This is a genomic window from Frondihabitans peucedani (assembly GCF_039537585.1).
GTDB lineage: Bacteria > Actinomycetota > Actinomycetes > Actinomycetales > Microbacteriaceae > Frondihabitans > Frondihabitans peucedani.
The window spans coordinates 512,369-570,039 of sequence record NZ_BAABAU010000001.1; the positions used below are offsets into that span (position 1 = coordinate 512,369).

At 70.2% G+C, this 57,671-nt stretch carries 48 protein-coding genes, 1 tRNA gene and 1 other RNA gene (2 of these 50 running past the window's edge); 22 read left to right on the forward strand and 28 right to left on the reverse strand.

The window, feature by feature from the left end:
* Together ABD733_RS02435 and ABD733_RS02440 are read right to left on the reverse strand one after the other, a co-directional pair.
* Nucleotides 1–379, reverse strand: the 5' portion of a protein-coding gene (locus ABD733_RS02435; RefSeq protein ID WP_344793446.1) for an RNA polymerase sigma factor. The gene continues 938 nt to the left of window position 1, outside the view; 379 of the gene's 1,317 nt are visible here — the first part of the coding sequence; the start codon lies at nt 377–379; its stop codon lies off the left edge, out of view.
* 319 nt (nt 380–698) lie between these two features.
* Entirely contained in the window at nt 699–1,628 is a 930-nt protein-coding gene (locus tag ABD733_RS02440) for a proteasome assembly chaperone family protein (RefSeq protein WP_344793447.1), read from the reverse strand.
* A 92-nt stretch (nt 1,629–1,720) separates the two neighbouring features.
* Between ABD733_RS02440 and ABD733_RS02445 the strand changes: the two genes are divergently transcribed.
* The 3 genes from ABD733_RS02445 to sucB all read left to right on the forward strand — a co-directional run bounded on the left by ABD733_RS02445 (nt 1,721) and on the right by sucB (nt 6,473).
* Nucleotides 1,721–3,211 carry a leucyl aminopeptidase gene (locus ABD733_RS02445; RefSeq protein WP_344793448.1) on the forward strand — a complete coding sequence of 497 codons (1,491 nt, stop codon included), beginning with the start codon at nt 1,721–1,723 and terminating at the stop codon, nt 3,209–3,211.
* A gap of 198 nt (nt 3,212–3,409) precedes the next feature.
* Nucleotides 3,410–4,783: a dihydrolipoyl dehydrogenase gene (gene lpdA, locus ABD733_RS02450; protein WP_344793449.1), complete on the forward strand. Its 1,374-nt coding sequence runs from the start codon at nt 3,410–3,412 to the stop codon at nt 4,781–4,783.
* Between the two features lie 67 nt (nt 4,784–4,850).
* Complete coding sequence (gene sucB / locus ABD733_RS02455; RefSeq protein ID WP_344793450.1) at nt 4,851–6,473, forward strand: 2-oxoglutarate dehydrogenase, E2 component, dihydrolipoamide succinyltransferase; 1,623 nt, start codon at nt 4,851–4,853, stop codon at nt 6,471–6,473.
* Between the two features lies 1 nt (nt 6,474).
* Here sucB and ABD733_RS02460 read toward each other — a convergent pair whose 3' ends face one another.
* Nucleotides 6,475–7,863 (reverse strand): hypothetical protein, encoded by a 1,389-nt coding sequence (locus tag ABD733_RS02460; protein ID WP_344793451.1) that lies wholly within the window; start codon nt 7,861–7,863, stop codon nt 6,475–6,477.
* Nucleotides 7,864–7,988: 125 nt separating this feature from the next.
* Here ABD733_RS02460 and ABD733_RS02465 point away from each other — a divergent pair, with 125 nt between their 5' ends.
* On the forward strand, nt 7,989–8,732 hold the full coding sequence (locus ABD733_RS02465; protein WP_344793452.1) for a DUF4191 domain-containing protein: 744 nt from the start codon (nt 7,989–7,991) through the stop codon (nt 8,730–8,732).
* Between the two features lie 78 nt (nt 8,733–8,810).
* Here ABD733_RS02465 and ABD733_RS02470 read toward each other — a convergent pair whose 3' ends face one another.
* Complete coding sequence (locus ABD733_RS02470; RefSeq protein WP_344793453.1) at nt 8,811–9,236, reverse strand: RDD family protein; 426 nt, start codon at nt 9,234–9,236, stop codon at nt 8,811–8,813.
* 162 nt (nt 9,237–9,398) lie between these two features.
* On the opposite strand from ABD733_RS02470, the gene glnA reads away from it, so the two are divergent.
* Together glnA and ABD733_RS02480 are read left to right on the forward strand one after the other, a co-directional pair.
* Nucleotides 9,399–10,823 carry a type I glutamate--ammonia ligase gene (gene glnA / locus ABD733_RS02475; protein WP_344793454.1) on the forward strand — a complete coding sequence of 475 codons (1,425 nt, stop codon included), beginning with the start codon at nt 9,399–9,401 and terminating at the stop codon, nt 10,821–10,823.
* Between the two features lie 181 nt (nt 10,824–11,004).
* Nucleotides 11,005–11,958 carry a hypothetical protein gene (locus ABD733_RS02480; protein WP_344793455.1) on the forward strand — a complete coding sequence of 318 codons (954 nt, stop codon included), beginning with the start codon at nt 11,005–11,007 and terminating at the stop codon, nt 11,956–11,958.
* A 67-nt stretch (nt 11,959–12,025) separates the two neighbouring features.
* Here ABD733_RS02480 and ABD733_RS02485 read toward each other — a convergent pair whose 3' ends face one another.
* The 5 genes from ABD733_RS02485 to ABD733_RS02505 form a co-directional block, all read right to left on the reverse strand.
* The gene (locus tag ABD733_RS02485; protein ID WP_344793456.1) at nt 12,026–13,447 is read right to left on the reverse strand and encodes a UDP-glucose dehydrogenase family protein; all 1,422 of its coding nucleotides are present in this window, start codon (nt 13,445–13,447) and stop codon (nt 12,026–12,028) included.
* 40 nt (nt 13,448–13,487) lie between these two features.
* A complete protein-coding gene (locus ABD733_RS02490) occupies nt 13,488–15,176 on the reverse strand; it encodes a glycosyl hydrolase (protein WP_344793457.1) in 1,689 nt (562 codons plus the stop codon).
* On the reverse strand, nt 15,169–16,728 hold the full coding sequence (locus tag ABD733_RS02495) for a glycosyltransferase (protein WP_344793458.1): 1,560 nt from the start codon (nt 16,726–16,728) through the stop codon (nt 15,169–15,171). The genes ABD733_RS02490 and ABD733_RS02495 overlap by 8 nt, the downstream gene beginning before the upstream one ends.
* Nucleotides 16,729–17,253: 525 nt before the next feature.
* Nucleotides 17,254–20,241 (reverse strand): bifunctional [glutamine synthetase] adenylyltransferase/[glutamine synthetase]-adenylyl-L-tyrosine phosphorylase, encoded by a 2,988-nt coding sequence (locus ABD733_RS02500; RefSeq protein WP_344793459.1) that lies wholly within the window; start codon nt 20,239–20,241, stop codon nt 17,254–17,256.
* Nucleotides 20,242–20,261: 20 nt separating this feature from the next.
* The gene (locus ABD733_RS02505) at nt 20,262–21,599 is read right to left on the reverse strand and encodes a glutamine synthetase family protein (protein ID WP_344793460.1); all 1,338 of its coding nucleotides are present in this window, start codon (nt 21,597–21,599) and stop codon (nt 20,262–20,264) included.
* A 36-nt stretch (nt 21,600–21,635) separates the two neighbouring features.
* Between ABD733_RS02505 and ABD733_RS02510 the strand changes: the two genes are divergently transcribed.
* Nucleotides 21,636–23,372 carry an NAD+ synthase gene (locus ABD733_RS02510; protein WP_344793461.1) on the forward strand — a complete coding sequence of 579 codons (1,737 nt, stop codon included), beginning with the start codon at nt 21,636–21,638 and terminating at the stop codon, nt 23,370–23,372.
* A gap of 98 nt (nt 23,373–23,470) precedes the next feature.
* Here the strand turns inward: ABD733_RS02510 and ABD733_RS02515 are convergent, their stop codons facing one another.
* Nucleotides 23,471–23,653 (reverse strand): SPOR domain-containing protein, encoded by a 183-nt coding sequence (locus ABD733_RS02515; RefSeq protein WP_344793462.1) that lies wholly within the window; start codon nt 23,651–23,653, stop codon nt 23,471–23,473.
* A 66-nt stretch (nt 23,654–23,719) separates the two neighbouring features.
* Here ABD733_RS02515 and map point away from each other — a divergent pair, with 66 nt between their 5' ends.
* Entirely contained in the window at nt 23,720–24,583 is an 864-nt protein-coding gene (gene map / locus ABD733_RS02520) for a type I methionyl aminopeptidase (RefSeq protein WP_344793463.1), read from the forward strand.
* A 52-nt stretch (nt 24,584–24,635) separates the two neighbouring features.
* Complete coding sequence (gene ppgK, locus ABD733_RS02525; RefSeq protein WP_344793464.1) at nt 24,636–25,397, forward strand: polyphosphate--glucose phosphotransferase; 762 nt, start codon at nt 24,636–24,638, stop codon at nt 25,395–25,397.
* A gap of 198 nt (nt 25,398–25,595) precedes the next feature.
* Here the strand turns inward: ppgK and rnpB are convergent.
* The 5 genes from rnpB to ABD733_RS02550 form a co-directional block, all read right to left on the reverse strand.
* An RNA gene (gene rnpB / locus ABD733_RS02530) (RNase P RNA component class A) lies at nt 25,596–25,977 on the reverse strand.
* A 79-nt stretch (nt 25,978–26,056) separates the two neighbouring features.
* On the reverse strand, nt 26,057–26,797 hold the full coding sequence (locus ABD733_RS02535; protein ID WP_344793465.1) for a zinc ribbon domain-containing protein: 741 nt from the start codon (nt 26,795–26,797) through the stop codon (nt 26,057–26,059).
* Between the two features lie 102 nt (nt 26,798–26,899).
* Nucleotides 26,900–27,718: a Nif3-like dinuclear metal center hexameric protein gene (locus ABD733_RS02540; protein ID WP_344793466.1), complete on the reverse strand. Its 819-nt coding sequence runs from the start codon at nt 27,716–27,718 to the stop codon at nt 26,900–26,902.
* Between the two features lie 9 nt (nt 27,719–27,727).
* Nucleotides 27,728–28,936: a hypothetical protein gene (locus tag ABD733_RS02545; protein WP_344793467.1), complete on the reverse strand. Its 1,209-nt coding sequence runs from the start codon at nt 28,934–28,936 to the stop codon at nt 27,728–27,730.
* A gap of 253 nt (nt 28,937–29,189) precedes the next feature.
* The gene (locus ABD733_RS02550) at nt 29,190–30,878 is read right to left on the reverse strand and encodes an ABC-F family ATP-binding cassette domain-containing protein (RefSeq protein ID WP_344793468.1); all 1,689 of its coding nucleotides are present in this window, start codon (nt 30,876–30,878) and stop codon (nt 29,190–29,192) included.
* Between the two features lie 192 nt (nt 30,879–31,070).
* On the opposite strand from ABD733_RS02550, the gene ABD733_RS02555 reads away from it, so the two are divergent.
* Together ABD733_RS02555 and ABD733_RS02560 are read left to right on the forward strand one after the other, a co-directional pair.
* Nucleotides 31,071–33,404: an Ig-like domain-containing protein gene (locus ABD733_RS02555; protein ID WP_344793469.1), complete on the forward strand. Its 2,334-nt coding sequence runs from the start codon at nt 31,071–31,073 to the stop codon at nt 33,402–33,404.
* A 135-nt stretch (nt 33,405–33,539) separates the two neighbouring features.
* A complete protein-coding gene (locus ABD733_RS02560) occupies nt 33,540–35,363 on the forward strand; it encodes a DEAD/DEAH box helicase (RefSeq protein WP_344793470.1) in 1,824 nt (607 codons plus the stop codon).
* 80 nt (nt 35,364–35,443) lie between these two features.
* Here ABD733_RS02560 and ABD733_RS02565 read toward each other — a convergent pair whose 3' ends face one another.
* Nucleotides 35,444–35,941 (reverse strand): hypothetical protein, encoded by a 498-nt coding sequence (locus ABD733_RS02565; protein ID WP_344793471.1) that lies wholly within the window; start codon nt 35,939–35,941, stop codon nt 35,444–35,446.
* A gap of 175 nt (nt 35,942–36,116) precedes the next feature.
* Nucleotides 36,117–37,919, reverse strand: coding sequence for a phospholipid carrier-dependent glycosyltransferase (locus ABD733_RS02570; protein WP_344793472.1), 1,803 nt, complete (start codon nt 37,917–37,919; stop codon nt 36,117–36,119).
* A gap of 68 nt (nt 37,920–37,987) precedes the next feature.
* Between ABD733_RS02570 and ABD733_RS02575 the strand changes: the two genes are divergently transcribed.
* From ABD733_RS02575 to ABD733_RS02595, 5 genes are all read left to right on the forward strand, one after another.
* Nucleotides 37,988–39,052, forward strand: coding sequence for a DUF559 domain-containing protein (locus ABD733_RS02575; protein WP_344793473.1), 1,065 nt, complete (start codon nt 37,988–37,990; stop codon nt 39,050–39,052).
* 129 nt (nt 39,053–39,181) lie between these two features.
* Nucleotides 39,182–40,204 carry a carboxypeptidase regulatory-like domain-containing protein gene (locus ABD733_RS02580; protein ID WP_344793474.1) on the forward strand — a complete coding sequence of 341 codons (1,023 nt, stop codon included), beginning with the start codon at nt 39,182–39,184 and terminating at the stop codon, nt 40,202–40,204.
* A 366-nt stretch (nt 40,205–40,570) separates the two neighbouring features.
* A complete protein-coding gene (locus ABD733_RS02585) occupies nt 40,571–40,747 on the forward strand; it encodes a hypothetical protein (protein ID WP_344793475.1) in 177 nt (58 codons plus the stop codon).
* 787 nt (nt 40,748–41,534) lie between these two features.
* Nucleotides 41,535–41,768, forward strand: a complete 234-nt coding sequence (locus ABD733_RS02590; RefSeq protein ID WP_344793476.1) for a hypothetical protein — start codon at nt 41,535–41,537, stop codon at nt 41,766–41,768.
* 562 nt (nt 41,769–42,330) lie between these two features.
* Nucleotides 42,331–42,606: a hypothetical protein gene (locus ABD733_RS02595; protein ID WP_344793477.1), complete on the forward strand. Its 276-nt coding sequence runs from the start codon at nt 42,331–42,333 to the stop codon at nt 42,604–42,606.
* A gap of 176 nt (nt 42,607–42,782) precedes the next feature.
* Here the strand turns inward: ABD733_RS02595 and ABD733_RS02600 are convergent, their stop codons facing one another.
* The 5 genes from ABD733_RS02600 to ABD733_RS02620 form a co-directional block, all read right to left on the reverse strand.
* On the reverse strand, nt 42,783–43,085 hold the full coding sequence (locus ABD733_RS02600) for a hypothetical protein (protein ID WP_344793478.1): 303 nt from the start codon (nt 43,083–43,085) through the stop codon (nt 42,783–42,785).
* A 235-nt stretch (nt 43,086–43,320) separates the two neighbouring features.
* The gene (locus ABD733_RS02605) at nt 43,321–43,926 is read right to left on the reverse strand and encodes a hypothetical protein (RefSeq protein WP_344793479.1); all 606 of its coding nucleotides are present in this window, start codon (nt 43,924–43,926) and stop codon (nt 43,321–43,323) included.
* 176 nt (nt 43,927–44,102) lie between these two features.
* Nucleotides 44,103–44,175, reverse strand: a tRNA-Val gene (locus tag ABD733_RS02610).
* 55 nt (nt 44,176–44,230) lie between these two features.
* Nucleotides 44,231–44,644 (reverse strand): VOC family protein, encoded by a 414-nt coding sequence (locus ABD733_RS02615; RefSeq protein ID WP_344793480.1) that lies wholly within the window; start codon nt 44,642–44,644, stop codon nt 44,231–44,233.
* 48 nt (nt 44,645–44,692) lie between these two features.
* On the reverse strand, nt 44,693–45,166 hold the full coding sequence (locus ABD733_RS02620) for a peroxiredoxin (protein ID WP_344793481.1): 474 nt from the start codon (nt 45,164–45,166) through the stop codon (nt 44,693–44,695).
* 287 nt (nt 45,167–45,453) lie between these two features.
* On the opposite strand from ABD733_RS02620, the gene aceE reads away from it, so the two are divergent.
* The 6 genes from aceE to ABD733_RS02650 all read left to right on the forward strand — a co-directional run bounded on the left by aceE (nt 45,454) and on the right by ABD733_RS02650 (nt 53,213).
* On the forward strand, nt 45,454–48,198 hold the full coding sequence (aceE, locus tag ABD733_RS02625) for a pyruvate dehydrogenase (acetyl-transferring), homodimeric type (RefSeq protein WP_344793482.1): 2,745 nt from the start codon (nt 45,454–45,456) through the stop codon (nt 48,196–48,198).
* A 7-nt stretch (nt 48,199–48,205) separates the two neighbouring features.
* On the forward strand, nt 48,206–49,510 hold the full coding sequence (locus ABD733_RS02630; protein ID WP_344793483.1) for a PucR family transcriptional regulator: 1,305 nt from the start codon (nt 48,206–48,208) through the stop codon (nt 49,508–49,510).
* A 79-nt stretch (nt 49,511–49,589) separates the two neighbouring features.
* A complete protein-coding gene (locus ABD733_RS02635; protein ID WP_344793484.1) occupies nt 49,590–50,513 on the forward strand; it encodes an ACP S-malonyltransferase in 924 nt (307 codons plus the stop codon).
* Entirely contained in the window at nt 50,510–51,526 is a 1,017-nt protein-coding gene (locus tag ABD733_RS02640; RefSeq protein ID WP_344793485.1) for a beta-ketoacyl-ACP synthase III, read from the forward strand. The genes ABD733_RS02635 and ABD733_RS02640 overlap by 4 nt, the downstream gene beginning before the upstream one ends.
* Nucleotides 51,527–51,629: 103 nt before the next feature.
* Nucleotides 51,630–51,878: an acyl carrier protein gene (locus ABD733_RS02645; RefSeq protein ID WP_123504706.1), complete on the forward strand. Its 249-nt coding sequence runs from the start codon at nt 51,630–51,632 to the stop codon at nt 51,876–51,878.
* Nucleotides 51,879–51,977: 99 nt separating this feature from the next.
* Nucleotides 51,978–53,213 (forward strand): beta-ketoacyl-[acyl-carrier-protein] synthase family protein, encoded by a 1,236-nt coding sequence (locus tag ABD733_RS02650; protein ID WP_344793486.1) that lies wholly within the window; start codon nt 51,978–51,980, stop codon nt 53,211–53,213.
* A 138-nt stretch (nt 53,214–53,351) separates the two neighbouring features.
* On the opposite strand, the gene ABD733_RS02655 is transcribed toward ABD733_RS02650, so the two are convergent.
* The 6 genes from ABD733_RS02655 to ABD733_RS02680 form a co-directional block, all read right to left on the reverse strand.
* Nucleotides 53,352–53,882 (reverse strand): DUF3145 domain-containing protein, encoded by a 531-nt coding sequence (locus tag ABD733_RS02655; RefSeq protein WP_344793487.1) that lies wholly within the window; start codon nt 53,880–53,882, stop codon nt 53,352–53,354.
* Nucleotides 53,883–54,003: 121 nt separating this feature from the next.
* On the reverse strand, nt 54,004–55,638 hold the full coding sequence (locus ABD733_RS02660) for a bifunctional 3'-5' exonuclease/DNA polymerase (RefSeq protein WP_344793488.1): 1,635 nt from the start codon (nt 55,636–55,638) through the stop codon (nt 54,004–54,006).
* A 27-nt stretch (nt 55,639–55,665) separates the two neighbouring features.
* Nucleotides 55,666–56,484, reverse strand: coding sequence for a DUF1684 domain-containing protein (locus ABD733_RS02665; protein WP_344793489.1), 819 nt, complete (start codon nt 56,482–56,484; stop codon nt 55,666–55,668).
* On the reverse strand, nt 56,481–57,056 hold the full coding sequence (locus ABD733_RS02670; RefSeq protein WP_344793490.1) for a hypothetical protein: 576 nt from the start codon (nt 57,054–57,056) through the stop codon (nt 56,481–56,483). Before ABD733_RS02670 ends, ABD733_RS02665 begins: the two co-directional genes overlap by 4 nt.
* Complete coding sequence (locus tag ABD733_RS02675) at nt 57,053–57,442, reverse strand: hypothetical protein (RefSeq protein WP_344793491.1); 390 nt, start codon at nt 57,440–57,442, stop codon at nt 57,053–57,055. The genes ABD733_RS02670 and ABD733_RS02675 overlap by 4 nt, the downstream gene beginning before the upstream one ends.
* Nucleotides 57,443–57,569: 127 nt before the next feature.
* Nucleotides 57,570–57,671, reverse strand: the 3' end of a protein-coding gene (locus ABD733_RS02680) for an alpha/beta hydrolase (RefSeq protein WP_344793492.1). The gene runs 1,671 nt beyond the window's last position; only the last 102 of its 1,773 coding nucleotides appear in the window; its start codon lies off the right edge, out of view; the stop codon is at nt 57,570–57,572.

Genomic DNA, 57,671 nt, shown 5'->3' on the forward strand with positions numbered 1-57,671 from the left:
TCTCGTCCTCGTCGTCCTGCGAGATCACGAGCGCGCCGGTGGGCAGCGCCTCCTCGGCGGCCTTCGCGGGGGTCTCGGTGTCGCCCTCGGCGTCGTCGCCCTCGGTGGCGGCCTCGTCGGTCTCGGCGACCACGACGACGTCGGTGGAGTCGACCTCGACCTCTTCGTCGTCTTCGTCGTCGTCGTCCTTGGCCTTCTTGGTGCCCGCCTTGGAGGTCGTCGCCTTCGCGGCGGTCTTGGCGGGAGCCTTCTTGGCCGGAGCCCTCTTCGCGGGGGCCTTCTTGGGGGTGGCCGCTGCGGGGGCAGCGGTCTCGTCGACCGGAGTCGTCTCGTCGATCGCCGTCTCGTCGATGACGGCGGTCTTGGTGCGAGTAGCCATTGGTGCACCTTTCACTCGGGCTGGGTACGTCGTGAGCATGTCCCCAACACGGCCACTGATCAGACCCTGATCCGCGTTCTGGGCATAGCTAGGACCCATGTCAAGCCCTCGGCGTTTCACCAGAGGACAGGAACGGGTCCGTAGTCAAGTATTGCACGGCTCGGGCCGAACCGTTTACAGAACTGAGCGATCCTGGTAAAGGAGGGCGGTGATCCTGGTCGGTGAGGCCGCTGGCCGTGCATGTCTGCACCGTCTTCAACCGTCCTGGGAGCCGCTGGTATTCCCTCGTCGAGGTCGACCAGGAGGCTGACGGAGAGCGTCAGCCGAGGCCGGCAGAGCCCTCGTCGTCGCCCGGGCGGCTCGCGAGGAACTTCTCGAGCTCGGCGGCGATGGAGTCGGCGCTCGGCACCTGCCCGTCGAGGCCGATGAGCGGCGACGGCAGCGGGTTGCCCTCCATGTAGGTGTCGTGGCGCTCCTCGAGCGTCTGCACGAGACGCGACAGCTCCTGGTTGCCCTGGACCTGCTCGTCGACCTTGGTCAGGAACTCGCGCCCCTCCTCGCGGAGGCGGTCGGTCGGGAAGATGAGGCCGGTCGCGGCACTGATGCTCGACAGGGCCGTGACGGCGGCGTCGGGGTACTCGGTGTCGGCGAGGTAGTGCGGCACCAGAAGGACGAACCCGGCCGTCGGGTGACCCGTCTCGGCGAGGCGGTACTCGACCAGGTGCAGGCCGTTCGCCGGCGCCTGCGTGGTGGGCTTCCAGACCGAGAGGCTCTCGATGAGGTCGACGCGGTTGCCCGACACCGTCACCCCGAGGGGCCGCGTGTGCGGCACCGGCATCGGGATCGCGTGCACCCACGTCGTGGTGGCGACCTCGTAGCGCTCGACGAGGTCGAGGATCGCACTCGAGAACTGGTTCCAGCGGAAGTCGGGCTCGAAGCCCGACAGGAGGAGGAACGGCTGGCCGATCTCGTCGCGCATCAGGCTCAGGGTGAGGGTCTGCGCCCGGTAGTCGGAGATGTGGTCTTGATCGAACGTGATGATGGGCCGCCTGGCCCGGTAGTCGAGCAGGATGTCGGCGTCGAAGGTCGCGACGATCTCGCCCTCGAGGGTCTCGAGCATGTACTGCGACAGCTGGCCCACGGCGGTGCCGGCATCGGCGAAGCCGGTGAGACCGGCGACCAGCGGGAGGCCGGTGGGGACGCCCTCCGCGCCGGGAGAGAGTTCGTAGAGGTCACGTGGGTCGGCCATGCCTCAATGCTAGGCACGGCCGGACGACGGCACGCCCCGGTGCGAGATGCTGACAGCGAACAAGTCGCCCGTGCCTGGATACGATCGAGAGCATGACTGTCCCCGCGCTCTCCGTGTCCGCCGACCTGCCCGAATCCGCCGTCCTCGTCGTCGGGGTCGTCCCCGCCGAGGGCGACGCGAAGCCCTCGCTCCTCTGGGAGGCGCCCGACCTCGAGGCGACCCTCACCGACATCGGCGTGAGCGGCGGCCGCGACGAGCTCACGAGGCTCCCCCTCTCGGTTCTCGGCGGCGCCGCCGACTCCGCCGGAGGCGCCACCTCCGTGGCGCTCATCGGCCTGGGCGGCGAGCCGAGCGTCGAGACCCTCCGCTACGCCGCAGGATCCGCGGCCCGTCAGCTCGCGGGAGCACAGCGCATCGCGCTCACCCTCCCCGTGACCGACGGCGACGAGGCCCTCGCCGTCCTCGAGGGCGCGGCCATCGGCGCCTACTCGTTCGACACGTACCGCCGGGCCACGGCGGACGACGCGCGGAAGCCGGTCGAGGAGGTCGTCCTCGTGACGGGGACGAGCATCCTGCCGGCCGTCGTCGAGCGCGCGGCCGCCACCGCGACCGCCGTGCACACGGTGCGCGACCTGGTCGCGACTCCCCCGATCGACCTGTCGCCCGAGGTCCTCGCCGACGAGGCAGTCCGACTCTCCGCCTCGCGCGACGTCACCGTCACGGTCCTCGCGGGCGACGAGCTCGCCGCGGGCGGCTACGGCGGGATCATCGGCGTCGGGCAGGGCTCGGCGCGGCCTCCGCGCCTGGTCAAGGTGCAGTACGCGCCCGCCGGAGCCGAGAAGCACCTGGCGCTGGTCGGCAAGGGCATCACCTACGACACCGGCGGGCTGTCGCTGAAGCCCGCGGGGAGCATGGTCGGCATGAAGTACGACATGACCGGTGCCGCCACCGTCCTGGCCGTCGCCCTCGCCGCCGCCGACCTCGCGCTGCCGGTCAAGGTGACCGCGTGGCTCTGCGTCTCCGAGAACATGCTCGGCGCCGACCCGATCCGACCCGACGACGTCCTGACCATCAAGAACGGCACGACCGTCGAGGTGACCAACACCGACGCCGAGGGCCGCCTCGTCCTCGCCGACGGGCTGTCGGCCGCGAGCGAGGAGCAGCCCGACGCGATCGTCGACGTCGCCACGCTCACCGGTGCGCAGGTCGTCGCCCTCGGCACGCGCTACGTCGGGGTCATGGGCACCGACGACTTCGCTCCGCGGGTCGTCGAGGCCGCCGATCACGCCGCCGAGCCGTTCTGGCGGGTGCCTCTCGCTCCCGAGCTGCGGGCCCGCCTCAAGTCGGACGTCGCCGACCTCGTGAACGCGACCCCGGGCAACACGGCCGCCGGGATGCTGCTCGCGGGCGTCTTCCTGAAGGAGTTCGTGGGCAAGAAGGCGGGCACCGAGGAGCTCATCCCCTGGGCCCACCTCGACATCGCCGGCCCGAGCGAGAACAAGGCCGGAGGCTACGGCTTCACGACCAAGGGGCCGACCGGCATCACGGTCCGCACCCTGATCGACCTCGCCGCCTCGTTCTGACGCTGGAGCCCCGGGCCGCCCTGACCGACCTGACAGAGTCGGCCAGGGCGGCGTACTAGGGTAGTGGAGGCGGGAAAATCCGCCGGAGAAGGGCTGCCAGGCCCATTCGCGTTCCGCTCCGACTCGACTGCGACCCAGACGAACCGGGCGGCGTGAGAGGTTCTGCAGCCGCGTCCGAACGCACGAAGGAGTTGCTGGGTGTCGGAACAGAATTTTGACGTGGTGGTGCTCGGCGGCGGGAGCGGCGGATACGCCGCAGCGATCCGCGCCAGCGAGCTGGGCTTCTCGGTCGCCGTGATCGAGAAAGACAAGGTCGGCGGCACCTGCCTCCACCGCGGCTGCATCCCCACCAAGGCGCTCCTCCACGCGGCCGAGGTCGCGGACGTCTCGCGCGAGTCGTCGAAGTACGGCGTCAGCACCGACTTCCACGGCGTCGAGATCGCGAGCGTGACCACCTACCGCCGCGACATCGTCGAGCACAAGTACAAGGGCCTGCAGAGCCTCCTCAAGGCGCGCAAGATCACCACGATCACCGGCTCCGGCCGCCTGACCTCCCCGTCGACGGTCCAGGTCGGCGACGACACGATCACCGGCAAGAACATCATCCTGGCGACCGGCTCCTACTCGCGGAGCCTCCCGGGCCTGGCCATCGGCGGACGCGTCATCACGAGCGAGCACGCTCTCGAGCTCGACTACATCCCCGAGCGCGCCATCATCCTGGGCGGCGGCGTCATCGGCGTCGAGTTCGCCAGTGTCTGGAAGTCGTTCGGCGTCGACGTCACGATCATCGAGGCGCTCCCCCACCTCGTCCCCAACGAGGAGGAGTCGATCTCCAAGTCGTTCGAGCGGGCCTTCCGCAAGCGCGGCATCAACTTCAACCTCGGCACCCGCTTCCAGGGCGTCGAGCAGAGCGACCACGGCGTCGTCGTCACCCTCGAAGACGGCAAGACGTTCGAGGGCGACATCCTGCTCGTGGCCGTGGGCCGCGGCCCGGTCACTGCAGACCTCGGCTACGAGGAGGTCGGCGTCACCATGGACCGCGGCTTCGTCATCACGAACGAGCGCCTCGCCACCAGTGTCCAGGGCGTCTACGCCGTCGGCGACATCGTCCCGGGGCTGCAGCTGGCGCACCGCTCGTTCCAGCAGGGCATCTTCGTCGCCGAAGAGATCGCGGGCCTCTCGCCGATCGTGATCGAAGACGCGAACATCCCCAAGGTGACCTACTCCGACCCCGAGGTCGCCTCCGTCGGGCTCACCTCCGCCAAGGCCATCGAGAAGTACGGCGCCGAGAAGATCTCGGCGTACGACTACAACCTCGCCGGCAATGGCAAGTCATCGATTCTCGGCACCGCAGGCTCCGTCAAGGTCGTGCGCGTCGTCGACGGCCCGGTCGTCGGCATCCACATGATCGGCGCCCGCGTCGGCGAGCTCGTCGGCGAGGCGCAGCTCACCGTCAACTGGGAGGCCTACCCCGAAGACGTCGCATCGCTCATCCACGCGCACCCCACGCAGAACGAGGCCCTCGGCGAGGCGATGCTCGCTCTGGCGGGCAAACCGCTCCACGCCATGTAGTCGTCCTGCCGCACCGAGTCGCTGTAGCAAAGTCCCTAGATCAGAACTGCAAGAAGGAGTTCCACTGATGAGCGAATCCGTCAACCTCCCGGCACTCGGTGAGAGTGTCACCGAGGGCACGGTCACCCGCTGGTTGAAGAATGTCGGAGACCGGGTGGAGGTCGACGAGCCGCTGCTCGAGGTCTCGACCGACAAGGTCGACACCGAGATCCCTTCGCCCGTCGCGGGAGTCGTCGAGGAGATCCTCGTCGCCGAAGACGAGACCGTCGAGGTCGGCACGCCCCTGGTGAAGATCGGTGACGGCAGCGGCGCCGGCGCCCCTGCCGACTCGGCCCCCGAGGCCGAGGCACCCGGCACCGGCCCCGCCTCGCCCGAGGCCGACCACCCCGCCTCCGAGGATTCCGGCGAGTCGTCCGAGGGCTACGAGGGCCCCGCGCCGACCGACGAGGCCGCGACCGCCGAGGGCTCCGACCAGGGCTCCGGCGACCAGAGCTCGGACGAGTCCGACGACGAGGCTGGCGAGATCGTGCCGTCCGACGCCGCTCCCGCTCCCGGCGAGAAGGCCGACGCCGCTCCCATCGCGCCGCCGACCGACGTCGACCCGGCCCCTGCTGCTGCTGCGACGGCTGCTCCGGCCCCCGCTGCCGCTGCTCCGGCCCCCGCTGCCGCTGCTCCGGCCGCCGCTGCTCCGGCCGCGACTGCTGCCGCCGCACCCGCCGCTCCCGCGCCGGCTGCCGCCGCTCCTGCGGCGCCGTCGACCGGCGCTCCCGTCGGCTACGTCACCCCGCTCGTGCGCAAGCTCGCCAACGAGAAGGGCATCGACCTCTCGACCCTCACCGGCAGCGGCGTGGGTGGCCGCATCCGCAAGGAGGACGTCCTGGCAGCTGCCGAGGCCGCCTCGAAGGCCGCTGCAGCGACCCCGGCCGCTGCGGCTCCGGCTGCCTCCTCGTCCTACCAGCCGCTCCCCGTCTCCGAGCTCCGCGGCACGACCGTCCCGATGACCCGCCTCCGCAAGGTGGTGGCTCAGCGCGCCGTAGAGTCGATGCAGCAGACCGCCCAGCTCACCAGCGTCGTCGAGGTCGACGTCACGAAGGTCGCCGCGTTCCGCGACTCCGTGAAGGCCGACTTCGTCGCCAAGACGGGCAACAAGCTGTCGTTCCTGCCGTTCTTCACGCTCGCGGCGGCGGAGGCCCTCCAGGCCTACCCGAAGCTGAACGCGACCGTCGACGGCGACTCGATCGTCTACCCCGACACCGAGAACATCAGCATGGCGGTCGACACCGAGCGCGGTCTGCTGACGCCCGTCATCAAGAACGCCGCGTCGCTCGACCTCGCCGGGCTGGCCGCCTCGATCGCCGACCTCGCCGGCCGGACCCGCGACAACAAGCTGACCCCCGACGAGCTCTCCGGCGGCACGTTCACGGTGACCAACACGGGTTCGCGCGGCGCGCTGTTCGACACCCCGGTCGTCTTCCTGCCGCAGGTCGCCATCCTCGGCACCGGCATCGTCGTCAAGAAGCCCGTCGTCATCACCGCTGACGGCTCCGAGTCGATCGCGATCCGCTCGATGGTCTACCTGGCCCTCTCGTACGACCACCGCATCGTCGACGGTGCCGACGCCGCTCGCTTCCTGGTGGCCGTCAAGAACCGCCTCGAGGGCGGCGACTTCCAGGGCAAGCTCGGCATCTGAGTCACCCGGGGGGTCCGCTCCGCGAGACCGTCCGAACACGCCAACCGGCCTCTGTCCTCGTCACGAGGACGGAGGCCGGTTCGTCGTCTGCGTGACCGGCAGCCGCGTAGAGCACAGCCCCGCCAAGCCGGTTCACGACCGAGCGGACTTCGACGGGCACCGGGAGGTCGGCGAGGAGCGCAGGATCGTCGACGGCGGCGGTGTCCGCAAGCAGTGCAGGAGACTCCGGCTCGTCCACTCCCGCGAGGCACTCGGAGTCGAGCGCCTCGAGGCAGGCCGCCCGAAGGCGGAGGAGCACGCGCGCTGCGCCGTCCGCGTCGTCGCCCGCGAGGACGGCGGCGGTCTCGGCCTCGCGGTCGGCGGTTGGAAAGGCAGCCGGAGAGGTCGCAGGAGAGGCAGCCGGACTGGTCGCCGCGCGGGCTCCTCCGCCCGCCGACGTCGATACCGACGCTGAAGCCGAGACCGATGCGGTGGCGGCATCGGGCGGGCTGGAGCTCGGTGCTCCTACGACGATCAGCCCGACGACGGACGAGACGACCAGCGCGGCGGCGCCCGCCCACACCCGAGGCCGCGTCTGCCGGAGGGCTGCGAGGGTGCTGGCGGCGAGGGTGCTGGCAGCGAGGGCGCCGGCAGTGAGACGGCGCACCGGCGTCGTCAGGGCGGCGGGGGCCGGGCTGCCACCGGACCCCGCAGGCTCGGGCTCGGGGTGAGCGGGGGGATCCTGCGCGCCCTCGAGGGGAGCCGGCTCGTCGAGCTCGAAGACGACCTCCAGGAGCTCGTCGATCGACGCCTCCGCCTCGCAGAGGGTCTCGAGGATCCTCCGGCTGCCCGCCCTGCCGCCGTGGGTCGCGGCGAGCACCTCGTCGACGAGGGCTCGAGCCGTGGCCGCGGGCTCGAGCAGGCGCGGGTCGTCGAGGCCGACGACGCGGAGCGAGGTGAGCAAGGGTGCACCGCGGTCGTCGAACAGGATGTCGTCGAGGCCGGTCGCCGCGGTCAGCCGCACGCGCGGGTCGAGTCCGCGGCGCTCCAGGTGGAGGAGGGCGAGCAGGATCGGCGCCACCAGCGTGACGGCCTCCCCCGCCGTGATGACGCGGCGCCGAGCCAGCAGAGCCTGCGCGGTCGTCGTCCCGAGCCGCGGCAGCAGGACTCCGACGCCCCGCGAGCCGAGGTCGACCAGGCCGGCCAGTCGGACGACGTGCTCGTGCTGAGCCGTCGCGAGGGCGACGCCGAGCGCCAGCGCCTCGGCGGTCGCGCCGCTCCCCCGGTAGAGCTTGACCACCAGGGGCTCCGTCGGGTCGTCGGCGGCCGGGCGCCACTCGAAGACGTCGGCCCGGGGTCCGCTCGCGAGGAGGTCGCCCGGGGCGCCGGGAGGTGTCGGTGGGATCGGCATGGGCTGATCCTGCGCCTCTCGATGCCCGAGCCCTTCGACGCCCGCCGGCCGCTGTGGAGGGATGCAGCACCGAGCGTCCCTGGGGAGGAGCGCCGCGGTGCCTCGGAGCCCGTATCCTAGTCAGCATGGCACGCAGCAAGTCCTCTGAGAGCGCAGCTCCCTCGTCCGCGACGTCCGCGTCGAAACCCGCGAAGGAGCCCGGTCGCATCAAGCAGATGTACCAGGTCTTCAACATGACCCGCCGGTACGACAAGATGGCGATCTGGTGGATGCTCGCCGCCTTCCTCGTGCCCGTCCTGCTCGGTGTCCTGCTCGCCTTCCTGCTCGGCGGCGGCAACGTCCTGAGCTTCATCCTCTACATCGTCGTCGGCGTCATGGCCGGCATCCTGGTGTTCATGATCGTGCTCGGCCGCCTCGCGGAGCGCGCCGCCTACTCGCAGATCGAGGGCCAGCCCGGTGCCGTCGGAGCCGTCTTCAAGAGCGGCCTCCGTCGTCAGTGGCGCGCCAGCGAGATGCCCGTCGCCGTCAACGGCCGCAGCCAGGCCGCCGTCTACCGCGCCGTCGGCCGACCCGGCATCGTCCTCGTGACCGAGGGCACCAAGGGTCAGACGCAGAAGATCGTCGACGAGGAGCGCCGGAAGGTCCAGCGCATCACGCCCGGCGTCCCCGTCACGGTGCTCGCGGTCGGGCCCGACGCCGACGCGATCCCGCTGCACAAGCTCGCGCGCAACATGAACAAGGGCAAGAAGGCCATCGGTCGCGACGAGATCCTCGCCGTCAGCAACCGCCTCGAGTCGCTCGGCCAGAACAAGCTGCCGATCCCCAAGGGCGTCGACCCGATGCGGGTCCGCCCCGGCCGGCCGCGCTGATCCTGACGCGAACACACGAATCCGCCCTCTCGCTTCTGCGAAAGGGCGGATTCCGTGTCTGCGGGGTCGAGCGGCCGACTAGATGCGGACCAGGATCGACGCGATCGCGCGGTCGTGAAGCCCGCGCTGATCCTGGTCGTAGATGACCGCGGGGATCACGAGGCAGATGAGCACCGTCCGGACGATCGGCTTCCAGACGCCGATGTAGCCTCCCGCCAGGGGCACCAGGCGGAGGCGAAGGACGATGTGCCCGATGCTGCCCCCGATCGTGACGAGGAACACGATCTGCATGACCGCGAAGACCCCGAGCGTCGCGAACGAGTTGTAGTGGAAGAACGTGATCGAGATGACGACGGCGAGGAGCCAGTCGATGAGGAGGGCCGCGATCCGGCGCCCGAACCTGGCCATCGACCGCGGACCGCTCTCGGGGAGGCCCAGGTCGTGACCGGGCCACGGGCTCTTCGGCTTCGATTCACCCGGGAGGGGCGGAGGGGCGCTCGACATGGTCACGAGCCTACCGACGGCCGATCGGTGCCCCCTGCGCGGGTCACGCGTAACAACCCGGAAACATCCGCGACACTGGGGGGAAACGGGTTCTCAATAGCCTCATCACTGGAGGCGTCCCGCTTTCGCCCACGTTCCACGCCCATTGGAGAGACCTCGCGTATGTTCAAAGATTCTTCCGAGGTGCTGAAGTTCATCAAGGACACTGACGTCAAGTTCCTTGATATTCGATTCACCGACCTGCCCGGTGTCCAGCAGCACTTCAACATCCCCGCATCCACGGTCGACGAGGAGTTCTTCTCGGTCGGTCAGCTGTTCGACGGCTCCTCGATCCGCGGGTTCGCGTCGATCCACGAGTCCGACATGCAGCTCATCCCAGACGTCACCACGGGCTACGTCGACCCCTTCCGCGCCGAGCGGACCCTCATCCTGGTCTTCGACATCTTCAACCCGCGCAACGGCGAGCTCTACTCGCGCGACCCGCGTCAGGTCGCCAAGAAGGCCGAGCGCTACGTCGCCTCCACCGGAATCGCCGACACGGCGTTCTTCGCCCCCGAGGCCGAGTTCTACATCTTCGACGACGTCCGCTACGACGTGAAGCAGAACGGCTCGTTCTACTCGGTCGACTCCGAGGAGGGCGCCTGGAACACCGGCCGCGCCGAAGAGGGCGGAAACCTCGCCAACAAGACCGCGTACAAGGGCGGCTACTTCCCGGTCTCGCCCGTCGACAAGACGGCCGACCTCCGCGACGACATCAGCCTCAAGCTGATCGAGTCGGGCCTCGAGCTCGAGCGCGCGCACCACGAGGTGGGCACCGGCGGTCAGCAGGAGATCAACTACAAGTTCGACACGATGGTCCACGCGGCCGACGACATCCTGAAGTTCAAGTACATCGTCAAGAACACGGCCGAGCAGTGGGGCAAGGTCGCGACCTTCATGCCGAAGCCCCTCTTCGGCGACAACGGCTCGGGCATGCACACCCACCAGTCGCTCTGGAGCGACGGCAAGCCCCTCTTCTACGACGAGAACGGCTACGGCGGTCTCTCCGACCTCGCCCGCTGGTACATCGGCGGCCTGCTCAAGCACGCCCCCGCCGTCCTGGCGTTCACGAACCCGTCGATCAACTCGTACCACCGCCTGATCCCGGGCTTCGAGGCCCCCGTCAACCTGGTGTACTCGGCCGGAAACCGCTCCGCTGCCATCCGCATCCCGATCACCGGCACGAACCCGAAGGCCAAGCGCATCGAGTTCCGCGTCCCCGACGCGGCGTCGAACCCCTACCTGGCGTTCGCCGCGCAGCTGATGGCCGGCCTCGACGGCATCCAGAACCGCATCGAGCCGCACGAGCCCGTCGACAAAGACCTCTACGAGCTCCCGCCCGAAGAGGCCAAGAACATCCCGCAGGTGCCGGCATCGCTCGAGGCCGCCCTGCTGGCGCTCGAGGCCGACCACGAGTTCCTGACCAAGGGCAACGTCTTCACCGAAGACCTCATCGAGACCTGGATCGCGTACAAGCGCGAGAAGGAGATCCTGCCCATGGCGCAGCGTCCGCACCCGTTCGAGTTCGAGATGTACTTCGGCGTGTAGTCAGCGCCCCCGCTAAACCCTCGGGTTCGGCTCGCGCGGTGGTCCTAGGACCACCGTGGCGGCCGGACCCGAGGGTTTTGTCGTGCGAGCCTCCGCTCCACAGGGCGGGGCAGCCGCGCGGCCGTCCACAGGGGCGCAGGATCAGGGCTCGCTGCGGGATGAGGACGGCCAGGGTCGACCCATGCACGCCACAGCCACCTCCCGCACAGCCGACTTCGTCACGACGGGCCTCGACGACAGGTCCCTTCGTCGTCTCGGTGCGTCCGGCGTGCTCGTCCGCGTGGTCCGCGGCGTCTATCTCCCCTCCCCTGTCTGGGAGGCCCTGAGCGAGCGGGAGCGGTCCGTCACCCGCATCGTCGCGGTCGTCGAACGCCTCACGACGAAAGTCACCGTGTCGCACTGGTCGGCGGCCGCGATCTGGGGCTTCCCCGTCCCCGACGCCTGGCCGAGAGACGTCCAGGTCATCGACGAGAAGCGCGCGACGAGCAATCGCATCGCCACCCTCCACCGGCGTCCGGGCCGCGCGACCGGCGACGAACACGTGCGCTGGAACGACCTCTGGGTCACGAGTCCGGCGCGGACGGCCGTCGACCTCGCGCTGATCTCCCCCTTCGACGTGGCAGTGCTGGTCTTCGACCACGTGCTCGCATCGACCGGCGGTGACAAGTCGGACCTGCACGCGATCCTGCTCCGGTCGCCATCTGCGCGCAGGATCCGCTCCGCCACCGCCGCTCTCGAGTTCGCCGACGGCTCCTCGGCCTCGCCCGGCGAGTCGTTCAGCCGAGTGTCGATGGCGAGTCGCGGACTCCCTGCCCCCGAACTGCAGAAGGCGTTCTCGGACGCGCAGGGGCTGATCGGGGTCGTCGACTTCTGGTGGCCGCTGGTCGGCGTGGTGGGCGAGTTCGACGGAGCCTGGAAGTACTCCGACCCGAGGTTCCGCCAGGGGCGGAGCGCGGCGGGCGTCGTCGTGGACGAGAAACGGCGCGAGGCCCGGCTGCGGGCCCATCCCGACGTCCGCGACGTGGTCCGCTGGGACTACGCGGTGGCGCGCGACCCCGACGAGCTGGCTCGGCGGCTGTGGGCTGCCGGCGTGCCGCGGCTAAACCCTCGCCTCCGGCCGCCGCGGTGGTCCTAGGACCACCGTGGGAGCCGAACGCGAGGGTTTAGCGAGCGCTGGAGCGGCGCAGGCGCGACACGCGAGGTCAGGCGGGCAGAGCCGAGCCCTCGAGCACACGGCGCTGGCGGGCGACGACGCGACCGCCGAGCGGACGCACCTCCCAGCCCGCGGCCGACCACACCTCGGTGTCGAGCGCGTTGCGCGCGTCGAGCACCACGGGGTTCGCCGCGAGCTCGGCGAGGTGCGTGGGGTCTGCGTTCACGAAGACGGGCCACTCCGTGAGCAGCAGGACCACGTCGGCGTCCGTCACGGCCTCGTCGAGGCTGTCGGCGAACGAGAGCGTCGGGAAGCTGCGCTGAGCCGTCTCGGACGCCTCGGGGTCGACCACGAGCACCTGGGCGCCGCGGAGGTGGAGCGCCGCAGCGACGTTCAGGGCCGGCGAGTCGCGGACGTCGTCTGTGTCGGGCTTGAAGGCGGCCCCCAGGATCGCCAGCTTTCGGTTGAGCACGGAGCCCCCGCACGCGTCGATCGCCTGGTCGATCACGCGCTGGCGCTGCAGCATGTTGATCTCGTCGACCTCCTGCATGAGCCCCACGACGCGGCCTGCGCCGAGCTCGTTGGCCCGCGACATGAGGGCGCGGATGTCCTTCGGGAGGCAGCCGCCGCCGAAGCCGAGCCCGGCGTTCAGGAACTTGCGGCCGATCCGGTCGTCGTGCCCGAGAGCGTCGGCGAGCACGCGGACGTCGGCGCCGGCGACCTCGCAGAGCTCGGAGATCGCGTTGATGAACGAGATCTTCGTCGCGAGGAACGCGTTGGCCGACACCTTGACGAGCTCGGCGGTGGCGAGGTCGCACGAGATGACGGGCGTGCCGGTCGCGATCGGCGCCGCGTAGACCTGGCGCAGGATCGCCTCGCTGGTGGCGTCGGTCCCGCCGAACACGATGCGGTCGGGCCGCAGGGTGTCTTCGACGGCGTGGGCCTCGCGGAGGAACTCGGGGTTCCAGACGACCTGGGTCTCGATCCCCTCGGGCTTCGCGTCGGCGACGAGCTTGCGGAGGCGTGCCGCGGTCCCGACCGGGACGGTCGACTTGCCGACGATGATGCCGTCGTGGCTGAGCGACTCGGCGACGGCCTTGGTGGCCGCCTCGACGTAGCTGAGGTTGGCGGCGTGGCTCCCCCGGCGCTGCGGGGTGCCGACGCAGATGAAGTGGACGTCGCTGGTCGCGACGGCGTCGGCGAGGTCGCTCGTGAAGCGCAGGCGGCCGGAGGCGACGTGCTCCACGATCAGCTCGGGCAGGCCCGGCTCGAAGAACGGCACGCGGCCGGCGCTCAGCGCCTCGACCTTCGACGGGTCGGTGTCGACGCCGATGACGTCGAAGCCCATCTCGGCCATGGCGGCAGCGTGAGTGGCGCCGAGGTAGCCGGTGCCGATGACGCTGATGCGGGGCTTGAGTGCGGTGCCGTGGTCGAGGGCCGCGGGATCCTGCGATTTCTTTGACGTGGTCATGAGTGTCTCCAGTCGTGGTGGGAGAAGCGGGGTGAGGCCGTTACGAGGCCGGTGTGACCGGCCGCAGGGCGTAGTCGATGTCGGTCCGGCTGATGCCGGTCGCGAACGCCTGCAGGGCAGTCGCGGTGGAGTTCAGACGCCAGTCGTTGGTGACGAGCTGGCCGTTGAGGGTGGTCGTGACCGTGAGGCTGAACCACGAGAAGCCGATGATGTCCTTGTTCTCGGGGGCTGCCAGCGCGTTGAACAGGTTGGTGATCCAGCCGGCCTTGAGGCCGCCGCCCTCCGTCGCTCCGACCTCCGCCAGGAAGATGGGCTTGTCTGCGATCTGACGCAGGATCGAGAGGGTGTCGCCGAACGTGTCAGCGAACGACCCGTCCTGCGGCCCGTCGCCCGAGGGGCGTTCGTAGCCCGACATCCCGATCCAGTCGACGTACTCGTCGCCCGGGTAGAGCGAGGCGTTGTACTCGAGGGTCTTGTGCGTCTTGGTCAGGTTGTTGATGCGGTTCGGCGCCCAGATCCAGTTGACGTACTCGTTCGCCCCCTCGCCGGCGAACACGTCGTGGACGTGCTGCCACATCAGCTTGTACTGACCGGCGCTGTTGCCGTTGACCGAGTTGCCGTGACCGTCGTCCTCCGACCAGGGGTACCAGGTCGCGTTCATCTCCTGGTCGAGGCGGATGCCGACGGGCTGGCCGTTGGTGACGATCGCGTCGGCGTACTTCTTCAGGTAGGCGTCGAAGTCGCCCTTGATGATGTTGCCGAGCGAGTACTCGGGCTGGTCGGGCTGGTTGTTGCCCGCTGTCGACGACTGCGACTCCCAGGTGATGATCGGCAGGTCGCCCTTGGCCCAGGAGCGCTGGACGGCGTCCGCCCGGAAGTCCTGGTCCCAGCCCTGGAAGTAGCCGGCGCTGTTCGGCTGCTCGCCGACCTTCTTGGTGACGTCGTCGAACTCCGACCAGCTGAACGGCGACTGGGCCGTGTAGAGCCCGAAGTAGCGCGAGGTCGGGTTCTTGATCGAGGCGAGGGTGGGCGTGGAGGGGACGACCGGTCCGGTCGGGGCGCCGCCCGTGCCGCCGCCGGAGCCGTCACCAGAGCCGCTGCCAGAGCCGGACCCGGTGCCAGCGCCCGTGCCCGTGCCCGTGCCGGTGCCGCCCGTGCCGGTGCCGGTGCCGCCGGAGCCGCCCGCAGCCGAGCCGTCGCCGGCCGGGAAGTCGCCGTTGGTGCTTCCGCCGCCGAGGGTGGACCCGCCGCCGTCGCTCGCCGTGAAGGCCGACTTCGTGGCGCCCGCGTCGGCCTGCGCCTTCAGCGAGGACGCCTTGCCGGTCGCGGTCGCCGCCTCGGACTTCGCCGTGGCGAGCTGCGACTCGAGCGCCTTCGCCTTGCCGAGAGCCGCCTGGAGCTGCTTCTGCTGCTCCGCCAGCTGTGCGGACTGGTCGTTCACCTGCGACTTGGTCGAGACCAGCTGCGTGAGGAGGCTGGCGCGGTCGTTCTTGAGCGCCATCGATCCTGCGATCGGCTTCACCACGTCGGTGACCGCGTGACGGACCACGTTGTCGGTGGGCGACATCCACACCAGCCACGAGATGAGCGCGAGGAGCACCACGATGGCGGTCGCGCCCAGCGCGGAACGGCGGGAGTTCTTCTTGCCGGTGGTCCACCAGGCGGTGCCGGTGCTGAGGGGCGTGATCATGGTCGAGCCATGACCGGAGGGCGAGGTGAGGTCAGACAATGAAGAGGGCCTCCAGGACGAGGATCACGGCACCGATGAGGTACGGCCATCCGGCTTTCGGGTTCAGGCGGCGCCGCGCGGGCACCTGGGTCTTGGGCGTGGCTGCGACCGCGGTCTTCGCCTCGCGACGGCTCTTGACGAGGACGGTCCCGGACTCGGGGTTCTCGGGGGTGCCGAAGTCGAAGAGCGTGTCGACGGAGGGTTGCCCCGGCGTGTCGGTGAACTGGGCCTCGAGGGCGTCGAGGGGCGTCTCCATCCGCTGTTCGCGGCTCTCGACCTCCTCCGCGACCTCCTCGGTCACGACGCCGCCCGTGTAGGCACCGGCCCTGGTCCCCCAGCCGGCCGAGTGGCCCATGCGGAAGAAGCCGATGATTCGGATGGGCATCAGGAAGAACGTCGACACGATGATGAAGACGGGCAGGCGGATGAAGTCGCCGGGCTTTTCAGAGAGGTGCCGCATCTGCCGGATCGCCATGCTGAGCACCGACGAGGCCACCATCAGGGCGACGATCGCCAGGACGCCGGAGCGGAAGCCGTATTCGTGCAGGATACCGGTGTACAGGTTGGTCCCCTGGCCGGTGAGCCCGTTGTAGATCCAGCCGCCGACGACTCCGAGGAGGACGAACGGCAGGATGATGTCCATCGCGAAGAAGAACGCGAGCATCGGGGCGTGCCCGAGCATCCAGGGCATCATGCGGAGGGTGTTGTACTGGCTGCCGCGAGCCCAGCGGAGCTGCTGCTTGAAGAGCTTCTTGATCTTCAGCGGAGCATCCGTGTAGACGAGGCTCGTGTACTGGTAGACGGTGCGGTAGCCCTCTTTGAGCGTGAGGTTGGTGAGCGTGCGGTCGTCGCTGACCTCGAGGAACACGCCCATGAACTTCTCGGTCATGAACTTGTCCATGACCCGCACCAGGATCTCGCGACGGAAGGCGATCGTCCGGCCCGGGAGGCAGCCGATCTGCCCCAGGACGCTCTGCGCCGGCATCGAGTAGAGCGCGCGGCTGTTCTCCAGCCAGTCTGCCCAGCGCGTGATCCAGCTGCGCTCCGGCTCCAGGATGCGCTGGCGGGTGGTGACGCCGCCGACGTTGGCCTGCGCGAACGGCTTCACGAGCTCGCTGAGCGTGCCGGGAGTCCAGACGGTGTCGGAGTCGACGAGGACGGTGATGTCGCCCTTCGACAGCTCGGTGCCGATCATGACCGCGTTCCGCTTGCCGGGGATCGGTGTGTGCGTCCACTGCACCAGGGGCGCGAAGTCCTCGCAGATCGCCTGGAGCGCCGGGTTCGGGGCGCCGTTGATGACGACGATGATCTCGTCGGGCCCCTGCTCCACCATGCGGCCGATCACGTCGCGGAAGAGGTCTTCCGGCTCGTCGACCACGGGCACGACGACGCTCGTCGTACCCGTGTAGGTGCCGGTGAAGGGCCGGTAGCTGCGCGAGATCACGACCTTGATGATCCAGAGGACCCAGATCATGATCGAGTACACGCTGAAGAGGTAGACCTCAGGGTGACCGTTGACTTCGTGACGGATTTGGAGAATGAACGTTAACACGATTGCCGCCTGCGGGGAGGGTAGAAGTGGTGGCTTCCGCGTCTTTGGGGAATCGGGCGTTCGGGGTGTTCCAATTTGTAGTCGATGACGAAGGGGCTCACAAGACGACCCCCGCTCTGGGGAGGAGTTCCCAGGAGTGGGGTACGTGCTTGTCCTCCTCTCGGTGTCGTGCGAAATGCCGACCGGGGGTGACGCTCAGACTCCATGCCGATACGTGTACCCCGAATGGTCCGGCACCGGTGTCTCTGAGTAGTCCTCATGAGCTGCAGAATTGCTGATCAGGAGCCAGAATATTCGTGATCGGTGCGGCGTGGCGATCCTGACCCCCATTTCGCGGGACACCTCCTGCGCCCCGCCCGTCACAGCGCTCCTCGTCACGCGGCCGTAACCTGGCGGACACGCGGCGAGGGGTACAGACGACGATTTCGGGGGACGACAGATTCTTCTGCCGCCGATTTGCGAACCGGATCGTTCTTGGGCGTGTCGCGAGCCGCTCTCAGTCGGCCGGGCGCTTTGCCTGCCGCCTCAACCGGTGGGCTCGGGCGACTTCTCGATCCCGTAGAAGCCGGCCTCGAACACGTGGCGGGCGCGCCGGGTGGTCGCGAGATAGTCCTCTTCGAGCTGCGTGGCGGATCCTGGCGGGTATTCGAGGAGGCGCGCGACGGCCTCGAGCTGGCGCCGGTCGGCCGGGAGCACGTCGGACGTGCGCGACGTCCAGAGCATGACGGCGGAGCGGGCGCGCGAGGCGATGATCCAGGCGTCGCGCAGCCGGCCGGCGTCCGCCTCCGTCACGAGGCCGGCGCCGACGGCGGCGTCGAGGGCTCCCAGCGTCGACGGGGTCCGGAGACCGGGCACCCGCGCGGCGTGCTGCAGCTGCAGCAGCTGCACGAACCACTCGACGTCGCTGAGAGACCCCCGACCGAGCTTCAGGTGCCGCGTCGGGTCCGCCCCCTTTGGCAGACGCTCCGACTCGACGCGGGCCTTGATGCGCTTCACCTCGCGGACGTCCTGCTCGGACAGGTGCTCGGGGTACCGGACGGTGTCGGCGAGGCGCTCGAAGTCGCCGAGGAGCGCAGGATCCCCCACCGCTCCCCGCGCCCGCAGCAGCGCCTGGGCCTCCCAGGTCAGTGCCCACCGGGCGTAGTAGGCCGCGTACGCGTCGAGGGAGCGCACGACGGGGCCGTTCTTGCCCTCGGGCCGGAGGTCGGCGTCGAGGTCGAGCGGCATGAGGGGGTCCTCGGTGAAGCGGTGGAGCGCCGCCACGATCTGGGTGGCCCGAGACTGGGCGGTCGGATCGGCAGGATCGGCAGGACGGTAGACGTAGAGGACGTCGGCGTCCGACGCGAAGCCGAGCTCCTGACCGCCGTACCGTCCGAGCGCGATCACTCCGAACTCGAGGCCGTCCCCCCTGCCGTCCCGTCGCGCCAGCGCGAGCGCGCCCGCGATCGTCGTGGTCGTCACATCGGAGAGGCCCGTGCCGAGCTCGTCGACGGTGACGACTCCGACGATGGCGCCGAGGGCGATGCGCAGGATCTCGCGGCGCCGGCTCCCCCGGAGCACCTGCGCCGCTACCGCAACATCGTCGTGCCTCGCCACGGTCGCGCGCATCTCGTCGGCGAGGACCTCGAAGCTCCTCGGGCGGAGATCGTCGTCGTCCTCCAGCCAGGACGCCGCCTCGGGGATGCGCTCCAGCAGGTCGGCCACGAACCGGGACGACGAGAGGACGGTCGTGAGGCGCTGCGCCGCGCCCGAGGAGTCGCGGAGCATCCGGAGGAACCAGTACGACTCCCCCAGTCCGTCGCTCAGCCGTCGGAACGCCAGCAGCCCCAGGTCGGGATCGGTGCCGTCGGCGAACCACTGCAGCATGGCCGGCAGCAGGTGCCGCTGGATGCTCGCCCGCCTGGAGACGCCGCTCGTCATCGCGGCGATGTGCGCCAGCGCGCCACGGGGATCGCGGAACCCGATGGCCTGCAGCCGGGCGACGGCCGATCCTGTGGTCAGGGCCAGCTCCTTGTCGGGGCGTCGCGCCACGGCCGTCAGGAGGGGGCGGTAGAAGAGCCGCTCGTGCAGGCTGCGGACCCGGCGCTTGATTGCGTGCCAGTGGTCGACGAGCTCGGTGGCCGACGGAGCGAGGCCGGTGGCGCGGGCGAGGAAGCGGAGCTCCTCCTCGCCGGTCGGCATCAGGTGCGTGCGGCGGAGGCGCGACAGCTGGATGCGGTGCTCGAGGAGCCGGAGCTCGCGGTAGTCGCGGTCGAACTCCGTCGCCTCGGCGCGGCCGACGTAGCCCTCCCGGACGAGGGCGCCCAGGGCGCCGAGCGTCGACCGCTGCCGGATCTCGGGGTCGGCCTGACCGTGCACGAGCTGCAGCAGCTGGATCGTGAACTCGATGTCGCGGAGCCCTCCCGGGCCGAGCTTCAGCTGCCGGTCGACCTGGTCGGCGGGGATGTGCGCGGTGACGCGCTCGCGCATCCGCTGCACCGACTCGACGAAGTTCTCGGCCTCGGCGACCGACCAGACCATCGGTGCGAGCCGCTCGACGTACTCGTCGCCGAGCTCCCGGTCGCCCGCGATCGGTCGCGCCTTGAGGAGCGCCTGGAACTCCCACGGCTTCGCCCAGCGCTCGTAGTAGGCGATGTGCGACGACAGCGTGCGGACCAGCGCGCCGTTCTTGCCCTCGGGGCGGAGGTTCGCGTCGACCTCCCAGAGGGGCTCCTCGGGGCCGATGTCGGAGAGCACGCGCGTGGCGTGCACGGCGAGCCGCGTCGCGATCTCGACGGCGCGCGCAGGATCGAGGCCCTCCCGGGCCTCCGCGACGAAGATCACGTCGACGTCGCTCAGGTAGTTGAGCTCGCGCGCTCCCGTCTTGCCCATGGCGATGATCGCGAGGCGCGTCGAGGCGATCTCGTCGGCGTCGAAGGAGACCTCACGGCGTGCGACGTCGAGGGCTGCCTCGAGGGCGGCACCGGCGAGATCGGCGAGGGCCGCGGCGACCACGTCGAGGCCGGCCACAGGATCGTAGAGGCCGAGATCGTAGGCGGCGAGCGACACGAGGTGCTCCCGGTACGCGACGCGGAGTGCGAGCCGCGCGTCGTCGCCCTTCCTGCCGTCCACCGCCTCGAGGAGGTCGCGCTCGTAGTCGTCCTGGTGCGGGACGGTCCAGACCTTGCGACGGAGGACCCGGAGGGCCTCCGGTCGCCGGAGGAAGAACTCGGCGAGGCCCTCGGACGCCCCGAGCACCAGCATGAGCCGGTCGCCGGGACGCTCGTCGGTCTTCGTCGGACTCGGGTCGCTCGTGGCGGCGAGGAGCTCGCCGACCTGGTCGGGTGCGCGCTCGAGCAGGCGCGCGAGCCGGATCAGCGCGTGATCGGGGTCGGCGCTCTGCGAGAGGGCCGGCAGGAACGACTCGACGAGCGGCTGAGAGTCGCGGAGCTGGTCGAGGAGATCGCGACTGGCGCGGAGGTCGGCGAACCCGTACCGCGCCAGATCGGTCAGAGCTGTCGCGGAGCGGGGCATGAGGGTCGGCGGAGCCCGGGCTACAGCATCTCGAGGTTGGAGCGGAGTTCGAACGGCGTCACCTGGGCGCGGTACTCCTTCCACTCCTGGCGCTTGTTCTTGAGGACGTAGTTGAACACGTGCTCGCCGAGCGTCTCGGCGACCAGCTCGGAGTCCTCCATCAGCGACAGGGCGTGGTCGAGGCTCGCCGGCAGCTGGTTGTAGCCGAGGGCGCGCCGCTCGGCGTCGTTCAGGCTCCAGACGTTGTCCTCCGCCTCGGCGGGGAGCTCGTAGCCCTCCTCGATGCCCTTGAGCCCGGCGGCCAGGAGGAGCGAGAACGCCAGGTAGGGGTTCGCCGCGGAGTCGATCGCGCGGTACTCGACACGGCTGGACTGGCCCTTGTTCGGCTTGTAGAGCGGCACGCGCACCAGGGCGGACCGGTTGTTGTGGCCCCAGGTGACGAAGCTCGGGGCCTCGTCGCCGCCCCAGAGGCGCTTGTAGCTGTTGACGAACTGGTTCGTCACCGCCGTGATCTCGGGCGCGTGGCGGAGGAGGCCGGCGATGAACTGGCGGCCGATCTTCGACAGCTGGTATTCCGCCCCGGCCTCGTAGAACGCGTTCGCGTCGCCCTCGAAGAGCGACAGGTGCGTGTGCATGCCCGACCCCGGCTGGCCCTGGAGGGGCTTCGGCATGAACGTCGCGTAGACGCCCTGCTCGATCGCGACCTCTTTGACCACGGTGCGGAAGGTCATGATGTTGTCGGCCATCGTCAGCGCGTCGGCGTAGCGGAGGTCGATCTCGTTCTGGCCGGGGCCGGCCTCGTGGTGGCTGAACTCGACCGAGATGCCGAGGTCTTCGAGCATGCGCACCGAGCGGCGGCGGAAGTCGTGGGCGGTGCCGCCCGGGACGTTGTCGAAGTAGCCGGCCTGGTCGACGGGCTCGGGGCCGTTCTTGCCGAACTTCGACGACTTGAGCAGGTAGAACTCGACCTCGGGGTGCGTGTAGAAGGTGAAGCCGCGGTCGCCGGCCCGGGCGAGGGTGCGCTTCAGCACGTTGCGGGGGTCGGCGACGCCGGGCGCCCCGTCGGGGGTCGCGATGTCGCAGAACATGCGGGCGGTCGGGTCTTCGGTGCCGCGCCACGGCAGGATCTGGAACGTGGTCGGGTCGGGGTGCACCAGCACGTCGGCCTCGAACGAGCGGGTGAGCCCCTCGATCGCCGAGCCGTCGATGCCGACGCCCTCGGCGAAGGCCCCCTCGACCTCGGCGGGCGCGATGGCGACGGACTTGAGCGTGCCGATCACGTCGGTGAACCAGAGCCGGATGAACTTGATGCCCCGCTCTTCGATAGTGCGAAGAACGAAGTCGGTTTGCTTGTCCATTCAGACCCTCTCTACTCCCTGAGTAGGCTAGTGGCTATGCCCCGACTCCGCTTGGCGCTCGCACAGACGAACCCCGTCGTCGGAGACCTCGCGGGCAACGCCGAGCAGCTGCTCGAGGCGGCCCGCGCAGCGCGCGCCGCGGGTGCCGACCTCCTCGCCACCGGCGAGATGAGCCTCACCGGCTACCCCATCGAAGACCTGGCTTCGAGGCCGAGCTTCCTGGTCGCCAGCCGCCGGGCGGTCGAGGCGCTGGCCGTGCGGCTCGAGAGCGAGGGGCTCGGCGATCTGCCCGTCGTGGTCGGCCACCCCGACGGCCCCTTCGAGCCCCGCCTCCTCGACACGTCGAACGCTCCGACGGCCATCGCGAAGAACTGCGCGAGCGTCCTGCAGGGCGGGCGTGTCGTGACGACGACGGCCAAGTACCACCTGCCGAACTACTCCGTCTTCGACGAGTACCGGGTCTTCATCCCCGGTGAAGAGCTGCTCGTCGTCCGCGTCCGCGGCGTCGACGTGGCGCTCATCGTCTGCGAAGACCTCTGGCGCGACGGCGGGCCGGTCGGTCGCGTCCTCGACGCCGGGGCGGGCCTCCTGCTGGTCGTCAACGCCAGCCCGTTCGTGGCCGGCAAAGACGAGGTGCGGCTCCCCCTGGTGACCCGCCGCGCGACGGAGAACGACACGATCGTCGCCTACGTCAACATCGTCGGCGGGCAGGACGACCTGCTCTTCGACGGCGACAGCGTCGTGGTCGACGGCGGGGGCCGGATCCTGGGCAGGGCGCCCCAGTGGCGAGAGCACCTGCTCACGCTCGACCTCGATCCGCAGGCGTCGTCGGGGGCCGAGCTGCCGGAGGGGATCCGGCGGGTCGACGTCGAGTCGCGCGCGTTCGGCACCTACGACGCGCTGCCGCCCGACATCGCCGTCCTGCCCGACGAGCGCGAGCAGCTCTGGAACGCCCTCGTCGTCGGCACCCGCGACTACGTCGAGAAGAACGGCTTCCGCTCGGTGATCCTCGGGCTCTCCGGCGGCATCGACTCGGCGGTCTGCGCCGCGATCGCAGCTGACGCGATCGGGGCCGACCGCGTGTTCGGCGTGTCGATGCCCTCGCAGTGGTCGTCCGACCACTCCCGGTCCGACGCCGACGACGTCGCCGAGCGCATCGGGGTGCGCTACTCCGTCGAGCCGATCGCCGATCTCGTCGAGCCGTTCGAGCGCCAGCTCCACCTGACCGGGCTGGCAGCCGAGAACGTCCAGGCCAGGGCGCGCGCCCTCATCCTGATGGGGCTCTCGAATCTCGACGGTCACCTCGTGCTGACGACCGGCAACAAGACCGAGCTGTCGGTCGGGTACTCCACGATCTACGGCGACTCGGTGGGCGGGTTCGCGCCGATCAAGGACGTCCCGAAGACGATGGTCTGGGAGCTGGCCCGCTGGCGGAACGCCTCCGCCGAGGCGCGGGGCGAGCGGGGGCCGATCCCGGAGAACTCGATCACCAAGCCGCCGTCGGCCGAGCTGCGGCCTGGCCAGGTCGACGAAGACACCCTGCCGCCGTACGAGGTGCTCGACGGGATCCTCGACGCGTACATCACGAGGTCGCTCGGCGCGGCCGACGTGGTGGCCCTCGGCTACGACGCCGACGTGGTCGCCGAGGTGACGCGGCTGGTCGACCGCTCCGAGTGGAAGCGGCGCCAGGGGGCGATCGGGCCGAAGATCTCGGGGATGGCCTTCGGACGCGACCGGCGGCTGCCGATCACGTACCGGCCGACCGTGTTCTGAGGCTCTCGGCGCAGGTCAGGCTCTCGTGACACGCAGTCCGGCCCGAGTCACGCGTCGTGCGGCGTGACCCGGGCCGGAATGCGTGTCGGGAGACCGCCTCAGTCGCGCTCGGCCTCCTCGGCCGCCCACTTCTCGCTGTTGGCCTTGATGCGCTCCATCGCGTGCTCGGCCTCCTCGCGCGTCGCGTAGGGCCCGGCACGGTCGACGGCGGGCGAGACCATGCCCTCCTCGACCTGGTGCGTCTTCGTGTTGAACCAGAACTCCTGCTCGTTGTCAGCCATGACGGCAGCCTACCCACGCCGCCCTCACGACGGACCGAGCGTCCGGCGGCCCCTAAGCTGGTGGACATGTCCCGGGATGAACACGGTCACCTGACCCCGGGCCGGATCTCGCCGCAGCGTCCGGTCCCCGCGTCGATCGCTCGTCCGGAGTACGTCGGCAGGGTCGCGCCCGCCCCCTACGACGGCGGCGACGTCTACGATCCTGCGACCGTCGACGCGATCAGGCGCAGCAGCAGGATCGCGGCCGACGCCATCACCGCCGTCGGAGCCGCCATCCGGCCGGGCATCACGACCGACCAGCTCGACGTCGTCGCGCACGACTACGTCACCTCGCACGGCGCCTACCCGTCGACCCTCGGCTACCGCGGCTACCCGAAGTCGGTCTGCACCTCGGTCAACGAGGTGATCTGCCACGGCATCCCCGACGACACGGTGCTCCAGGACGGAGACGTCGTCAACATCGACATCACCGCCTTCCAGGAGGGCGTCCACGGCGACACCAACCGCACCTTCGTGGTCGGAGAGGCGTCGCAGGACGCCGTCGACCTCGTCGAGCGCACCCGCGAGGCCCTGAACCGCGGCATCAAGGCGGTGGCCCCGGGCCGCCAGGTCAACGTGATCGGCCGCGCTATCGAGGTCTACGCCAAGCGCTTCGGCTACGGGGTCGTCCGCGACTACACCGGGCACGGGGTCGGGCGCGCGTTCCACAGCGGGCTGATCATCCCCCACTACGACGCCCCGCAGTACACCGACGTGATGGAGCCCGGCATGGTCTTCACCATCGAGCCCATGCTGACCCTCGGCGGCATCGACGCCGACATCTGGGACGACGACTGGACCGTCACCACCCGCGACCACTCCCTCACCGCCCAGTTCGAGCACACGCTGGTCGTGACCGAGCGCGGCGCCGAGGTCCTGACCACCTACTGATCCTGCGGGGCGGCTTCTCGGCCGACCTCGACCCAACGAGAGAGGCACACCCATGGCAACCAAGGCAGTGGGAATCGACATCGGCGGCACCGGAATCAAGGGAGCCATCGTCGACGTCGACAGCGGCGAGCTGATCACCGACCGGATCAAGAAGGCCACCCCCGAGGGCGGCGAGCCCGACGCGATCGTCGCGGTCGTGAAGCAGATCGTCGAGGAGCTCGGCGACGACGCGAACGACCTGCACGTCGGCGTGTGCTTCCCGGCGGCGATCATGGACGGCAAGACGCTGTCGGCTGCCAACGTGTCGAAGAAGTGGATCGACTTCGAGGCCGAGAAGCTGTTCGAGACCACCCTCGGCAAGGCGATCCACTTCGTCAACGACGCCGACGCCGCCGGCTACGCCGAGGCCCGCTACGGCGCAGCCAAGGGCGTCGACGGCCTCGTGATCATGACCACCCTCGGGACCGGCATCGGCACGGCCCTCCTCCACGACGGCACCCTGATCGTCAACGCCGAGCTCGGACACCTCGAGATCGAGGGCAAGGACTACGAGACGAAGGCCTCGTTCGCCGCCAAGGAGCGCGACGACCTGTCGTGGAAGCACTGGGCCAAGCGCCTGCAGAAGTACTACTCGCACCTCGAGGCGCTGCTCTACCCGCGGCTGATCATCGTCGGCGGCGGGGTGTCGAAGCACTACCAGGAGTTCCTGCCGCTGCTCGACCTGCGCGCCGAGATCGTGCCCGCGAAGCTCCGCAACAACGCGGGGATCCTCGGTGCTGCGGCGCTGGCGTCGGAGTCGAAGCCCGCGTTCTAGGCGGCCTGCGCGGCTGCGGGCCTCGTGGCGCGCGCCGCGGTGCCGCCCTACGTTGGGCGGACTGAGCACCCTGCCGCGGCGCCGTGCCGTGTCCGCGAGACGTTGCGCGGCAGCGGGCCTCGTCGGGCAGCAGCGGGCCCGGGCGGGCAGCAGCGGGCCTCGTCGGGGTCGGCGCCCGGGCGGGCCAGCCGGGCGGGGCGAATGGGCCGACTGCTACGCCGGGTTCTGTCCGGGTGTCGTGCGAGCACGACACCGTGGACGGCCATCTATCTCGGCGCTGCGTTGCCGCAGCGCTCCAGCGGTCTACCCGAGGACTCAGCGAGCCGCCTCGAACGTCCTCTGTCTGACCTTGCTCCGGGCGAGGTTTACCTAGCCGGTCGGTCACCCGAACCGCTGGTGGTCTCTTACACCACCGTTTCACCCTTACCGCGAGCCCCGGAGGGCCCGTGGCGGTCTGCTCTCTGTTGCACTGTCTCGCGGGTTGCCCCGGGTGGGTGTTACCCACCGCCCTGCTCTGTGGAGCCCGGACGTTCCTCGGCACGACCCCGAGGGGCCGCGACGCGACCGTCTTGTCGACCCATTCGCGAGGATCAGCCTACCGTCTGTGCGGCTCGCGCTCGGGCACGGGGGCGCCAGCGCCGCCTTCAGCGGAAACGCGCCTAGATTCCCGACTCGTCGGTGCGCACCAGGATCGCCTGGCTGTCGGGGCAGAGCAGGACGTCGTCGGGGGCTGCCGACCGGACGGTCGCGAGGTCGTTCCCGGTCAGCTCGACGCCGCTGGCGCTCGAGACGCGCGCCCGGAGGTGCGACGCGCCGACGCCGTAGCGCTCGCGCTGCCGCTCGTAGAGGGCGAGCAGCTCGGTGGGGACGCGGCCGGCGATCGTCTCGCGGTTCGCCACGGCGTGAGTGCGCTCCGACTCGACGTCTCGGAGCGAGACATCGCGGGCCGCGTCGAGCTCGGACCGCTTGGCGGCGAGAGCGTCGAGCTCCCCCTGCGTCGAGGCGACGACGGCACCGGAGGACTCGACGCGGTCCATCACGTCGAGCTGCACGTCTTCGAGGGCGCTCTGACGGGTGGCGAGGGCCTGCAGCTCCTGCTCGAGGGCCTGGATGTCCTTCTGCGACGAGCTGTTCTGCAGGCGGTCGCGGTCGCGCGCGACACGGGCCTCGACGATGGCGACGTCGGACTCGATGCGGGCGAGCTCTCGGCGGGCGTCCTCGGCGGCGCCCTCCTCGGTGGTGAGGCGCACTCGGAGCGCGGCGACCTGCTTGTCGAGTTCGGCGAGAGCCTGGTTCTCGGGGAGCTGGCGGCCGCGGTGCGCGAGCTGCTGCAGGCTCGTGTCGAGCTGCTGGAGGTCGAGCAGGAGTGCCTGGTCGGCGGGACTGGCTTTCAGGGGCATGGTGGTCTCACTCGGTCGGGGCGCACCGCAGGATCGAGGCGCGAGGGCTGGGTGCGCGGAGCGCTGAGGCGGAAGGACGGCAGGGGAAGGGACCGGACAGGGTCATCGCACGACCGCGAAGTCCCACGGGTCGGTCCGGAGATCGGAGAGGGTGACCTCGACGTCGGGCAGGAGCTGCCGGAGCTGCGCCGCGGCCGTGTCGAGCCAGAGCCACTCGCTCGCCCAGTGCGACACGTCGACGAGAGCCGGCCCCCGCCCCAGGAGCATGAGCTCGCGGGCGTCGGACGCCGGGTGGTGGCGGAGATCGCTGGTGATGTAGACGTCGGCGCGTCGGACGGCGTCGTTCGACAGCAGCGAGTCTCCGGCGCCGGCGCAGAGGGCGACCGTCTCGACGACTCGCTCGTGGTCGCCGGCGACGCGGACTCCACCAGCGGTCGGCGGGAGGATGTCGGTGAGGAGCCGGGCGAGAGCCATCAGGGTCAGGGGCTCGGCGAAGCGACCCGTGATCCCGAGCCCGGTGGCGGCGCCGGGCCCGGCCGGCTCGAGCGGCACCTGGTCGACGAGCCCGAGCTGGTGCGCGAGCACGCGCGAGGTGCCGGTCTCGACGGCGTCGGCGTTGGTGTGGGCCGCGAGGAGGCTCACTCCCCCGCGGATCAGGCGCGCGATGAGAGCGCCCTTGGTGGTCGACTCGGCCACGGTCGTGGTGCCGCGGAGGAGCAGCGGGTGGTGCACGAGGAGCAGGTCGGCACCGATGTCGAGCGCCTCGTCGGCGGTCTCGAGGACGGCGTCGACGGCGAGGTGCACATGGCCGATCGTGGCCGCAGGATCACCGATCACGAGCCCGGGGGCATCCCACGACGCGGCGCCCGAGACGGGCCAGAGCTGTTCGACGGCGAGGCCGACCGCTTCGAGAGTGGACACGCTCCCAGCTTAGTCGGCGGGCTGATCCTGCTCGGTGTTCGCGGTCCGGGCTGAGGAGGACAGGCGGTCGCCGATCGCCACGACCACGAGGGCCAGGACGAATGCGCCGACGAGGGCCGCCACGATCGAGAGCTCGACGTGCGCGCCGCGGGTCGCGACCAGCCCGCTCAGGAAGCCCTGCCACCCGAATCCGGGGGCGGTCGTGCTGACGAGTCCTTCGCCGACAACGGTCCCGACGACGAGGCCGCCCACGAAGACCCCGGAGCGCCAGGCACTCGGGAGCCCGGACGCAGGGGTGCCGGTCGGGAGCAGGCGGCTGACGCCGAACCGCGCGACGACCGCACCGAGGAAGGACGCGGCCAGGGCGGCGGCCGCGGCGAACCCGGCGGTGAGGGCGAGGGACGCACCGGTCGGCGCCAGCACCAGCGAGACGACGACCAGGGTCAGCGCGAGTGCTGCCGCGGCGACGACGAGGACGGGGCTGACGGCCGACCGGGCGGCCGTCGTGGAGACCGGTGCGTCGTCGGCGCGCTCGAGGAGTTCCTCGTCGGCCAGGCGGGCACGCTCGGCGTGCGGGTTGGCGGCGGGTTCGGGGGCCGTCCCTGTCGGGATGACCGGTGCTGAGTCGTGGGCGTCAGCGGAGACGATGCGCTCGGGCACCAGAGCCTCGCCGGCAGGCGCCGAGGTGGTGGCCACGATCGACGGACCGGTCTGGACGGGGATGACGCCGGTGAAGTGGAGGCGGGTGCGCTCGAGCTCGTCGAGAGCGTCTTCCGTGCCGATGCGCCGGATCTCCGCCTCCCAGGCGGCGAAGCGGGCGGCCTCGGCAGCGCGGAGCTGCATCTGCGCCTGCAGGATGCCGATCAGGTCGACCGTGGCGGTGTCGTCGGTGTGGCGGTCGACGAGCGGCACGAGGTCCTCGTCGTCGAGGGAGCCGCGCAGCGGAGGGCGCGGGAACCCGCGGTCGACGTCGTCGTCGTCGTCGTCCTGCAGCACCGCTTCGAGCGCGGCGGCGGGGTCGAGCGGGGCGACGACCTCGACGACCGGGGGCGCGGACTCGTCGGCGCTCACGCTCACCGGCGCAGGATCCGCCGGGAGCGCCTCGGGCAGAGACAGACCTCCGGCCGGTGTGAATGTCGAGCGGCGGAGGGGGTGCTCTCTCTCGTCCACGAAGGCCGTCACCGTCCCCATCGTCCTCGAATCCAGCTGATCGGTCATGCCGGAATGATATGCGCTCATATCCGTGTATTCGTCAGGCGCGCCGGTGCTGCTCCCGCGCGTGTCGCGCCCCGATCGGAGCCGAGCTCGCGCCAGACGGAGAAGAGGGGCGGCCGATCACCGGCCGCCCCTCTGGTGAGGTGAGAGTAGGGGTCTCACGGGCAGTGGTTCGGCACCCTCCGCGAGGGGGTTGGGTGGCGGCGGGACCCCAGACCGGGTGCGACCCGATCGGGGTGCGCGGGCGGAGCGCCGCTCACCGGGCCCGCGCGACCCGCCCCTCGTCCCACACCGGCTCCGGCGCCTCATAGACCGTGCCGTCGCTTCCGAAGACCACGAACCGGTCGAACGAGCGGGCGAACCAGCGGTCGTGCGTGACCGCGATCACGGTGCCCTCGAACCTCTCGAGCGCCTCCTCCAGGGCCTCCGCCGACACGATGTCGAGGTTGTCGGTGGGCTCGTCGAGGAGGAGGAGGGTCGCGCCGCCGAGCTCCAGCAGCAGGATCTGCAGGCACGCCTGCTGTCCGCCGCTCAGCGACTCGAACACCTGCTCGGCCGACTCGACGAGGCCGTAGCGGTCGAGGGCGCGGCTCGCGGCCTCGCGCCCGAGGCCCGCCCGCTCCTCGTCGCCCGCGTGCAGGATCTCGAGCAGCGTGCGTCCGATCATGTCCGGGTGCTCGTGGGCCTGTGCGAACCACCCCGGCACCACTCGGGCCCCCAGGATCGCGCGCCCGGTGTGGGCGACCCCGTCGAGCCCGCGGCCGACGGCGGTCAGGTGCCCCTCTCTCGGCTCGGGGTCGGTGCCGCCCTTCGCCAGCAGCCGCAGGAAGTGCGACTTCCCCGACCCGTTCGAGCCGAGCACGGCGATCCGCTCGCCGAACCAGAGCTCGGCGTCGAAGGGCGCCATGAGTCCGGTGAGCTCCAGCCGCTCGCAGACGACCGCTCTCTTGCCGGTGCGGGAGCCCCGCAGACGGATGGCGAGATCCTGCTCTCTCGGACGCTCTTCCGGCGGACCCGCCTGCTCGAACTTCGACAGTCTCGTGACGGCGGCCTGGTAGCGCGAGGCCATGGAGTCGTTGTTCGCGGCCTTGATCTTGAGGTTCCGCACGAGGGTCTGGAGCTTCTCGTGCTGCTCGTCCCACCTCCGGCGGAGCTCGTCGAGGCGGTCCATCCGGTCGGCCCGCGCCTGGTGGTAGGTGCCGAAGGTCGAGCCGTGGGTCCACGTCGTGTTGCCCGCCGCGCCGACCTCGACGGTGATGACGCGGTCGGCGACCCGGGCGAGGAGCTCGCGGTCGTGACTGACCAGCAGGACGGTCTTCGGCGAGGCCGCCAGGGCGTCTTCGAGCCACCGCTTGCCGGGCACGTCGAGGTAGTTGTCGGGCTCGTCGAGGAGCAGCACCTGCTCGGGCCCGCGGAGGAGCGCTTCGAGGACGAGCCGCTTCTGCTCGCCTCCGCTCAGGGTCGTGACCTCCCGGTACCGCGCCCGCTCGAACGGGACGCCGAGGGCCCGGATCGTGCAGGTGTCCCAGAGGGTCTCCTGCTCGTAGCCGCCGGCGTCGGCGTAGTCGCCGAGCGCGGTGGCGTAGGCCATCTGAGTGTCGTGCTCGTCGCGCTCGATCAGGGCGTCCTCCGCCTGGACCAGCGCTCGAGCCGCAGAGCGCACCGCGGGCGGCGCGACCGAGATCAGGAGATCGTGGACGGTGGTGTCGTCGCGGACGTGACCGACGAACTGGTCCATGACGCCGAGGCCGCCGTCGATCGCCACCACTCCCCCGTCGGGCGCGATCTCGCCTCGGATGAGGCGGAGGAGGGTCGACTTGCCGACCCCGTTCGCGCCGATCAGGACCGCCTTCGACCCCTCGCCGACGCGGAACGAGACCTCGTCGAGGAGCGGTCTCCCGTCGGCGAGGGAGTACGAGACTCTCGCGACGTCGATGTAGCCCATTGTGTTCTCCCAGTCGGCGGGTCGACGGCTCTCCGTCGACGCCGCCCCGAGGGCAGCCGACCAGACTAGCGGCGCCCGGGCCGCTCCCGCCACCGCGGTGGCTCGCCCCGTTCGGGGTGTGGTGCGTCGGCCGGGCCTCCGGCAGTCTTCGGGCAGTCCCGGCGATGCGCGTCGTGGCGCGTAGGGAGATCGATGTCAGCCACCGGTGCACTCCGAGGACACACGATCGGGAGGCGGGCCGTCGCGGTCCTCTCCGCTGTCACCGCCGCGGCAGTGATCGCCGCGGCATCCCTCGCTCTCGGCGCGGCTCCCGCGCGGGCCGACACGACAGGGAACACCGACGTCGTCGTCGCCAGCATCCGCATCCGCCCGATCGACCCGGTGGTCGCGGGCTCGCAGTTCACGTTCACGGTCGACGGGCTCGACTCGTCGGGCGCCGTCGTCGCCGACGTCACCGACGACCTGACCGAGCTCGACCTCCTCCAGCCCGGCAGCACCGAGCCGATCGTGTTCCCGAGCTACGCGGTCCACAGCGCCCTGTACGGCACCTACGTCGGCACGAACACCCTCACCGTTCACGACGGCGACCTGGTCTCGGACCCCCTCGACTTCGAGGTCGTCGCCGGGCCGCCGGCGAGCCTCTCGTGGACGAACACGACATCGTCCTTCGAGTCCGGCACCTCCTTCGCCTTCGACACCCGCGCTTACGACGCACAGAACGACCCGCTCCCGAGCGACGGCGCCGTCGTCACGTCGACCGACCCGTCCGATTCGGTCGACGGCACCTCGGTGACCTTCGGCGACCCCGGGACACGGACCATCACGGTCACGCTCGGCGACGCCACGCTGAGCCGCGACGTGGAGGTCACGCCCGCCCCCGTGGTCCTGCCCGCCGTCCTCTCGTTCATCGACCCGCCGGCGCTCCCGATCGAGGCGGGCTCACCCTGGCAGTACCTCGTGCGCGCAACCCAGGGCGACGAACCGGTGCCGACCGACGCGCCCTTGTTCACGGTCACCTCGCCGGACGGCGACGCACTGGCGCCGAAGTACCTCGTCGTCGGCCCGGACGGCGACATCACCATCAAGAGGGCGGGCTCCTGGCTGGTCACCGCCACGAGCGGCGACCTCACCGCCAGCACGCCCGTCACGATCACCGCGTCGTTCCCCTACCGCCTCTCCGGAGTCCCGACGCAATTGCAGGCGGGCGCCTTCCGGGCGGTCCTCGGCGCCGTCGACATCTACGGCAACGCCGTGCAGCTGAACTCCGAGACCGACATCGGCGACGAGGACGGCACGGAGTACTCCTTCGCAGCGGGCACGTCGACCCTCACGGGCACGATCAGGACGGCCGGGAAGCATCGGCTGATCCTGCGCCCGGACGGTGTCGAGCTCGACTACCGGCCGACGGTCACCGTCACCCTTGGAGCACCCTCGTCGCTCTCCTTCGTCTCGCCCGCCCTCTCGGTCACGGCCGCAGGCTCCGCCACCTACTCCATCCAGGGTGTCGACGCCTACAGCAACAGAGGAGCGGTGACGGCGAAGCTCACGAGCAGCAACCCTCTCGACACGGTCTCGGGCACCACCGTGACGTTCGGCAGGATCGCTGGGACCCGCACCCTCACGGCGACCTCCGGCTCCCTCTCCAAGAAGCTCGCGGTCGCGGTCGTCGCCGGAAAGACGGTCGCGCTGAAGATCGTGCCGGCCGCGTCGTCGTGGGAGGCGGGCACGTCGCTGGCATTCACCCTGACCGGCACCGACGCCTACGGCAACGCGACCCGGATGGACCAGGCCTCGGTCGACTCCTCCGGGTCGGGTGACGGCGTCGACACGAGTCGCGTCCAAGGCACCGTGGGTGCAGGTTCTGTGTCGGGCAGGTACGCGGGCCGGCGGACCCTCACCGCGACCCTCGGCGCCGTCCACGCCAGCGTCGTCGTCTCGGTCGCCCCGTCGCGGGTCGCAACGTCGTCGATCTCGGGCCCGGCCCTCGGCACCCTCGCCATCGCAGGGCAGAAGGTCACCTTCGTGCTGAACGCGTACGACCGCTTCGGCAACCGGATCGACACCTCGGCCGCGCGCTTCTCGTCGTCGACCGCCGGCGACGTCTTCGTCGGCCACACGGTGCAGTTCCTCACGCCGACCGATCACGTGAAGGGGCAGAGGCGCACGACGATCTCGTCGGTCTTCACCTGGCGCGGTGCGACGACGCAGACGACCTTCGCGAACCTGATCATCGCCAACGACAACGCCGCCCTCGGCATGGCCGCTCCGAAGACGGCCTCCGCGGGCAAGCCGTTCACCGTGACCGTGACGATCGGGAAGGGCACCAGCGGCTACCAGCCGACGGGCTCGCTCCGCCTCGCGTACGACTCCAAGACGGTCACCGTCGCCCTCGGCAGCGCCTCCAGCTACCGGATCACCGTGCCGGGGCTCTCGAAGGGCACGCACACCCTCCGTGCCACCTACCTCCCGACCGGCTACGTCTACCCCGGGAACACGACGCCGACGGCGACCGTCAGCGTCGGCTGAGGCCCGGTCGGGCGTACGGTCGGCGCTCGTCGGGCCCACGGTCGGGACCTTCTCGGGGCCCGGACCGGGCGCCCCGGCACGGCGCGGACAGCAGGATCGTCGTGGTCGAGGGCCCGGAGCGACTACCGTTTGACTATGAGCACCGACACCGAGACCCCGACCGAGGCTGATTCCGCCCCGGCCACGACGACCTTCGCCGACCTGGGGTTGAGCGACGCCGTCCTGAAGGCCGTGCGCGACATCGGCTACGAAGTGCCCTCCGCGATCCAGGCGGCCACCATCCCCACGCTGCTCGCGGGGCGCGACGTCGTCGGCCTCGCGCAGACCGGCACCGGCAAGACCGCCGCGTTCGCGCTGCCGATCCTGTCGCGCCTCGACGCGTCCGCGAAGAAGCCGCAGGCGCTCGTCCTCTCCCCGACCCGCGAGCTCGCCCTTCAGGTCTGCGAGGCGTTCGAGCAGTTCGCCTCCGGCATGCGCGGCGTCCACGTCCTGCCGATCTACGGCGGCCAGGCCTACGGCGTCCAGCTCTCGGCTCTCCGCCGCGGCGTGCACGTCGTCGTCGGCACCCCCGGCCGCATCATGGACCACCTCGCCAAGGGCACGCTCGACCTGTCCGAGCTGAAGTACCTCGTGCTCGACGAGGCCGACGAGATGCTCAAGATGGGCTTCGCGGAAGACGTCGAGACGATCCTCGCCGACACCCCCGACGACAAGCAGGTCGCGCTCTTCTCCGCGACGATGCCGCCCCAGATCCGCCGCATCTCGAAGCAGTACCTCAACGACGCCGAAGAGATCACGGTCAAGAACAAGACCACGACCTCCGCCAACACCACGCAGCGCTACCTGATGGTGTCGTACCCGCAGAAGGTCGACGCTCTCACGCGCATCCTCGAGGTCGAGAACTTCGAGGGCATGATCGTGTTCGTCCGCACCAAGAGCGAGACCGAGACGCTCGCCGAGAAGCTCCGCGCCCGCGGCTACTCGGCCGCCGCGATCTCGGGCGACGTCGCCCAGGCCCAGCGCGAGCGGACCGTCAACCAGCTGAAGTCGGGCAAGCTCGACATCCTGGTCGCCACCGACGTCGCCGCGCGCGGCCTCGACGTCGACCGCATCAGCCACGTCGTCAACTACGACATCCCGATCGACACCGAGTCGTACGTGCACCGCATCGGCCGCACCGGCCGCGCCGGACGGTCGGGTGCCGCGATCAGCTTCGTCACGCCGCGCGAGCGCCGCCTCCTCGGCGCGATCGAGAAGGCCACCCGCCAGCCGCTCACGCAGATGCAGCTCCCCTCGGTCGAAGACGTCAACGTCACCCGCCTCGCGCGGTTCGACGACGCGATCACCGAGGCGCTCTCGCAGCAGACGCGGATCGCGGCCTTCCGCGACATCGTCGGCCACTACGTCGAGCACCACGACGTGCCCGAGGCCGACGTCGCGGCCGCTCTCGCCGTCGTCGCCCAGGGCGACACGCCGCTGCTCCTCGACCCCGCCGACGAGCGCCCGGCGCGCCGTGAGCGTGGCCTCGACGACTCCGACCGGGCCCCGCGATCCTTCGACCGCGACGACCGGGGCGAGCGTCCCGAGCGCCGCCCGCGCACGACGAAGCCCATGTCGCCCTACCGCATCGAGGTCGGCCGCCGTCAGCGCGTCGAGCCCCGCCAGATCGTCGGCGCACTCGCCAACGAGGGCGGCCTGAGCCGCGAGGACTTCGGCGCCATCCAGATCCGGCCCGACTTCTCGATCGTCGAGCTGCCCGCCGACCTGTCGCCCTCGGTGCTCGACAAGCTGGTCGACACCAGGATCAGCGGCAAGCTCATCGAGATCCGGCCCGACCGCCGTGGCGGGCCTCGCCGTGACGACTCGAGGCGGGACGACTCCCGCCGCGACGACTCTCGCAGCGACGACTCGCGTCGCGACGACCGCGACGACCGGCCGAGCCGCAAGCCGCGCCACTAGCGTCCGCACGGGCGCCCCGAGCCAGACGACACCGCCCCGCCACCCTCTCCAGGGTGGCGGGGCGGTCGTGTCTCGACGGGTCAGGCGGCCGCCTGGGCGCGGGCGACGACCGCCTCACGCTCCCGGGCCTCGTCCTCGAGGGCGGCGGCGTACTCGGCGCTGCCCTGGCCGTGGCTGGCGCCGACGGCGCGACGGGCGGCTGTCGCGGCACGCAGGTCGGCGACGACTGACGCGATCGCGGCGGGCGTCGGGGTCGACGCTCCGGCCTCGGCCACCCAGCCGTAGGTGCCTCCGACGGAGAGCGGGCCGGGCACCGCCTCGGCCGCGCTCGAGCGGAAGTCGAACGTGGTCTCCTCGAACACCGACCGGGCCTCGGCCTTGTTCCGGCTCATCAGCCGGGTCGTCCGGTACTCCTCGGTGAGGGTCGCCGCAGCCGAGACCACGGCCTCGCCGCCGTCGATGACGACGTCGTAGGTGCCGGCCTTGATCGTGTAGCGGTCGTACCAGGCGGCGTCGTCGAGCGTGTCGTCGACGTACTCGAAGTCGTCGAGGATGGTCAGGTGGTGAGCGGATGCCATGGGGGTCCTCCTTCGGGCGCGAGCCGACCGCGGTTGCGGACTCGGAGGCCACCGTCCATCCTGGTGCCCACCACCGACACCGCGGGCCGCGACTGGCCGCAGCGTCGCGGGCGCGGGGCGCAGGGCGCGGGGCGCGGGGCGCGGGGCGCGGGGCGCAGCGTCGCGAAGGCGCGGGTCAGGGATCGAGGCCGGGGCGCGACCACAGGGCGTTGTCGTATCCCGGATCCCACGTGATCCTGCGCCAGCCCGCCTCTACGCCCGCAGGCCACGACTTTCGCGCGATGGCGAGGTCGGTCGTCGGCAGGGCGGCCGTCCCCGAGACGACGGGCACGACGCGGGGCGCCAGGAAGAACTCGTACGCGTTCCGGCTGATGACCGACGACCGGTTCGGCGCCAGCGGGTCGGGGGCCGTGACGAACGACACGCTCGCGCTGCCGAACCGGTCGACGGCGTGGGTGAGAGTGAAGGCGGAGGCGTAGCCGCCGTAGGCGGGCGCCACCGTCCGGGTCTGGGCGACCAGGCTCGACCCGAGCGCGAAGACGAGGGCGAGCGCGAGCATCACGGCGCGATGGCGCACGAGGAGACCGAGGGCGAGCACGGCCAGGAGGACTCCCCCGCCGATGAGCGCCGCCTGCACGAGCGGGAGCGCGGCGTCGTCGGCACCGAGCTGCCAGCCGTACTGCACGATGCCGAGGACGTTCATCGGGTTCCAGCCCGACGTCGTCTCGTCGGCGGTCGGGACCACGGCGTGCGCGAGGAGTCCGAACCCGGCCGTCACGACCGCGAAGGCGCCGACGGTGGCGATTCCGAGCCGGACGAAGCGCCGTCGCAGGCGGACAGGAGCCGCAGACCGTCCGGCCCCGAGGGCCCGGGGTGCGAGACGCACCAGCAGGACCATCCCGAAGAACGCGAGCAGATCGGTGGCGGGCTCGAGGTAGCGGCCGTAGACGAACAGGTCGAGCCGGTCGCGCTGGGCGACCGAGCGGCTGACGTACGTGATGCTGATCGCGGCGAGGCCGAGCGCCCACACCCCGAACCAGAGGGCCCAGCCCGGCCTCCTCGACCTGATCTCGGAAGCCGCCCTCAGGATCACGAAGACGACGCCGGGGATCGCGAGCCCGGCGGTCGCCACCACCAGGTACCAGACCTGCCCCGAGGTCCCGAGGGCCGTGGCCGCCGGGGCGCTTCCGAACAGCTTCGCGACCCCGTCGGCCTCGCGACCCGTGGAGCGGTAGACGACGACCTCCAGGTGCCGGTAGAGCGCGTACCCGAGCGCGGAGATGATCAGGGCGGACGCGAGGAGCGCTGATCCTGCGCGGAATCGGCGCTGGAGGAGCAGCAGGATCGCCCAGGCCACCGCCGCCACGACGATCCCCGCGACGCGGCCGTGCACGACGAACGCGAAGCCGGAGGCTGCTCCTGCGGCCAGGTACCAGCGGACCGTCTCCGCCCGGGCTGCGATCACGGCCAGCAGGACGGCCGATGCGACCACGAGCACGAGGAAGCTCTCGGCCAGAGCGAAGCCGGCCATCAGCGCGTGGGCGGGGAGCGCGACGACCACCGAGGCGGCAAGGACGGCGTGGGCGGTGCGGAGCCCGAGCCGGCGGCCGAGCGCGGCGAGCACCGGGATCGTCGCGAGCGAGCTCAGAGCCGACAGGATCACGGCTCCCCGGTAGAGGGCGAGCGGGTCGCGGAGGATCCACCACAGCGGCACCAGCACGAGCGACCAGCCCGGGTAGTACGAGTCGGCGTCGATGCGGAGGGCGGGGCCGCCGCCGATGGCGATCGTGTTGGCGAGGTAGCCGATCTCGTCGCCGAAGAAGACCGGCGAGGTCCGGGTCACTCCGAGCGTGACGAGGAGCGCGGTCGTCAGCGTGACGGCCGTGAGTGCGAGGACCCCGCTCAGAGTCGACGGCAGGCGCAGCCCCCTCGCGCGGAGGCCGGCTGCCGTCACGACGGGGCGGGCGAGGAGGGTCACGGGACGAACCCTAGTAGGTGCGGGTTGCGGTCACGGCGCTGTCGGTCGCTCCTGGCAGGATGCGGGTCGTGACCTCTCGTGCCGGATCCGACCGTGCTGCGCCTCCCCCTCAGCATCCTGCGGGCACGGTCGTGGTCTCGAAGAACCCGAAGACGTCGAAGACCGAGCAGGACGTCCGCGACCGACTGACAGCCGCGGGCCTGCAACTGCACCCGGGCCGGTCGGCGATCCAGTGCGGGTTCGACGAGGAGCGCCGCACCTGGCCGGTCCTGACGCCCGACTACCTCCTGCGCGAGAGCAGGGTCTGCGTCGAGTTCGACTCCGGCTACACCCACCGGGACGAGGAGGCGTCCGACCGCCGGCGCAACGCCCTCTTGAACGACGTCGGCTGGACCGTCGTCCGGCTGCGGACCGGCGGTCTCCCCGCCCTCGGCCCCTACGACGTCACGACCGACACGTCGTCGTTCACGGTCGGGGCGATCACCGCCCTCGTCGAGAGCATCGAGGACGCCGTGGCAGGACGCCCCGGGGTTCAGAGGCACATCGACAAGGCCCCGGCGCGGGTGCGGAAGAGGAGCCGACTCGGCTCCCTCGCCGCCGACAAGCATGTCGAGAATGCGGTCTACTCCTCCTGGACGCTCGACAGCGGCAGGGTCCTGAGGCTGACCGTGATGGCCGGCGGGCACTTCCTCGGAGCACCCGGAGGAGGCTGGCGGACTCCGGCGTTCGTGATCCGCCTGGGCCTCGACCGGCTCCCGCGCAGCAGCTGGCGGGGCAACCTGGAGGCACTCCTCGAGACGATGCCGGAGGAGAGCCTCGCCCCGACATCGAGGTTCCCGTGGGGCGACGACCTCTTCACCGGCGAGCACGCCGACGTCCAGGTGGAGTCGACCTTCAATGTCGGCGCCTCCGCGCACATCGGCTCGACGACTCTGCCCGCCGCGGACGGCTTCGACGACGACACCATGCACCTTCTCGGCGGCGGGCGTCTCGCCCTCCACCCGGAGGCTCGAGACGCCGGCTGGAGGTTCGCCGACGTCCGCCAGCTGGCCGGGAAGCACGGCCCGTTCCAGAAGTACCTGCTGCTGCGGGACGGACCGCGCGGCGGCCTGTGGGCGGGTGGGCCCGAGTAGTCGACTCCGCTTCGATCCGCTTCCCGGCAAGGGATTGCCCCGGGGTAGGACGACCTGTACAGTCGCGCATCCAGGGCTCACCCGAGGAGTCGCTTATGCGCCCGAGCGGCGCGGACGAGAAGGGGAACCATGAAGGCATCACGCACACGCACAGGAGTGACCGCGGTGCTCGCGGCACTCGTGCTCGCGGCGCTTCCGGCCCAGACGGCGCAGGCGACGCCGGGCCACTCGCGGGTCGCGGCGGTGTCGGCCGTCGCGGCGGCCCCGGGCAGCATCAGCGTGCAGCTCGTCGACATCGCAGGCGATCCCCTGGCTCTGGCCGGAGCGACCGCCAGCGTCTACGTCTCCTCGCCCGACGACCCCGGCTTCCGGAGGGCCGCCACCGACAGCTCTGGTCACGCTGTGATCTCCGACCTGCCGGCGACGCCGTACTACGACCTCACGATCGACCCCCCGAAGGCAGGATCGGCCACGTACGCACCGACGCGCATCGACAGCGTCGGGGTCGCGGCCGGCGTCAGCACGGTCGTCTCGGCGACGCTCGCGCGCGGCGCCACCGTGACAGGCAGGCTCACCGGCCCGACCGGAGCACCGCTCGCGGGCACGAAGGTCACCATCGAGGGCATGACCTACGTCTTCCCGGAGGTCGAGACCACCACCGATGCGACGGGGCGCTACACCTTCGTCGGTCTCGCCTCCGACGTCTACGAGCTCTTCACCGGAGACCAGATCTTCCGCACCAGCCTCTCGTGGATGACTCGCGCGCACGCCGAGCGGCCGGGCGTCGACCCGAGCCGCGTCACCCTCTCCACGCGCCTCGTCCACACGGCGTACGACATCGGAATCGGTGTAGACCCATCGGCAGACGGAGAGGCCACCGTCGGCGCGACCGTCACCCTGACGAACGTCTCGACCGGCGCGACCTTCACGCAGCGCACGGGAGGGGTGGCCGGGGTGCTGCAGCCGGTGAAGTTCGCTGTTCCGACGGGCGACTACACGATCAGCGTCCGCACGGTGGCGACTGCCGCCACGCCCAGCCGCACCTGGTGGTACACGGGCCAGCGGACGAAGATGACGGCGGACGCCGGATCGGCCCTGCGGAAGCACATCGACTTCTCGAGCGTGATCGGCATCTACGCGAAGGTGCCGTGAGCTCGAGCTCGCTGACGACTGGGACGTCCAGCTGAAGTCTGTCAAGACGTGGCCGTAGCTGCCGACCCACCGTCGAAGCAGGGCGCGCCCCCTGCTTACCCAGAGGGGGCGCGCTGGCGTGCACCGACGTGGAATCAGACACGCAGGCACGGCAGGATCAGGAACCTCCCGCCGACAGTGTGGATGGTCAACACCGCCTCCACGCGCACGGTGACGGGTGCGTTCTCAGAAACGACTAAGACGGCGGTGCGGCGGCGCCCTCGTGGCAGCGTCGCACTCGCTCCGCGGCCCTCGCCGCGACCGGACTCCACCTGCAAGATCAGGGTGACTACGACGGGTTGCGCCTGTGGGGTGCAGACTCCACTCATGACACGTGGGTCCTGGCTGCTCCTCGCCGGCGTCGGGATCATCGTGACCGCGTTCGGCGGCGCCCTGGTCGGGGGCGGTCAGATCCTCGTCGGGACAGTCCTCACGATCCTGGGGGCGCCGACGTTCGGTCTCGCCGTCGGCCGGTACCGGCGGAAGGGTCCGCCGCTCACGTGACTCGGACGGCGCTGGAGCCTGCGGCCCCTCGGCAGCCACTGGATCGACGATGCATCCCGGGCGCGGGACTGCTGTTGGTTCGCTCCCCGGCAACGACGACCGGGTTGCCGCCATGGTCCAGGGAGGGGGTTCTGTTTCTCCCGATGTCGACGATCGTTACGACGTGCGGCCCCAGCATCTCCTGGACCCCGTCTCGCGTCCGCTGGTCGTCGAGCCGTCACGTGCCGGAGTCTCAATCAGCACGGCGGCTCTTTTCTCATGGGCGCTGCCAAGTACTCCAGGGCGCTCTACCTCCAGCAAGTCGAGAGGCGTCAGCGTTGCCAGGATCGCCAGGCGCCGCCGCTCACATTCCCCTTCCCGTGATCGCTTCGGTGGCGCGGCTGACGCCGGGCGATTAGCGGGCCTGAGCGTGCACGTTCACCGTGCGGGTTAAACGCCCGTCGCTGTCGGGACGACCTTTTTCGGTGACACGGAAGGGCGCGCCGTGAGCTTTGGTCCACTTCGAGCACCGAGCTTATGGGTGGCTCACGTTATGTCGAGAGAGATGCTGATCCGGGCAGTTGTTTCATCTGCGGGGGTGGCCTCGTCGCTGGCGGGCTCGTCGCGGCAGGAATCGCCATCGCCGCTATCGGTCTCGTAGCCGCCATTGTTGGTGCACTCGGTTTCGGGATCTTCGGATCGGCGAAATGGCCTCGCTGCAGAACCTGATGTGGCCACCAGAGCGATGGGGGTTCCTCCTACGGACTTAGTTCTGGCGTCAAGTGAAAGCCTGTGGTTGGCTCAAATCATGTCGAGGAACATCCCAATTCGGGCCGCTGCGCTGTCCGCTGGAATCGGCCTCGTGGTTGGTGGTCTGGTCATTGCACTGCTAGGTCATCTGGCGGTTTCCATGGGTTCGTGGACTAGCGGTCTTGTGGCTGCCGGCTTAGCCATCTCCGCTGTCGGCCTTATTGCCGCCATCGTTGGAGCTCTCGGCTTCGCGATGTTCGGATCGGCGAAGAACCCCCGCGATCAGACCTGAAACGGAACGTTCAGGGCACGCTGAGGGTTCCGAAACCGGGTGCTATCTGCCGCTGCGACTCGTCGCCTCTGCTAAGGCATCTGCGAACGATTTGCCGTCGTTGGCATGGCCGGTGAAGGTCGTCCTGGCTCCGTCGATCATGAGAGTCATTCGTACCCAATTGGGCCGCCCACTCCGTTTGTCCAGACGGACCTCTCGAGAGACGACCTCGACCGAACTGAGAGGCGATGTCACGGGCACTTTGCCCCGAAAGACCCGGTAGTGCTTACGCGTGAGGACATCACTTGAGAGCTTCAGCTCGTCCACTCCATTGAAGCCCCACCAGGGTCCTGGAGAAAACCGTGCGGCGATCTCAAAGTCAGTCACGATCCCGAGGCTAGCGTTTCAGCGCTCCGCTGGGGCCAAGTTGGACCGTCACCCTGCGGCCGCAATTCCTTCACACAACGAGCACGATTGACGTTCCCCCTCGGGCATGGTGGCGATTGGCTCCTCGACGTACGGTGGTCGAATAACGGCTACGCGTAGCGCCTTGGCATCAGCGGGTAAATGGCATGATGACCTCGTGACTCAAACGGGTGCGGCCGGTGCAAGAGACCGCGTAGGGACAGCCCTGTTCTTCATCGGGGCCGGTGTCATCGCGCTGACGGTCGTGGCCGCCCTTGTGTCAGCCGTCATGGTCTTCGTCGGTGCAGCCGGAGGCCTCGGCATTAGCGTTGTCGCCGTGGACGTCTATGAGTTCGAGGCGGCGAGCATGTACCTCGGCGCTATGGTCATGGTCGGCGGGCTTGCCCACGCCAGGAGGTTCGCACGCCGGGCCGAGTCGGCCGCTGGTGAGTGAGAGTACTGAAGGTCATGAGGGGAAGCCGAGGCTTGTCCAGATGAGGACGAGGCCGTACCCGCGCCAGCGCATCGGTGGTGCCATCAGTTCCCGGTCCAGGCCGCGGCTGTGATGGGTCTCTCACCGCCGCCGAACCCTTGAATGGTCAGTCGGTAGCTGCCCGGTGTACGGAGGTACTACGCGAGAGCGAAAGCGTTCTGCGTGCTGATCCCACCGGCTTGAGGGCTGATTTCCAAGCTGCCGCAGGATGACTGGACCGCCCACAGCACCCGGCCTCTGTCGGTGTGCTCGAGGCTGCTGATAGATGTGACGTCGCAGGTTTCGGTGGAGCGTGCATCAAACCACGCGAAGGAGTGGACGGCGACGAAGGTGAGGGCGCCGAAGAAGAGAACCCCTCCAGCGATGACGGCGACGATGGCGAACCGCTGCTTCCGACTCATCCCGGTTCCCATGTCACCGGTGTTGCCTGTGCTCGTCACGCTGCATCTTGTCGGCTGTCAAGGCGTCCGCGGTAGGGGCATTTTGAAGGGCCAGCGGATGCGGCAATCACTGCCGGTGGGTTCAGCGGGGCACGAGGACGGGTGCGCGGGCGGCGGGGATGAGGGCGTCCATGTCTGTTTCGATGAGGGGGACGCCGCCTCGTTGTGGGGTGGTGAGGTTGGCCTCTGAGACCGTTCAGAACCGGGGGGGGGCCGCTGCGTGTCGGAACTGCTCCTAGCGTCTCCTGCGGTGGTTGGCCCGGGCGAGCAGAATGGCGGCGCCCCAGATGAGGCAGAGCGCGAGAAGTCCCAGTGGGACGACCGCGATGACTGGCGTTCCCGCCTCGAATGACAGTTGACCGAAGGTGACGGCCGCCCCGGTGAGAAGACCCGGCAGGGCGAGGATCGCATAGTCCACTCTTTGGATGTGGGCGCGGTCTCGTCGCGCAGGCAGACTCCCGGGCGACGGCCGCCGGGGTGCAGGCGCCACCGCCGCTTCGATCTGGGGTCGGCCGGTGGCGTCTCCGTCATCGGCCTCTCGGGCGAGCCGGACGAGAGCGTCGAAGACCCCGCGGCCCGTTTCGAGTACGGCTTCCGGAACCGGGCCAGCTATCCCCAGGACCAGACCGTTCGTAGCAGCCACGACTACCTCGACACCACCGGCACCATGATCGACGAAACGGAAACGGGTTGTCTCAGCCCTCGTCGCGAAATTGGTCCTCCGCCCGACGAGCGCTTCCTCCGGCAGTACTTCAATGAGAATCGCCCCCGGGACCGCTCTGACCGCAGCCCTCATCAACTCGTCGATACTGCCCATCGGCACGTCGAGCGTCGCCTTCATCACGTCCTCTTCATAACAGATTCCGTCGGGCGGCTACGAAGGTCGCGTGCCAGGCGGGCGCATGAATTCATACACGAGTGCGAGCACCGACGGGACGCCGACACCATTCCGCTGCCCCCGGGCGTGCAGCCGACCAGCCCGACACAGACGCCGTCCCCGACCAGCACTTCCTCCGGTGGGCCCTACCGGGCTCGAACCGATGACATCCACGGTGTAAACGTGGCGCTCTACCAACTGAGCTAAAGGCCCGCTTCCCGACGACCGCGATCGCGATCACAGGAGCGTCCTGCCAGCGTACCGAACCTCACGCTCCGGACGCGACGCCGACCTGCCAGGAGACACCGAAGCGGTCGGCGATCCAGGCGTAGCGGTCGTTGAAGGGGTAGCTGCCGAGCTCCATGAAGACCTGCCCGTCGGCCGAGAGCGCCTCCACGACGCGGTCGACGTCCTCCGGGGTCGAGCAGTCGACGGCGAAGGAGATGGCGGGAGTGAAGGTGAACTCGTGGACGGGCGGCGAGTCGATCACGCGGAAGCGGGCCCCGCCGATCCTGAACGAGGCGAATGCGATCGTGCCGTCGTCGGCGTTCACCTGCGACTCGACAGCGGTGTCGCCGAAGACGCCGGCATAGAGGTCGAGGGCGGCGGCGGCGTCACCGGTGAACATCAGCTGCGGCTCGACGGCTCGCGGCACGACCCGGGGCTGAGTATCGTCGGTCATGCGCCGAGGCTACCCGCGGCGGGCGACCTCCGACAGGTCGAATGGACCCTAGACGGCGACCGGTGCCAGAGCGTCGAGGGCTGCGCGGTAGTCGGCCAGCTCGCGGGCCTGGCCGGGAGCCGTGACGAACTGCTGGCGGATGATGCCCGCCTGGTCGATCACGAAGGTGGCCCGGTTGGCGAAGCCCTTGTGGTCGAGGAACACGCCGTACTCCTTGGCGACCTCGCCGTGCGGCCAGAAGTCGGCCAGGAGGTTGAACTCGTAGCCCTCGGTCTCGGCGAACGAGCGCAGGGTCGCCTTCGAGTCGACGGAGATGCCGAGCAACTCGACGCGGTGGTCGCGGAACATGCCGATGTTGTCGCGCAGGGTGCAGAGCTCGGAGGTGCAGGTGCTCGAGAACGCGAGGGGGAAGAAGACGAGAGCGACCGGCTTGACGCCCCGGTAGTCGGCGAGGCGGACGTGCTCCCCGAACTGGTTCGGGAGCTCGAAGTCGGGAGCCTGGATGTCGTTCTCCAGAGCCATCTCTGCACGGTCCTTCCCCGTCTCCCGATCGGGGCGACGAGTGTCGTCTGGGGCGACCCGGTCCGGCCGCGGCACGATCGGCAATGTTACGCCTGGGCACGCCGAATGCAAGCGCATGGATCGGGGTCCGCTGAGAAGGGCTGTCGGTCGGTGTCACTAGAGTGGAGGGCGTCGGGCTCGACCCGTCCCCACCCCCGGACGAAGACGTGCTCGACATGACTGTGTCCCCAGACGCTGCGTCCATTCACGGCGCGGAACGTCTTCTTACGAAACGAACGAGGTCAAGGGTGTCGGTACACGATCAGGATCCGTATTCGGTCGACGATTTCGATCGGGATCCCGAAGAGACGGCCGAGTGGAAGGAGTCGCTCGACGGCCTGGTCGCGACTCACGGTCACGAGCGTGCTCGCGAGATCATGCTCGGTCTGCTCTCGCGCTCGCGTGAGCTCCACGTCAACGTCCCGATGGTCCCGACGACGGACTACATCAACACGATCGCCCCCGAGAACGAGCCCGCGTTCCCCGGCGACGAGGACATGGAGCGCCGATACCGCAAGTGGATCCGCTGGAACGCGGCCATCACGGTTCACCGCGCCCAGCGGCCCGGCATCTCGGTCGGCGGCCACATCTCCACCTACGCCTCGTCCGCCGCTCTCTACGAGGTCGGCTACAACCACTTCTTCCGCGGGCAGAACGCCCCGGGCGGCGGCGACCAGATCTTCTTCCAGGGCCACGCCTCCCCCGGCATGTACGCCCGGTCGTACCTCGAGGGCCGTCTCGACGAGCACGCGCTCGACGGATTCCGCCAAGAGAAGTCGCACGGCGCCGACGGCCTCTCGTCGTATCCGCACCCGCGACTCATGCCCGAGTACTGGCAGTTCCCCACAGTCTCGATGGGTCTCGGGCCGATCAACGCGATCTACCAGGCGCAGCTGGCGAAGTACCTCACCAACCGCGGTATCAAAGACGCGTCCGACCAGCAGGTCTGGGCGTTCCTCGGCGACGGGGAGCTCGACGAGGTCGAGAGCCGCGGCCAGCTCCAGGTGGCGGCCAACGACGGCCTCGACAACCTGAACTTCGTCATCAACTGCAACCTGCAGCGCCTCGACGGCCCGGTCCGCGGCAACGGCAAGATCATCCAGGAGCTCGAGAGCTTCTTCCGCGGCGCCGGCTGGAACGTCATCAAGGTCGTCTGGGGCCGCGAATGGGACGACCTGCTCGCCCGCGACACCGAGGGCGCGCTGCTGAACCTCATGAACACCACGCCGGACGGCGACTTCCAGACGTACAAGGCCGAGTCGGGTGCGTACGTCCGCGAGAACTTCTTCGGGCGCGACCCGCGGGCTCTCGAGCTCGTCAGCGGCTACAGCGACGAGGACGTCTGGAACCTCAAGCGCGGCGGCCACGACTACCGCAAGGTCTACGCGGCCTACAAGGCGGCCAGCGAGCACAAGGGCCAGCCCACGGTGATCCTGGCGAAGACGGTCAAGGGCTACGGCCTCGGCCCGACCTTCGAGGGCCGCAACGCGACCCACCAGATGAAGAAGCTCACGCTCGACAACCTCAAGAAGTTCCGCGACGAGATGAGCATCCCCATCACCGACGCGACGCTCGAAGAGAACCCGTACCTGCCGCCGTACTACCACCCCGGTCAGGACGACGAGGCGATCGAGTACCTCCAGGAGCGCCGCCGCGAGCTCGGCGGATTCATCCCCGAGCGCCGCACGAAGCACACAGCCCTCTCGCTGCCCGACGACTCGGCCTACGCCATCGCCAAGAAGGGCTCCGGCAAGCAGGAGGCGGCCACCACCATGGCCTTCGCCCGCCTGCTGAAAGACCTCCTCCGCGCACCCGACTTCGGTCACCGCATCGTCCCGATCATCCCCGACGAGGCGCGCACGTTCGGGATGGACAGCTACTTCCCGACGTCGAAGATCTACAACCCCAACGGCCAGCACTACACCTCCGTCGACCGCGAGCAGCTGCTGGCGTACAAGGAGTCGCCGCAGGGCCAGATCATCCACGTCGGCATCAACGAGGCCGGCGCGTTCGCGGCCTTCACGGCGACAGGCACCAGCTACTCGACCCAGGGCGAGCCGCTCATCCCGGTCTACGTCTTCTACTCGATGTTCGGGTTCCAGCGCACCGGCGACGCCATGTGGGCGGCGGGCGACCAGATGGCCCGCGGCTTCGTCATCGGCGCCACCGCCGGCCGGACCACGCTGACCGGCGAGGGCCTCCAGCACGCCGACGGCCACTCCCCCCTGCTCGCCTCGACCAACCCCGCCGTCGTCAGCTACGACCCCGCCTACGGGTACGAGATCGGCCACATCGTGCGCGCCGGGCTGACCCGCATGTACGGCACCGACGACGAGGGCAACGCGGTCCACCCCGACCCCAACGTCATGTACTACCTCACGGTGTACAACGAGCCGATGCAGCAGCCGGCCGAGCCGGAGGGGCTCGACGTCGACGGCGTCGTGCGCGGCATCTACAAGCTCAAGGCGGCCGAGAACCTGGGCCCGCGCGCTCAGCTCCTCGCCTCCGGCGTGGGTGTGCCGTGGGCGCTCGAGGCGCAGCAGCTCCTCGCCGACGACTGGAACGTCGCCGCCGACGTCTGGAGCGTCACGTCCTGGACCGAGCTGCGCCGCGACGGCCTCGACGCCGACGCGCACAACTATCTCAACCCCGACGCCGAGCCCCGCGTGCCGTACGTCACGCAGAAGCTCGAGGGGGCCGAGGGTCCGGTCGTCGCCGTGTCCGACTTCATGCACGCCGTCCAAGACCAGATCCGCCAGTTCGTGCCCGGCGACTACAACACGCTCGGCGCAGACGGCTTCGGGTTCTCCGACACGCGGCCCGCAGCCCGTCGGTTCTTCAAGATCGACGGTCCGTCGATGGTCGTCCGCACCCTCCAGGCGCTCGCCAAGCGCGGCGAGGTCGACCGGAGCGTGGTCCAGCAGGCCATCGACCGCTACCAGCTCCACGACGTGACGGCCGGCACCTCGGGGTCGGCCGGCGGCGAGAGCTGACCCGGGCGTGAGCGCTTCGCGCCAGCAGGATCCGGCGGCGAAGCAGAAGACGCTGGCCTGGCTCCGAACGGTGTCGGGCGAGTTCGCGACCGCCACGATCAAGAAGCTCGACGAGACGCTGCCCTGGTACGGCTCCATGCCGCCGGGGCGGCGCTCGGCGGTCGGGCTCGTGGCGCAGGCGGGCATCACCTCGTTCATCAGCTGGTTCGACGACCCGAGGTCGACGCCCTGGATCGCCGCCGACGTCTTCGGTGCGGCTCCCCGCGAGCTGCTCCGGAGCGTCAGCCTCCAGCAGACCCTGCAGCTGATCCGCGTCACCTGCGAGGTCGTCGAAGACCGGGTGAAAGACGGCGACAGCTACCTCCGCGAGGCGATCCTGCTCTACTCGCGCGAGATCGCGTTCGCCGCGGCCGACGTCTACGCCCGGGCCGCCGAGGCCCGAGGCCTCTGGGACGCCCGCCTCGAGGCTCTCGTCGTCGACTCGATCCTGTCCGGCGAGTACGACGACGAACTCCCGAGCAGGATCGCGGCGCTCGGCTGGCACGGGCACGGCGAGGTCTCCGTCCTGGTCGGCACCGCTCCCCGCATGCTCGATGTCGACGTGCTGCGCCGCACGGCCCGTCACCTCGACGCCGACGTCCTGATCGGCGTGCAGGGCTCCCGCCTCGTCCTCGTCATCGGACGAGCCGACGACGAGCGCGACGAGACCGACACCGCGACGCACGCCCGGCCGAGCTTCACCGACATCGCAGCAGCCCTCGAGCCGGGCTTCGGCGACGGCCCCCTGGTGCTCGGCCACGAGGTGCCCGGGCTCGTCGACGCGTCCGGCAGCGCGAAGGCGGCGCTGGCCGGCTTCGCCGTCGCCCGCGCCTGGCGGAACGCCCCGCGGCCCGCCCTCGCCGACGACCTCCTGCCCGAGCGCGCCCTCGCCGGCGACCCGGTCGCCCGCGCGACCCTCGTCAATCGCATCTACCGCCCTCTCAAGGCCCACTCGTCCGAGCTCTTGACGACCCTCTGGTGCTACCTCGACAACGGCCGATCGCTCGAGGCCACGGCCCGCGAGCTGTTCGTGCACCCGAACACGGTGCGGTACCGCCTGAAGCGCGTCACCGACGTCATCGGGTGGGACGCGACCGGGGCGCGAGAGGCCCTCATCCTGCAGTCGGCCCTGATCCTGGGCTCGATCTCCGACCCCGACGCTCCGTCAGGCCGACCGAAGAGCCACGTGCAGCCCGACGCGACGAAGCGCGCTGCGGCAGCCCCGAGGCTCGTCGCCGCGCCCCGGCCGAAGAAGCACGGCCCGACCTCATGAGCGACCCCTACAACGGTTTCGTCGATTCTTGGTCGAGTCGCCACACCGCGAAGGCCCCGATGGTTGGCAGGATGGTCCAGTGATCGTTCTCGTAGCCCCCGGGCAAGGTTCTCAGACACCCGGCTTCCTCACCCCCTGGATCTCCGATGCCGGCTCCCGAGCCCTCGTCGAGCAGCTCTCCGACGCCGCCGGGGTCGACCTCGTCGCTCACGGCACGACTTCCGACGCCGACACGATCCGCGACACCGCGATCGCCCAGCCCCTCATCGTGGCTGCCGGGCTCGTCACGGCCCGGGCGCTGTTCGACCGGGTCGACCGTTCGCTTATCGCGGGCGTGGCCGGCCACTCGGTCGGAGAACTGACCGCGGCAGCCCTCGCGGGGGTCGTCACCGAGGCCGACGCCGTCTCGCTCGTGACCGTGCGCGCCCGCGGCATGGCCGAGGCCGCTGCTGCCGAGCCGACCGGCATGAGCGCCGTGCTCGGCGGCGACGAGGACGAGCTCCTCGCGAAGCTCGCCGAGTTCGGTCTCGAGCCCGCCAACTTCAACGGGGGCGGTCAGATCGTCGTCGCCGGCTCGCTCGACGCGCTCGCGCGGCTGGCCGCGGAGCCGCCTGCGAAGGCGCGTGTGGTGCCGCTGCAGGTGGCCGGTGCGTTCCACACCCGGTACATGAAGCCCGCCGTGGCCGCACTCGAGACGGCTGCCGCCGGTGTGACGGCGGCGGATCCTGCGCTGTCGCTCTGGACCAACCACGACGGCTCGATCGTCGCCTCGGGGCGCCAGTATCTCGACCTGCTCGTCCAGCAGGTCGCCTCACCCGTCCGCTGGGACAAGACGATGGAGTCGTTCCAGGCGGCAGGCATCACCGGCCAGATCGAGCTCGCTCCGGCCGGAGCCCTGACCGGCCTCGCCAAGCGCGGCCTCAAGGGCGTGCCGACCGTCGCCATCAAGACCCCCGACGACCTCCAGGCCGCCGTCGACCTCCTGCAGGGAGCAGCAGCATGAGCAACCCCACCCCCGCCCTCCGTCAGAACCCGACGCGCGAGTTCACGCGCATCCTCAGCCTCGGCGCCGCCCGAGGCGACCTGACGGTGCCGAACTCCGAGATCATCGAGCCGATCGACTCCTCCGACGAGTGGATCCGCCAGCGCACCGGCGTCATCACGCGCAAGCGCGCCAGCCGGGAGGTCGGAGCCGTCGACCTGGCCGAGACCGCGGCCCGCGAGGCCATCGAGAAGGCCGGCATCCGGCCCGACCAGATCGGCGCGGTCCTCGTCTCGACGGTCAGCAACGTCGTCCTCACGCCCTCGATGGCCACGCTCCTCGCCGAGCGCGTCGGGGCGAACCCGGCCGCCGCCTACGACATCAGCGCCGCCTGCGCCGGGTACACCTACGGCATCGCCCAGGCCGACGCCCTCATCAAGTCGGGCATCGCCGACTACGTGCTCGTCGTCGGTGCCGAGAAGCTCAGCGACATCATCGACCCGACCGACCGCTCGATCTCGTTCCTCCTCGGCGACGGCGCGGGCGCCGCGGTCGTCGGGCCGAGCGACACCCCCGGCATCTCCCCCACCATCTGGGGCTCCGACGGCTCGAAGTGGGACACCATCGGCATGACGTCGACGTTCCGCGAGTACCGCGAGAGCGGTGACGCCGCAGCGTGGCCGACCATCCGCCAGGAGGGCCCGACCGTCTTCCGCTGGGCCGTCTGGGAGATGGTCAAGGTCGCCAAGCTCGCCATCGAGAAGGCCGGCATCCAGGCATCCGACCTCGCCGCGTTCGTGCCCCACCAGGCCAACATGCGCATCATCGACGAGTTCGCGAAGCAGCTCGGCCTCCCCGACACCGTGGTCATCGGACGAGACATCGAGGACACCGGCAACACCTCGGCCGCGAGCATCCCGCTGGCGACCCACCGCCTGCTGCAGGAGAACCCCGGACTCTCCGGCGGCCTCGCGCTCCAGATCGGCTTCGGAGCCGGCCTGGTCTTCGGCGCGCAGATCGTCGTCCTGCCCTAGCACCAGGAGCCCCTCCGCGCCAGAACCTGCGCGTCGCTCGGCTGGCCGGAGCGCGTGCCCTAGGATTTACCCGGTCACAACGACACCTCAAGGAGAGAACACAATGGCACAGTCCACCGAAGAAGTCCTGGCCGGCCTGGCCGAGCTCATCAACGACGAGACCGGTATCGCCACCGACACCGTCGAGATGGACAAGTCGTTCACCGACGACCTCGACATCGACTCGATCTCGATGATGACCATCGTGGTCAACGCCGAAGAGAAGTTCGACGTCAAGATCCCCGACGACGAGGTCAAGAACCTCAAGACCGTCGGCGACGCTGTGACCTTCATCACCAAGGCGCAGGGCTAAATCGTTCGTCCGCTCGGCCCGCGTCTCGAAGGCGCGGGCCGAGCGGCGTTTCACCCCTCGTGACGCTCACGTCGCGAGCTCGTTGAGAAAGTTGTCAGAGTGACCAAGAAGATCGTCGTCACCGGTATCGGTGCCACCACCCCCCTCGGCGGGACGATGGCCGACAGCTGGCGTGCCCTGCTCGCCAAAGAGAGCGGCATCTCCACCATCGAGGCCGAGTGGACAGAGCGCTACGACCTCCCCGTCCGCTTCGCCGGCCAGATCAAGGTCGACCCGGCCGAGGTCCTGTCCCGTCAAGAGACCAAGCGTCTCGACCCCTCCAGCCAGTACGCGCTCATCGCTGCGCGCGAGGCGTGGGCCGACGCAGGATCCCCCGAGGTCGTCCCCGAGAGGCTCCTGGTCGACTGGGCCACCGGCATCGGCGGCATCTGGACCCTCACCGACGGCATGGACACCCTCCGCGAGAAGGGTCCGCGCCGGGTCCTGCCGATGACCGTGCCCATGCTCATGGCCAACGGCCCCGCCGCGGCCGTGTCGATGGACCTCGGTGCTCGTGCCGGAGCCCGCACGGTCCTGTCGGCCTGCGCGTCGAGCACCGAGTCGATCGTCAACGCGTACGAGCACCTCCAGCTCGGGCACGCCGACATCGTCGTCACCGGAGGCTCGGAGGCTGCGATTCACCCGCTGCCGCTCGCCGCGTTCGCGTCGATGCACGCCCTCTCGACCCGGTCCGACGATCCTGCGACCGCCTCCCGGCCCTACGACGTCACCCGCGACGGCTTCGTGCTCGGCGAGGGCGCAGGCGCCCTGGTGCTCGAGACCGAGGAGCACGCGCTCGCCCGCGGCGCCCGGATCTACGCCGAGGTGCTCGGCGGCGGCGTCACGAGCGACGCGTTCCACATCACCGCGCCCGACCCCGAGGGCACCGGCGCGGCCCGCGCCGTCGTGATGGCGCTCGAGGCCTCCGGTGTGGAGCGCGACAAGGTCGCGCACATCAACGCGCACGCGACGTCCACCCCCGTCGGCGACATCGCGGAGTACCACGCGCTGCTCCGGGTCTTCGGCGAGCACCTGTCGTCGGTGGCCCTGTCAGCGACGAAGGCGTCCACCGGCCACCTCCTCGGCGGTGCCGGGGCGATCGAGGCTGCCTTCACGGTCATGGCGCTGCACACCCGCACCGCCCCGCCGACGATCAACACGACGCAGACCGACGACGAGATCGACATCGACCTCGTCACCGAGCCGCGTCAGCTGGCCGACGGCGAGCTCGTCGCGATCTCGACGTCGTTCGGGTTCGGCGGCCACAACGCGGTCATCGCGTTCAAGACGGTCTAGCTCGAGAGGCTGACGCTGTGGCGCCCGACAACGGCGCCACAGGACGGCGGCGCCACAAGACAACGGCGCCACAGGACGGCGGCGGCACCGGTCCGCGGACTGGTGCCGCCGCCGTCCTGTGGCGCCGCTCTGGAGTGGCTAACCGACCTTGTGCAGCCAGACGACCGGGTTGCCCTCGCCCGCGTGGCGGAAGGCCTCGAGCTCGTCGTCCCAGGCCTGGCCGAGCGCGAGCCGGAGTTCGCGGTGCAGCTCGAGCGCGTTCGATCCTGCGATCTCCATCGCGTAGCGGACGCGGTCTTCGGGGATCACGGTGTTGCCGACCGAGTCGGTCTGCGCGAAGAAGACGCCGAGGTCGGGCGTGTGCATCCAGCGACCGCCGTCGGCACCGGCGGACGGGTCTTCGGTCACCTCGTAGCGGAGGTGTTCCCAGCCGCGGAGCGCGGACGCGATCTGGGCACCGGTGCCCGCTGGGCCCTCCCAGTAGAACTCGGTGCGCAGGGAGCCCTTGAGGGCCGGCTGGTCGCTCCAGGTGAAGTTCACGGCGCGCCCGAGGGCACGACCAGCAGCCCACTCGACATGTGGGCTCAGAGCACGGGGGGACGAGTGAACGAACAGCACGCCCCGCGCGCTCGGCGCAGTGTTTGTTTGTGCAGCCACGTGAAGCTCCATTCGGTTAGGTGCGACTTCCCCATCGACCTGTGAATGGAACTGCGGTGCTTCTACGAATTATGACCGAGACCCCCTGAGAATCACAAGGGCGTGATCGAAGGGGGGTGGTGACCCGACACTCTCACTTGGCTTCGGAGTAGGCCTGCACCGTCGCGACCGTCACCGGGAAGCGCACCGGCGCGGCTCCGAACAGGAGGCGCCCGGCCTCGGCCGCAGCCGACTCGACGAGCCCGGCGACCTCGGCCGCCACGGCCTCCGGCGAGTGCACCACGACCTCGTCGTGCAGGAAGAACACCAGGTGCGGCGCGTCCGGGCCGCGTCCGTACCGCTCGGCGAGGGAGCGGCGCAGGATGCCCATCCAGCAGAGCGCCCACTCGGCCGCAGTGCCCTGCACCACGAAGTTGCGGGTGAACCGACCCCAGGCCCGCATGCCGCGGTCGACGTCCGGCCGGCCCATCTCCGGCGGGAGCTCCTCGCTTCCGGCGCCCGGAGGCGGCGAGGTGCGCCCGAGGAGGGTCGACACGACTCCCCCGGCCTCGCCGACGCGGGCGGCGTCCTCGACGAGGGCGATTGCCCTCGGGAACGCGCGGGTGAGCCGGGGCATGAGGCGCCCGCCGTCGCCCTGCGTGGCGCCGTACATCGCCCCGAGCATGGCGACCTTGGCCTCGGAGCGGGTCGCCACGGCGCCGGTGGCGACGATCCCCTCGTACAGATCGCCCGATCCTGCGCGGGCCATCGCGGTGTCTCCGGAGAGGGCCGTCAGGATGCGCGGTTCGAGCTGGGAGGCGTCGGCCACGACGAGCGCGTGCCCGGGATCGGCGACGACGGCGCCTCGGACGGCCTTCGGGAGCTGCAGGGCTCCGCCGCCGGAGGTGCCCCAGCGACCGGTGGCTGCCGCGGCAGGCACGTACTCGGGTCGGAAGCGCCCGTCGCGCACCCAGGCGTCGAGCCAGGTCCAGCCGTTGGCGACAAGGAGCCGCTGCATTTTCTTGTAGCGGAGGAGCGGCTCGATGACGGGGTGCTCGAGCGACTTCAGCTCCCACTGGCGGGTGCTCGAGACCTGCAGCCCGGCCGCCCGGAGCGCGCGGATCAGGTCGGTCGGCGAGTCGGGGTTGAGGTCGGGGCTCCCGAGCGCTGCGCGGATCTCGGCGAGGGCCTCGAGGAGGCGCAGGGGGCGCTCTCCTGCGGGCGGTCGCGGGCCGAGGGCTGCCGTCAGGAGCTCGTCGTGCCGGGACGCCGACCAGGGGATGCCGGCGTGCCGCATCTCGGCCGCGATCAGGGCGCCGGTCGACTCGGCGGTGGCGAGCAGCTCCAGTCGCGCGCGCTCCGGGCTCGCCTCGATGGCGTCGCGCTGCGCGAGGAACTCCCCCAGCGCGTCGGGCAGCGACTCGGGCTCGACGACGAAGAGCGCCGAGCCGTCGACGGCCGGCGCCTGCGGGGTGTCGTACGGACCTCGCGGGCTCGCGTGGATGGCCGAGCCGCGGGTGAAGGCGGAGGCGCGCAGGATCGCGTGGACCAGCCGGAGGTCGACGCACCTCTCCACGAACACGCCCGCCGACAGCAGTCGCGGGTACCACCTCGCCGTGTCGTCCCAGACCCAGCGGGTCGCGTCGCGCTCGCCCTGGCGGACCGCCTCGCCGAGCTCGTCCTGCTCGAGAGTACGGCTCTCGGCGCTCGCAAGGCAGCCGTCGGAACCGCGGCGGATCACGGTCAGGTCGATCGACTCGTCTGCGCGGCGGACGAGCAGGGTGAACACGTGTTCGAGTCTAGGCGGGACGGCCGGTCACTCGTGGAGGAGCGAGCCGTCCTTGGCGAGGACGTTGCGCTCCCCTGCCTCGATGGCGATGCCGAAGCGGTTCTGCTTGGGCGGGATGGGGCAGTTGAAGTTGTACGAGAAGGCGCAGGGCGGCAGGACGGCGCGGTTGAAGTCGAGCGTGATCGTCCCGTCGCCGTTCGGCGTGGGGAACAGGAACCGCCCGACCGAGTAGGTGGACACCCCGTTCGTGGCGTCGCCGAAGACGAGCTGGAGACGGTCGCCCTCGCCAGCCGGGAAGGCGGCGAGCTCGTAGTCGACGCCGTCGCGGCTGAAGCGGATCAGCCCGGGGAGCGGCCGCTGGCGCGCCTCGGCGTCTTTCTGGTGCAGGATCGCGACCTCGGTGCCGCTCTCGGTCGGGTCGAAGTCGGCGGTGATCACCCAGGACGGGTCGTACGGGAAGGCGTCGATGGTGCCGAAGCCCTGGTTCCCCTCCGAGGAAGCATCCCAGACGCGGAGGCCGTAGGAGGTGTGCTCTTCGTTCGCGATGACCGTGCCGGTGACGCCCTCGCTGAAGCGGATCGTGGACGGGGTGATGGCGTCGTCGCCGGCGATGTAGACGGTGCCGTCGACGATCGCGCCGTCGACCTCGACGCCGTCTGCGGCGGTCGCCGTCAGGGCGAGACCGCCGAGGCCCTCGGGCGCCGGAGCCCAGACGCCCGGCACTCCCCAGATCGGCTGCTCGGAGTCGACCCACTGCGTGTTCGTCAGGGCCAGCGGCCCCTGCGGGTTGGTCGCGCGCGCGAGGCGGCGTTCGTGGAAGCGCTCGAGCTGTTCGATCTCGTTCATGGGTGCCCCAACGTCGGTGGGTGTCCGTTCATTTCCGTCGGCTGCTCTCCATCCTGGCCGACCACGACGCAGGGCCCTGTGACACCGACTGAGACGGTGGGGCGGAAGTCGGGTGTTGTCGGCGCCGCGGTGACTCGGAGCAGCCGGATCGACGTCTGCCGTTCGGCATCGTGCTCGAGGAGCATGTTGACCGTCTCGCCGTCCGAGCTGTCGTCGACGACCCTCCAGCCGGCGGTCCTCTTGTCGTCGACGATGCGGAGAGCCAGGGACCGCGTATCGACGCCTCGGTCGTAGGCGACCGACGAGCGGTGGATCCACTGCTGTACCGACGGGTCGGTGTCGCTGCACCACGCGGAGTCGTCGACGAGTTCTTCGCTCGGTCCGCGGCCGGCGGCGGGGAGCGAGCGCAGTGCGGCCGCGACGACGGCGTGAGCGTCGAGCTCCGTCTGCTGGAGCGAGACGTCAGTGTTTACGCGTGGCCGGGCCGAGCACCCGGCGAGTGTCGCGACGAGCACGAGGCCGACGAGCAGGCGCACGAGCCCGAGCACGGGGACGCTGGCGGCGCGCGTCACGGAGTGGGCTCCTCGTGTCGGCGCACGGCGACGCAGGGTCCTGACGCGCCGACGGCGACGGTGGGGGTCAACCGAGGCCTGGTCGGCGTCGCCGTCACGCGCAGCAGAGGCCCGGCTCTGCCCTCTCCGCCCCGCTGTCTCAGAAGCATGTTGACCGTCTCCCGGTCGGAGCCGCCATCGATTACTAGCCACCCGGCTGCCTTCCTCTCTTCGACGAGCCCGAGCGCCAGCGACCGCGTGTCGGTCCCGTTCTCGTATTCGAGCATGAGGCGGTAGATCCACTGCTGGATGTCGTCGCCCGACTGCTTGCACGGTGACGCTCTGTCGTCGAGCGTCAGACGCTCCGACCTGCGCGCGACGGGGAGTGGCGCAAGGGTCGAGGACACGACCTCGCGAGCATCGTGCCGGGTCTGGGTCAGGCTGCGATCGGACTCGATCGGTGAGCCATCGGCACAGGCCGACAGGAGAAGGACGACCACGGCACCCACGGCTCCCACGCAGATCTGGCCCGCCCTAACCACGCTCACCCCTCACGCGCTCCAAGACGGGCTCGTACCCGGGCTCCATGATCGGGTTCGACAGGATCGGGTCGCCCTGGAGCGTCGTGCCGACGAT

Bases quoted from the DNA above. Each gene is read 5' to 3' on its own strand.
- ABD733_RS02440 (WP_344793447.1), bottom strand. From the start codon at position 1,628: ATGGCCGACCCACGTGACCTCTACGAACTCTCTCCCGGCGCGGAGGGC.
- ABD733_RS02485 (WP_344793456.1), bottom strand. From the start codon at position 13,447: ATGACCACGTCAAAGAAATCGCAGGATCCCGCGGCCCTCGACCACGGC.
- ABD733_RS02480 (WP_344793455.1), top strand. From the start codon at position 11,005: ATGCACGCCACAGCCACCTCCCGCACAGCCGACTTCGTCACGACGGGC.
- map (WP_344793463.1), top strand. From the start codon at position 23,720: ATGTCCCGGGATGAACACGGTCACCTGACCCCGGGCCGGATCTCGCCG.
- ABD733_RS02605 (WP_344793479.1), bottom strand. From the start codon at position 43,926: ATGAAGGCGACGCTCGACGTGCCGATGGGCAGTATCGACGAGTTGATG.
- ABD733_RS02655 (WP_344793487.1), bottom strand. From the start codon at position 53,882: ATGGAGCTTCACGTGGCTGCACAAACAAACACTGCGCCGAGCGCGCGG.
- ABD733_RS02590 (WP_344793476.1), top strand. From the start codon at position 41,535: ATGTCGAGGAACATCCCAATTCGGGCCGCTGCGCTGTCCGCTGGAATC.
- ABD733_RS02560 (WP_344793470.1), top strand. From the start codon at position 33,540: ATGAGCACCGACACCGAGACCCCGACCGAGGCTGATTCCGCCCCGGCC.
- ABD733_RS02505 (WP_344793460.1), bottom strand. From the start codon at position 21,599: ATGGACAAGCAAACCGACTTCGTTCTTCGCACTATCGAAGAGCGGGGC.
- ABD733_RS02465 (WP_344793452.1), top strand. From the start codon at position 7,989: ATGGCACGCAGCAAGTCCTCTGAGAGCGCAGCTCCCTCGTCCGCGACG.
- ABD733_RS02620 (WP_344793481.1), bottom strand. From the start codon at position 45,166: ATGGCTCTGGAGAACGACATCCAGGCTCCCGACTTCGAGCTCCCGAAC.
- ABD733_RS02515 (WP_344793462.1), bottom strand. From the start codon at position 23,653: ATGGCTGACAACGAGCAGGAGTTCTGGTTCAACACGAAGACGCACCAG.
- ABD733_RS02535 (WP_344793465.1), bottom strand. From the start codon at position 26,797: ATGCCCCTGAAAGCCAGTCCCGCCGACCAGGCACTCCTGCTCGACCTC.
- ABD733_RS02550 (WP_344793468.1), bottom strand. From the start codon at position 30,878: ATGGGCTACATCGACGTCGCGAGAGTCTCGTACTCCCTCGCCGACGGG.
- glnA (WP_344793454.1), top strand. From the start codon at position 9,399: ATGTTCAAAGATTCTTCCGAGGTGCTGAAGTTCATCAAGGACACTGAC.
- ABD733_RS02460 (WP_344793451.1), bottom strand. From the start codon at position 7,863: ATGCCGATCCCACCGACACCTCCCGGCGCCCCGGGCGACCTCCTCGCG.
- sucB (WP_344793450.1), top strand. From the start codon at position 4,851: ATGAGCGAATCCGTCAACCTCCCGGCACTCGGTGAGAGTGTCACCGAG.
- ABD733_RS02580 (WP_344793474.1), top strand. From the start codon at position 39,182: ATGAAGGCATCACGCACACGCACAGGAGTGACCGCGGTGCTCGCGGCA.
- ABD733_RS02565 (WP_344793471.1), bottom strand. From the start codon at position 35,941: ATGGCATCCGCTCACCACCTGACCATCCTCGACGACTTCGAGTACGTC.
- ABD733_RS02545 (WP_344793467.1), bottom strand. From the start codon at position 28,936: ATGACCGATCAGCTGGATTCGAGGACGATGGGGACGGTGACGGCCTTC.
- ABD733_RS02645 (WP_123504706.1), top strand. From the start codon at position 51,630: ATGGCACAGTCCACCGAAGAAGTCCTGGCCGGCCTGGCCGAGCTCATC.
- ABD733_RS02555 (WP_344793469.1), top strand. From the start codon at position 31,071: ATGTCAGCCACCGGTGCACTCCGAGGACACACGATCGGGAGGCGGGCC.
- ABD733_RS02585 (WP_344793475.1), top strand. From the start codon at position 40,571: ATGACACGTGGGTCCTGGCTGCTCCTCGCCGGCGTCGGGATCATCGTG.
- ppgK (WP_344793464.1), top strand. From the start codon at position 24,636: ATGGCAACCAAGGCAGTGGGAATCGACATCGGCGGCACCGGAATCAAG.
- ABD733_RS02510 (WP_344793461.1), top strand. From the start codon at position 21,636: ATGCCCCGACTCCGCTTGGCGCTCGCACAGACGAACCCCGTCGTCGGA.
- ABD733_RS02665 (WP_344793489.1), bottom strand. From the start codon at position 56,484: ATGAACGAGATCGAACAGCTCGAGCGCTTCCACGAACGCCGCCTCGCG.
- ABD733_RS02615 (WP_344793480.1), bottom strand. From the start codon at position 44,644: ATGACCGACGATACTCAGCCCCGGGTCGTGCCGCGAGCCGTCGAGCCG.
- ABD733_RS02445 (WP_344793448.1), top strand. From the start codon at position 1,721: ATGACTGTCCCCGCGCTCTCCGTGTCCGCCGACCTGCCCGAATCCGCC.
- ABD733_RS02640 (WP_344793485.1), top strand. From the start codon at position 50,510: ATGAGCAACCCCACCCCCGCCCTCCGTCAGAACCCGACGCGCGAGTTC.
- ABD733_RS02500 (WP_344793459.1), bottom strand. From the start codon at position 20,241: ATGCCCCGCTCCGCGACAGCTCTGACCGATCTGGCGCGGTACGGGTTC.
- ABD733_RS02470 (WP_344793453.1), bottom strand. From the start codon at position 9,236: ATGTCGAGCGCCCCTCCGCCCCTCCCGGGTGAATCGAAGCCGAAGAGC.